Annotated in this window: 49 protein-coding genes; 34 read left to right on the plus strand and 15 right to left on the minus strand. The window is 59.7% G+C overall.

Translation table 11 applies throughout. The features are described 5' to 3' along the window. The 25 genes from PZ897_RS05200 to PZ897_RS05320 all read left to right on the plus strand — a co-directional run. Positions 1-6,381: type I secretion C-terminal target domain-containing protein (locus PZ897_RS05200; protein WP_275750534.1), on the plus strand; the 6,381-nt coding region annotated here is incomplete at its 5' end. Positions 6,382-6,594: 213 nt separating this feature from the next. Further along, positions 6,595-7,728 carry a hypothetical protein gene (locus tag PZ897_RS05205; protein ID WP_275750535.1) on the plus strand — a complete coding sequence of 378 codons (1,134 nt, stop codon included), beginning with the start codon at positions 6,595-6,597 and terminating at the stop codon, positions 7,726-7,728. Positions 7,729-7,958: 230 nt separating this feature from the next. Next, complete coding sequence (locus PZ897_RS05210) at positions 7,959-9,665, plus strand: hypothetical protein (protein WP_275750537.1); 1,707 nt, start codon at positions 7,959-7,961, stop codon at positions 9,663-9,665. Positions 9,666-9,792: 127 nt separating this feature from the next. Beyond that, complete coding sequence (gene dgcN, locus PZ897_RS05215) at positions 9,793-10,803, plus strand: N-acetyltransferase DgcN (RefSeq protein WP_275750538.1); 1,011 nt, start codon at positions 9,793-9,795, stop codon at positions 10,801-10,803. Positions 10,804-11,043: 240 nt separating this feature from the next. Then, positions 11,044-13,029 (plus strand): AMP-binding protein, encoded by a 1,986-nt coding sequence (locus PZ897_RS05220; RefSeq protein WP_275750540.1) that lies wholly within the window; start codon positions 11,044-11,046, stop codon positions 13,027-13,029. Further along, entirely contained in the window at positions 13,026-13,850 is an 825-nt protein-coding gene (locus PZ897_RS05225; RefSeq protein ID WP_275750542.1) for an ABC transporter ATP-binding protein, read from the plus strand. Before PZ897_RS05220 ends, PZ897_RS05225 begins: the two co-directional genes overlap by 4 nt. After that, entirely contained in the window at positions 13,850-14,809 is a 960-nt protein-coding gene (locus PZ897_RS05230) for a branched-chain amino acid ABC transporter permease (protein ID WP_275750543.1), read from the plus strand. The genes PZ897_RS05225 and PZ897_RS05230 overlap by 1 nt, the downstream gene beginning before the upstream one ends. 3 nt (positions 14,810-14,812) lie before the next feature. Continuing rightward, positions 14,813-15,190 (plus strand): VOC family protein, encoded by a 378-nt coding sequence (locus PZ897_RS05235; protein ID WP_275750545.1) that lies wholly within the window; start codon positions 14,813-14,815, stop codon positions 15,188-15,190. Next, positions 15,190-16,269, plus strand: coding sequence for a branched-chain amino acid ABC transporter permease (locus PZ897_RS05240; protein ID WP_275750546.1), 1,080 nt, complete (start codon positions 15,190-15,192; stop codon positions 16,267-16,269). Before PZ897_RS05235 ends, PZ897_RS05240 begins: the two co-directional genes overlap by 1 nt. Before the next feature lie 152 nt (positions 16,270-16,421). Further along, entirely contained in the window at positions 16,422-17,741 is a 1,320-nt protein-coding gene (locus tag PZ897_RS05245; protein ID WP_275750548.1) for an ABC transporter substrate-binding protein, read from the plus strand. Between the two features lie 90 nt (positions 17,742-17,831). Then, a complete protein-coding gene (locus PZ897_RS05250; RefSeq protein WP_275750550.1) occupies positions 17,832-18,668 on the plus strand; it encodes an ABC transporter ATP-binding protein in 837 nt (278 codons plus the stop codon). Positions 18,669-18,784: 116 nt separating this feature from the next. Continuing rightward, complete coding sequence (locus PZ897_RS05255) at positions 18,785-19,387, plus strand: TetR/AcrR family transcriptional regulator (RefSeq protein WP_275750551.1); 603 nt, start codon at positions 18,785-18,787, stop codon at positions 19,385-19,387. A gap of 1 nt (position 19,388) precedes the next feature. Further along, positions 19,389-20,552, plus strand: a complete 1,164-nt coding sequence (locus PZ897_RS05260; protein ID WP_275750552.1) for an isovaleryl-CoA dehydrogenase — start codon at positions 19,389-19,391, stop codon at positions 20,550-20,552. 5 nt (positions 20,553-20,557) lie between these two features. Beyond that, entirely contained in the window at positions 20,558-20,998 is a 441-nt protein-coding gene (locus PZ897_RS05265) for an AbrB/MazE/SpoVT family DNA-binding domain-containing protein (RefSeq protein WP_275750554.1), read from the plus strand. Next, positions 20,995-21,375 (plus strand): type II toxin-antitoxin system VapC family toxin, encoded by a 381-nt coding sequence (locus tag PZ897_RS05270; protein ID WP_275750556.1) that lies wholly within the window; start codon positions 20,995-20,997, stop codon positions 21,373-21,375. Before PZ897_RS05265 ends, PZ897_RS05270 begins: the two co-directional genes overlap by 4 nt. After that, the gene (locus PZ897_RS05275; protein ID WP_275750557.1) at positions 21,375-22,991 is read left to right on the plus strand and encodes a carboxyl transferase domain-containing protein; all 1,617 of its coding nucleotides are present in this window, start codon (positions 21,375-21,377) and stop codon (positions 22,989-22,991) included. The genes PZ897_RS05270 and PZ897_RS05275 overlap by 1 nt, the downstream gene beginning before the upstream one ends. A gap of 2 nt (positions 22,992-22,993) precedes the next feature. Then, a complete protein-coding gene (locus PZ897_RS05280; RefSeq protein WP_275750559.1) occupies positions 22,994-24,193 on the plus strand; it encodes an HNH endonuclease in 1,200 nt (399 codons plus the stop codon). Further along, positions 24,190-26,193: an acetyl/propionyl/methylcrotonyl-CoA carboxylase subunit alpha gene (locus PZ897_RS05285; RefSeq protein ID WP_275750561.1), complete on the plus strand. Its 2,004-nt coding sequence runs from the start codon at positions 24,190-24,192 to the stop codon at positions 26,191-26,193. The genes PZ897_RS05280 and PZ897_RS05285 overlap by 4 nt, the downstream gene beginning before the upstream one ends. Positions 26,194-26,315: 122 nt before the next feature. Then, on the plus strand, positions 26,316-26,861 hold the full coding sequence (locus PZ897_RS05290; RefSeq protein ID WP_275750562.1) for a DUF924 family protein: 546 nt from the start codon (positions 26,316-26,318) through the stop codon (positions 26,859-26,861). 126 nt (positions 26,862-26,987) lie between these two features. After that, positions 26,988-29,633: a mechanosensitive ion channel family protein gene (locus PZ897_RS05295; protein WP_275750563.1), complete on the plus strand. Its 2,646-nt coding sequence runs from the start codon at positions 26,988-26,990 to the stop codon at positions 29,631-29,633. 115 nt (positions 29,634-29,748) lie between these two features. Next, positions 29,749-30,012 carry a hypothetical protein gene (locus tag PZ897_RS05300; RefSeq protein WP_275750565.1) on the plus strand — a complete coding sequence of 88 codons (264 nt, stop codon included), beginning with the start codon at positions 29,749-29,751 and terminating at the stop codon, positions 30,010-30,012. Positions 30,013-30,391: 379 nt separating this feature from the next. Then, positions 30,392-32,953 (plus strand): FAD-dependent oxidoreductase, encoded by a 2,562-nt coding sequence (locus PZ897_RS05305; RefSeq protein WP_275750566.1) that lies wholly within the window; start codon positions 30,392-30,394, stop codon positions 32,951-32,953. A gap of 164 nt (positions 32,954-33,117) precedes the next feature. Continuing rightward, positions 33,118-33,951, plus strand: a complete 834-nt coding sequence (locus PZ897_RS05310; protein ID WP_275750568.1) for a DUF1194 domain-containing protein — start codon at positions 33,118-33,120, stop codon at positions 33,949-33,951. A gap of 198 nt (positions 33,952-34,149) precedes the next feature. Further along, on the plus strand, positions 34,150-34,995 hold the full coding sequence (locus tag PZ897_RS05315) for a response regulator (protein ID WP_275750570.1): 846 nt from the start codon (positions 34,150-34,152) through the stop codon (positions 34,993-34,995). A gap of 60 nt (positions 34,996-35,055) precedes the next feature. Beyond that, complete coding sequence (locus PZ897_RS05320) at positions 35,056-35,910, plus strand: response regulator (protein WP_275750572.1); 855 nt, start codon at positions 35,056-35,058, stop codon at positions 35,908-35,910. Between the two features lie 78 nt (positions 35,911-35,988). Here PZ897_RS05320 and PZ897_RS05325 read toward each other — a convergent pair whose 3' ends face one another. Together PZ897_RS05325 and PZ897_RS05330 are read right to left on the minus strand one after the other, a co-directional pair. Next, on the minus strand, positions 35,989-36,990 hold the full coding sequence (locus PZ897_RS05325; protein ID WP_275750574.1) for a GlxA family transcriptional regulator: 1,002 nt from the start codon (positions 36,988-36,990) through the stop codon (positions 35,989-35,991). 118 nt (positions 36,991-37,108) lie between these two features. Then, complete coding sequence (locus tag PZ897_RS05330; protein WP_275750576.1) at positions 37,109-37,297, minus strand: hypothetical protein; 189 nt, start codon at positions 37,295-37,297, stop codon at positions 37,109-37,111. A 119-nt stretch (positions 37,298-37,416) separates the two neighbouring features. On the opposite strand from PZ897_RS05330, the gene PZ897_RS05335 reads away from it, so the two are divergent. After that, entirely contained in the window at positions 37,417-38,322 is a 906-nt protein-coding gene (locus tag PZ897_RS05335) for a LysR family transcriptional regulator (RefSeq protein ID WP_275750577.1), read from the plus strand. Positions 38,323-38,451: 129 nt separating this feature from the next. After that, entirely contained in the window at positions 38,452-38,817 is a 366-nt protein-coding gene (locus tag PZ897_RS05340; protein WP_275750578.1) for a hypothetical protein, read from the plus strand. 11 nt (positions 38,818-38,828) lie between these two features. Here PZ897_RS05340 and PZ897_RS05345 read toward each other — a convergent pair whose 3' ends face one another. The 9 genes from PZ897_RS05345 to PZ897_RS05385 all read right to left on the minus strand — a co-directional run bounded on the left by PZ897_RS05345 (position 38,829) and on the right by PZ897_RS05385 (position 46,595). After that, the gene (locus tag PZ897_RS05345; RefSeq protein ID WP_275750579.1) at positions 38,829-40,010 is read right to left on the minus strand and encodes an MFS transporter; all 1,182 of its coding nucleotides are present in this window, start codon (positions 40,008-40,010) and stop codon (positions 38,829-38,831) included. Positions 40,011-40,097: 87 nt separating this feature from the next. Then, a complete protein-coding gene (locus PZ897_RS05350; RefSeq protein WP_275750581.1) occupies positions 40,098-40,316 on the minus strand; it encodes a GDCCVxC domain-containing (seleno)protein in 219 nt (72 codons plus the stop codon). Continuing rightward, positions 40,313-40,516: a mercury resistance system transport protein MerF gene (gene merF, locus PZ897_RS05355; protein ID WP_275750583.1), complete on the minus strand. Its 204-nt coding sequence runs from the start codon at positions 40,514-40,516 to the stop codon at positions 40,313-40,315. Before merF ends, PZ897_RS05350 begins: the two co-directional genes overlap by 4 nt. 96 nt (positions 40,517-40,612) lie before the next feature. Beyond that, positions 40,613-42,652: an ASKHA domain-containing protein gene (locus PZ897_RS05360; protein ID WP_275750585.1), complete on the minus strand. Its 2,040-nt coding sequence runs from the start codon at positions 42,650-42,652 to the stop codon at positions 40,613-40,615. A gap of 7 nt (positions 42,653-42,659) precedes the next feature. Beyond that, a complete protein-coding gene (locus PZ897_RS05365) occupies positions 42,660-43,619 on the minus strand; it encodes a methyltetrahydrofolate cobalamin methyltransferase (RefSeq protein WP_275750587.1) in 960 nt (319 codons plus the stop codon). Between the two features lie 78 nt (positions 43,620-43,697). Beyond that, on the minus strand, positions 43,698-44,798 hold the full coding sequence (locus PZ897_RS05370) for a methylenetetrahydrofolate reductase (protein ID WP_275750589.1): 1,101 nt from the start codon (positions 44,796-44,798) through the stop codon (positions 43,698-43,700). Beyond that, on the minus strand, positions 44,795-45,385 hold the full coding sequence (locus PZ897_RS05375) for a methylenetetrahydrofolate reductase C-terminal domain-containing protein (RefSeq protein WP_275750591.1): 591 nt from the start codon (positions 45,383-45,385) through the stop codon (positions 44,795-44,797). The genes PZ897_RS05370 and PZ897_RS05375 overlap by 4 nt, the downstream gene beginning before the upstream one ends. Beyond that, a complete protein-coding gene (locus PZ897_RS05380; protein WP_275750593.1) occupies positions 45,378-45,683 on the minus strand; it encodes a virulence factor in 306 nt (101 codons plus the stop codon). Before PZ897_RS05380 ends, PZ897_RS05375 begins: the two co-directional genes overlap by 8 nt. Positions 45,684-45,824: 141 nt before the next feature. After that, positions 45,825-46,595: a formyl transferase gene (locus tag PZ897_RS05385; protein WP_275750595.1), complete on the minus strand. Its 771-nt coding sequence runs from the start codon at positions 46,593-46,595 to the stop codon at positions 45,825-45,827. A 242-nt stretch (positions 46,596-46,837) separates the two neighbouring features. Between PZ897_RS05385 and PZ897_RS05390 the strand changes: the two genes are divergently transcribed. Continuing rightward, positions 46,838-47,437, plus strand: a complete 600-nt coding sequence (locus tag PZ897_RS05390) for a hypothetical protein (RefSeq protein ID WP_275750597.1) — start codon at positions 46,838-46,840, stop codon at positions 47,435-47,437. A 98-nt stretch (positions 47,438-47,535) separates the two neighbouring features. Here PZ897_RS05390 and PZ897_RS05395 read toward each other — a convergent pair whose 3' ends face one another. Both PZ897_RS05395 and PZ897_RS05400 read right to left on the minus strand, forming a co-directional pair. Further along, the gene (locus tag PZ897_RS05395) at positions 47,536-48,180 is read right to left on the minus strand and encodes an exopolysaccharide biosynthesis protein (RefSeq protein WP_275750599.1); all 645 of its coding nucleotides are present in this window, start codon (positions 48,178-48,180) and stop codon (positions 47,536-47,538) included. Positions 48,181-48,325: 145 nt separating this feature from the next. Next, positions 48,326-48,943 carry a DUF1638 domain-containing protein gene (locus PZ897_RS05400; protein WP_275750601.1) on the minus strand — a complete coding sequence of 206 codons (618 nt, stop codon included), beginning with the start codon at positions 48,941-48,943 and terminating at the stop codon, positions 48,326-48,328. A gap of 78 nt (positions 48,944-49,021) precedes the next feature. On the opposite strand from PZ897_RS05400, the gene PZ897_RS05405 reads away from it, so the two are divergent. Further along, complete coding sequence (locus PZ897_RS05405) at positions 49,022-49,153, plus strand: EncA/B family entericidin (protein WP_275750603.1); 132 nt, start codon at positions 49,022-49,024, stop codon at positions 49,151-49,153. A gap of 124 nt (positions 49,154-49,277) precedes the next feature. On the opposite strand, the gene PZ897_RS05410 is transcribed toward PZ897_RS05405, so the two are convergent. After that, on the minus strand, positions 49,278-49,976 hold the full coding sequence (locus tag PZ897_RS05410; RefSeq protein WP_275750605.1) for a B12-binding domain-containing protein: 699 nt from the start codon (positions 49,974-49,976) through the stop codon (positions 49,278-49,280). Between the two features lie 252 nt (positions 49,977-50,228). On the opposite strand from PZ897_RS05410, the gene PZ897_RS05415 reads away from it, so the two are divergent. The 5 genes from PZ897_RS05415 to PZ897_RS05435 all read left to right on the plus strand — a co-directional run bounded on the left by PZ897_RS05415 (position 50,229) and on the right by PZ897_RS05435 (position 56,497). Continuing rightward, on the plus strand, positions 50,229-51,818 hold the full coding sequence (locus PZ897_RS05415; RefSeq protein WP_275750607.1) for a trimethylamine methyltransferase family protein: 1,590 nt from the start codon (positions 50,229-50,231) through the stop codon (positions 51,816-51,818). Positions 51,819-51,918: 100 nt separating this feature from the next. After that, the gene (locus PZ897_RS05420; protein ID WP_275750609.1) at positions 51,919-52,647 is read left to right on the plus strand and encodes a ferredoxin; all 729 of its coding nucleotides are present in this window, start codon (positions 51,919-51,921) and stop codon (positions 52,645-52,647) included. 70 nt (positions 52,648-52,717) lie between these two features. Next, positions 52,718-53,284, plus strand: coding sequence for an RNA polymerase sigma factor (locus PZ897_RS05425; RefSeq protein WP_275750611.1), 567 nt, complete (start codon positions 52,718-52,720; stop codon positions 53,282-53,284). Next, positions 53,281-55,329: a VWA domain-containing protein gene (locus tag PZ897_RS05430; protein ID WP_275750613.1), complete on the plus strand. Its 2,049-nt coding sequence runs from the start codon at positions 53,281-53,283 to the stop codon at positions 55,327-55,329. Before PZ897_RS05425 ends, PZ897_RS05430 begins: the two co-directional genes overlap by 4 nt. Before the next feature lie 193 nt (positions 55,330-55,522). Then, entirely contained in the window at positions 55,523-56,497 is a 975-nt protein-coding gene (locus PZ897_RS05435; protein WP_275750615.1) for a hypothetical protein, read from the plus strand. Between the two features lie 44 nt (positions 56,498-56,541). Here the strand turns inward: PZ897_RS05435 and bmt are convergent, their stop codons facing one another. Further along, positions 56,542-57,552 (minus strand): betaine--homocysteine S-methyltransferase, encoded by a 1,011-nt coding sequence (gene bmt / locus PZ897_RS05440; RefSeq protein WP_275750617.1) that lies wholly within the window; start codon positions 57,550-57,552, stop codon positions 56,542-56,544. Between the last annotated feature and the right edge of the window lie 119 nt (positions 57,553-57,671).

Below are 57,671 nucleotides of genomic sequence, written 5' to 3' on the forward strand. Positions count from 1 at the left end.
CACGGCGACGATACGCTCAATGCAGGCAATGCTGACGCCACCTGGCTCTACACGGGCAGCAACAATGGCGCGGACACGTTCACCAACAACGCCACGGGTGTGTCCATCGCCAGGGCGGATGCAGCAGGCACGGTCATCGGCGTCAATGGCTACGCCAATGACGGCGTCGACGAGTTCATCGGAACCGGCGACACCATCATCCGCGACTCCAATGCGGGTCACACGCTCGACTTCACCAACACCAGGCTGACACATATCGGCCGGGTCGAAGGGGCCAATGGCAATGACTTCGTGACGACGGCGTTTACCGCCAACGTTACCGGCACAGTGACCTATGACGGCGGCGCCAACACCGACACGCTGCGCATCAACATGACGCTGGCACAGGCGTCGAACGCCACAGTGGCGGCCCAGTTCGATGCTTATGTGGCGAGCCCGTCGAACACCCTGTTCGACTTCACGAGCCTCGGGTTCAAGGCGGTCAATTTCGAGAACGTGGAACTGTTCGTTACTGTTGGCTCGTTCAGCATTCTTGCCAACAACATGGTCATCGGAACAAACGGCACCGGCGGCGACACGATTGTTCCGGGCTCGTCCTCGACCGGTGTTGTCGGTGTGGCGGGTAACGCGACCAACGACCTGATCTTCGGGCGCAACTACAACGATACTATCGATGCCGGCGACGGCAACGACACCATTATTGGCGCGCATGGAAACGACACGCTGACCGGTGGGCTGGGCAACGACGTCTTTGTCTATGGCTACGATTCCAACGGAAACGGCTATGACACCGTCAACGGCGGCGACGGCGAGGACCGGATTGTCGCGATTGCCGACAACATCAACATCGGGCTCAACGGCTTTGACAATGATGTCGAGATCATCGATATCCACAACCATACAGGCGTGCGGATTACCGGTACTGAAAGCAATTCCGGCGATACGCTGAACTTCTCCAATGTGGCATTCCACAATGCGGGTGTTCAGATCGGCCTGACCGATACAGCCAATTTTGTGATCGACGGGCGGAACTACAACGATACCATCACCACGTCGAAACTGAGCGCCGGCACCTATCGCGGTGGGCATGGTAACGACAGCTTTATCATCGGCGCTGCCAACGCGACATTCATTTACGACTATGACAGCAACGGCCACGGCTTCGATACGTTTTCGGGCAATGTCATCGGCGATACCCGATTCACCAAGATCCTGGCTGCGGTCGACAATGTCACCATCGGCCTGGCCGATGGCTTCGTTGATGGCGTCGACGTGATCGACAATGGCGGCAAAAGTGGTGTCACGCTAATCGGCACCAGTGCGAATAACGACGACAGCTACGACTTTACCAACGTCGTCTTTGCCAACAATGGCACGGCAGTTGGCCTGCACGATGCACCAGCCTTCCTGTTCAATGCCGGCGACTGGAATGACACTGTCGCGACATCGGACAAAAGCGCAGGCACCTATCGCGGTGGCCATGGCAACGACACGTTCAATATCGGTGTGGCCGACGCAACATTCATTTACAACTATGACAGCAATGGCCACGGCTTCGACAGCTTCAGCGGCAATACCATCGACGATACAAGGATCACCAAGATCCTGGCTGCCGCCGACAATGTCACCATCGGCCTGGCGTCGGGTTTCGCCAACGGCGTTGACAGCATTGACATCGGGACTCACACCGGCGTCACGCTGCGCGGCACCGACTCCGGCGTTGGCGACAGTTACGACTTCTCCGAGGTGATCTTCGCGGCCAATGGTGTTGGGGTGGGCTTGACCGGCATGGCGGCATTCCTGTTCAACGCCGGCAACTGGAACGACGACATCACCACGTCGAATAGAAGTGCGGGACTTTATCGCGGCGGCCACGGCAATGACACATTCCACATCGGTGCTGCGGACGCGACCTTCGTCTATGATCTTGACCCGAGCGGCAACGGTTTTGACACCTTCACCGGCAATGTCATCGGCGACGGTCAAGACAGCCGGATCATTGTCAACGCCAATAACGTCACTATCGGCCTGGCCTCCGGCTTCGTTGACGGCGTCGACACAATCGATGTCGGCATTCACACCGGTACCATGCTGCGTGGCACCGACTCCGGCGCTGGCGACAGCTACGACTTCACCAATGTCGCCTTCAATGGCGCCATCACGGTCGACGGCGGTAACTGGAACGACACGATCACCGCGTCGAACCTCAGCTCGGCCACCTATCTTGGAGGTCACGGCGACGACACCATCACTGGCAACGCGCAGACCGACACCATCATCGGTGGCCTTGGCAACGACACGCTCAGCGGCGGCGCGGGAGACGATACGTTCCTGTGGTCGACGGGTGACGGCAATGACCGGGTTGACGGGGGGTCCGAGACCGGCGCCGATACGGTGGTGCTCACCAACACCACGGCGACACCGGCCACGTTCACGGTCGGCACGATTACCAGCGGCATGCCGATCACGCCGCAGGCGCCCGGCACCGACGGCACCGACATCCAGGTGTCGGTGAGCAGCGGCGGCTCCGTCCGTATGGACGAGATCGAGGATATCGTTCTCAACCTCGGTTCGGGCGGCGACATGGTGAACATGACCACGCCGCTTGGCGGCACGGCGCTGCACACAAACACGATCACCATCAATGGCGGTGTCGGCAATGACACGGTCGATGCCTCGGGCATCACCAGCGGCCATCGCGTCGTCTTCAACGGTGGCGACGGCAACGACACGTTCACCTCGGGTGGCGGCGACGACATCTTCAATGGTGGCGAGGGTGATGACGTCCTCACCACCGGTCTCGGCAACGACACCTTCATCGGCGGTGCGGGCAACGACCGGATTGAGCTTTCCGGGAACGAGGCCGATTACACCCGCGTGGTCAATACCGATGGCACAGTGACGATTACCCATAATACCACCCTTGCCGAAACGACGATCTCGACGAGCGTCGAGACCGTCAGCTTCGCCGATGGGGACGTCACGATCGATCCGATCCAGCTGATCAGCGGTGGTTCGGCGACAGGCTTCACCAGCCTCCAGGCCGCGATTGCAGCCTCGTCCGCCGGCGACACAATCACGATTGCCGTCGGCGAGTACACGCTGACAAGCAATCTGACGATCCCGCATTCCCTGACGATCACCGGATCGGGCGAGGATGAAGTGATCATCCGTACTGGCGGCAACGCCAACAGCTACGGCATTCATGTCACGGCGGTCAATGTCAGCATTTCCAACCTGACGGTCGATGCGTCGGCGACGACCAACAGCTACGGTATCAAGGTAGACCCGGGCACGGGCGTTGATACTGACAACCTCACCGGGTTCCACCTGGAAAATGTGACTGTCGAAGGTGCAGGACGGTCCGAGATCGATCTGAACGGTGTCGACAATTCGAGCCTGACCAACGTGACGGCCAATGGCAATGATACCCGCGGCGTCGGCATCGCCTTGACGGACTCCACCGGCATCGTGCTCACCGATATCACCACCACCGGCAACAATTGGGGTTCGGTCGGTCTCTATTCGGCGGGTCGCAGCTACGAGCCTGACACCAATGACATCATCTTCAACGGCAGCTACAGCCATGGTGAGACGATCGGCATATATGCCGACGAGGAGGGTGTCACCTCGGTCGAGAATATCGACTTTGGCGGGATCTTCCCCGGTGGTGTCTACGCGGTGCAGAACGAAGCACATCGCGACGGCGGTGGTGGCGATGGGCGTGGCGAGGACTTCACCTTCTTCTTCGGCTCCGAAGCCGATGCCGTAGCCTTTGCCCTTGCCCTGCAGGGTGGTGGTGCCAACACTGCCTCGGTGATCACCGGTCCGCATGGTCCGGACAATATCGATGCAGAGCTCGGCTCCACCTTCATCGTGGTGGAAGGGATGTCGATCCAGGAAGCGATCGACAATGCATCCAACGGTGACACCATCATGGTCGGCGCAGGCACCTACAATGAAAGCCTGACCATCGACGAGGCGGTCACGCTGGTATCCGCGGACGGCCCGGGGGCTGCCGTCATCGGGGGAACCCTTCTGACGGATCTTGGTGTGCCCGGTGACATGGGGCTGGACGAATATTTCGAGGTTAACCACCCTGCCTATTCGGCCAGCAACGGTATCTCGATCAATTCAGACAACGTGACGCTGAACGGCTTCACAGTCACTGGCTATTCGGTCGGGCTGACGCTGGGAGCCTCCAATGGCGTGTCGATCATCAACAACGTGTTTACCGACAATGTGACCGGTATTCGCAAGGGTATGGAAGCGGAGGTGACCGATGTCACCATCAACGGCAATATCATTACCAATGGCATACATGGCATAAACATATATGCAGCTTCCAACGATGCCGGCGCCTTTGACGGTGTGACGATGAACAACAACGCCTTCTCCGATCTTTCGGAAAAAGGGATGTATTTTGAGCAACTGTCCCATGCTTCGCTGACCGGGAACTCATTCGATGGTGTCGGCAACTACGGCCGTGTTGCGCCTCCGTTCGGTCCGGCAAGCCAGAATGGCGAGTTCGGTCAAGCGATCGATATCAACCTGAAGTACGAGACCTACGAGGATGTCAGCTTCGTTGACACGATCATCACGAATTCAGGCCATTCCAACCTGGAGGGAGCGGGTTCGCCCGGCATCTTCGGTGCGGCAATCGGCGTGAAAATCCGCGATGACGGCTCTTACAGCGCCGATCCGGCCTCGTTCAACGGCAAGATCGAGTTTTACGGCGGCAGCATCGATGGCACCAGTACGGGCTTCCGGATCGGAGAACCGGGCAAGAACAATGGTGGCCCGAACGTGCTGATCGACGATGTGCTCATCCAGAATGCATCCGTCACCGATGTCGAAAACGCGACCGATCCTGCAATCGGCGGCATAACCACCATCAACATGGACGCGGCCCAGGGTACTTTCGACGGTTCCACGTCCCAGGCGCCACTGGTCATCAACGGTTCGGACAATGATGACATCATCATTGGCGGTTCCACCGACGACGCGATGACGGGCCGGCAGGGTAACGACATCTATCTCGTCGATGGCAATGACTTGGTTGTGGAAGCCGCCGGCGAGGGTACGGACGAAGTCCGGACCACGGACAGCTACGTCCTGCCGGATCATGTCGAGACTCTGACGCTGCTTGACAAGTCCATCAATACCGAGGACTTCGAAGACTTCGATCTCGGCTCGATCGCGGACGGCGAAAACGGCTGGAAGAACGTTGGCGCGAATCACGACGAGAGCGTCGTGAGCGACGGCGGTGGCCAGGCCTACCGGATTTCCTCGGACCCGGATTCCGGCGACTATGGCGGCCCCTATGCACCGGAGCTCAGTGTTGCGGCGGGTGAATCAACGACAACGGCGGGTGCGGATTCGATCCAGGCGCGCTTCACCTTCAAGGCGGTTGACCCCGATCCTTCGGACAATTCCACCCTTGAAGTCGATTTCGCCGTGGCAGGCCGGAGCGACCGCAACAACTTCATGCGGATCGAGAACACCGGTGCAGGGATCCGTATTGCGGTTGCGCTGCCGCTGCTCAACGGCGATTGGGATACCGGAGCGAGTGTCAATAATTTTGACGCCTTCACCGGCAACAAACCCCTGATCGAGGGGGTCGACCCCGCGGTTGCGCACACGCTGACGATGGTTCTCAATCATATTGATGGACCAAATAATGACGTGATCAACTACTACCTTGATGATCAGTTCATTGGTCGGTCTTCGACATTCGAGAACTACCGGGATTCACGCGGTGGAACGCATGATGACAATGCCGAGGCAAACCAGACGACTGGGCTTCTGTTCCGTACCTCGGCGCATGATGCGGCGACCGATGGGCCAGGGGGCGTCAACGAAGGTTTCATCTTCGATGATATTACCTACTCGACCTTTGACAAGGATGGGCCGGACGCTACTGGCAACGATCTCGACAACGTCCTAGTCGGCAACAGCGGCGACAATACCTTGCTCGGCCTCGACGGCAACGACAGCCTGTTCGGCGGTCTGGGCGACGACATCCTTAATGGCGGTCGTGGTCAGGATACGCTGACGGGCGGCGGCGGGGCCGACACCTTCGTCTTCGATGCCGACGCTCTGGCAGACGGTGGTTTGGGTATCCAGGATCTGATCGCCGACTATGATTTCGCCGGGGGCGACGTCGTGGATCTTTCGGATCTACTCGGCGCGGTGACGGTGGATGACACCACCAAGGCGGACTACGTCAAGATGAACGGGGCTTTCCTGTCGGTTGACGTTGATGGCGCGGGCACCGATGCAGGGTTCGTTCAGATTGCTGAATTCACCACTGTTCCTTCGGTCAATGGGCTGCGGATTCTGGTGGATGATGATCCGACGCCGGACAGCGTGATCATCTGATCATTTCTGTCGATGCCCTTGATCCGGTTCCGGTTGGAGGGCACAACGGTTCGGCGGAAACAGCAGCGTGACAACCCATTTCACAAACGCCATGGCGATGCGGGGGCTGGAAGTTTCAGGGGAATTGTTCGGGGGATGGCTGTGAGAGATTATCTGCGTGACGTTGCGTCAAGAGCCACACCTTTGGCCGGACGCGCCTCTCGGACCGGTGCAATGCGTGCTTTGCTGCTGACGGCGTTGGTTGCTCTGGCCGGATGCCAGGCCTCCAGTCTGGGCGACGGGCTGGCGGACGACGCAAATTCGGGTGCCACCCCCGTCACCAGTTCGAGCTATGGTAACGGGGCTGTCACGATTGCGATGCTGCTGCCGTCGGACGCGTCAATGCGCGCCAAGGCGGCCGACATTGCCGATGGCGCGCGGCTGGCACTGGATGATCTGGGCGGCGGCCGGCTCAGCATCGACTTTCAGGTTTCCAATTCCCGCTCTGGCGATGTTGCCGGTAAGGTCCAGGCTGCCGCGGCTTCCGGCACGAAGCTGATTATCGGGCCGGCGACCGATGCGGAAGTGGCCAAGATCATTTCTGCAACCAGCCTGCCGCGGCCGCCGATTCTGGCGCTTGTCGCCAACAATTCGGCTGGAGGAACCCATATCTGGCCGCTCTATGGCGACGCCATCGACAGTGCGCTCGAGGGTGTCGGTGTGGCAGTTGCCGCCAAGCAGAAAAACATCGTCGTGGTGCATGAGGCCGGTTTTTCGGCCGAGAATCTACTCAGGCTCAGGGAAGGCATCCGTCTGAAGGGCGGCATCACGGTTGGCTTCGTGCCGTACCCCTCGAGTGGCGGGAACTTACGCGCCGCATTTGCCAGGGGGTCGGCGGTTTTTGCCAAGGCCAACACCATCGTGCTGCTCGGAAGCGGCGAGGCGATCGGACAAGTGATCGACATTCTGGCGGCAGGCGAATTCGGTCAGTCGATTGCAACAGCGATCGCCACGTCGTTGATTCCGGCAGACATCTACAAGCGGCCTTCGGCGCAAGGACTGATGGTGGCGATTCCGTCGACCTCAAGTGTGGGCGTCATTTCGGATCGTTTCAAAGCCAGGTTTGGCCGAAGCCCCAGCTATGACGCGGCCATCGGCTATGACTCAATTGCGATTGCGGCAGGTCTGGTACGTTCGGGTGGTGCAGACGCGATCACAGTGGTAAATCTGACCTCGGAGCAGGGCTTTCGCGCGGCAACCGGGCTGTTCCGGTTCCGGCCTGATGGTCGGATCGAGCGGCGCATGGTGGTCCACCGCATCGAAAACGGCAACCTGAAAATCATCCAGGAAGAGGGCGACGGCTTCTGACCGGCGTCACATCTTTGCCTCCCACGAATAGGCTTCCGTTGATCATCGGTCTATATCTGGGGTGGACCCGAGGGGTTGAACCTGTGTGTTGCCTGTCCGGAGAACCCGGAGCGGCGGCGGGACTGGGGGGCGCCGCCATCGGGCGGTTTTGGGGCATGGTTTGAATGGATTGACCCTGACCGGTTCGTTCGCGGAGTATCGCAGGGCAGCGAATCAGGTCGGGTGACAGCATGAACATGCACTCCATGGATATGAACGGGACGCCGGGGCGACGCGCGCTGCTCTGGCTCTATCCGCTTCTGCTGGCCTTCGTGCTGCTGCTGGCGGTGCTGCAAAGCCTGCCGCTGGTTCTGCCGATCGGCCCGATGTACTGGGATGTCCTGGTCTATTACGATGCGATCGGCCGGATCGGGCAGGGGCAATGGCCATCGCTCGATTTCTTCGCGCCTGTCGGCCCGCTTGAGTATTTTCTCGCAGCCCTGTCGGCGCGGCTGTTTGCCGACGCACACCCCGTGCTGCTGACCCAGTGGATCTGGCTGCCGGTCACGGTGCCGGTGATGGCGCTGATCCTGTGGGATGTGGCGCGCGGCTCCGGCAAGGCGGCGGTGTGGCTGCTTGCGCCGTGGATGCTGTTTACCGCGCTGCCCTACAATGGGGTTGATTATTATCCCTATCCAGGCACCGACGCCTTTGGAATCTACAACCGGCATGGCGCGCATCTGATCTATCTGACGGCTGCTGCGGTGCTGTTCGTGCGCAGCCCGGTGGTACAGACGCTGGTGTTGAGCCTGCTGGTTCTGGCAATGGCGTTCTGCAAGATCACCGCGCTGCTGGCGGCCAGCCCGCTTTTGCTTTTCGGGCTGGTGCTTGGCCGTATCCGGCCGGTGACGGCGCTGGCAACAGCCCTGATCTGTGTTGGCGCCACCGGGGTTGCGGAACTGCTGACCGGGATGGTGATCCCCTATGTGCAGGATATTGTCGTGCTGGCGTCGCAGAACACCGGCGCGCTGTTGCCGCGGTTTCTGACTGCGGCGTCGCTGCATTTCAATGTGTTTGGAGCCGGCGGGCTTGTGGCGATTGTTCTGCTGATTGCAGCGCTGAGCGGCAAGGCGGCAGCGGATGGACAATCAGGCAACAGCCGCCATGCCGGAATGTTTGATGCGGACTGGTTCTGGGTGGGCCTGCTGCTGGTGTGCGGATTGTTCTATGAAACCCAGAACACCGGAAGCCAGGCCTTCCTGATGGTCTGGCCGGCGCTGCTGGCAATCCTGCTGCGGCCAAAGGCGGATTATGCGGGCTACCGCAGTCTGATCCTTGTGTTGATCGGATTTACCGTGATCCCGACGGTGAGCACGGTCCTGCACAAGGCTGCGCGGGCGCTGGCGGTGGCGCCGGGCTATATCGCACTTGATGCGCCGGACCTGGGGCCCCTCGGCCGGGTCTCTGCCAAGGATGTCATGGTGGAACAGGCAGATCGGATGCGCGGCGTCTATATCGCGCAACGGAGCGCCTACGAGGCGATTGCCGAAACCGAAGCCTTGCCGTCATTCCTGCTGTTTTCGGATCCGGATTACCAATATCTGCTGATCCAGGAAATGCAGGCGGCAACGGTGGCAATCCGGGCGCTAGAGAAAAACTCCGGACGCCGGTTCGAGCGTGTTCTCAATCTCGATTTCGCCAATCCGTTTCCGTTTATCCTGGGCATCAAGGGCGCCGATCATGTCGCCATCGGCGCCGACCCGAACCGTGCGGTTCCTGCGCTGGATGCCAGGACCCGTGATGCGGTGGCCAGGACTGATCTGGTGCTGGCGCCCGGCTGTCCGGTGCATTATGCGCGCAAAGCACTGTTTGATCACTACGCCTCGGCTTTGTCCGGGCATACCAGGATCGCACTGACGCCCTGCTATGACGCCTATATTCTGACCACGGCGCCGTGACCGGTTCTTGCAGGTGGACATTTTGTTGAGCGCGAGACTGGCGAGTTGGTGCTTGCCGTCTTGACGGCTGCTTCCGGGCGCAGGAAAGTACGGCGTTAACGCCAATCCAACACGTCCGGAGTATGCGATGGTCATTGATCCACCCTATCTGATTTTTCTTGGCGATGTGCCGGATGCGCTTGCAGCCAAAACCGGCCTTGGCATTGTTGACTGGCGGCCTGAGTGGTGCATTGGGCAACTTCGTCTGGAAGGGTGCCGGGCGGACGCGAAAATCCCCGACCTGTCAATCGAGGCCGCCGTCGCGCAGGGTGTGAAGACCATGGTGGTCGGGTCAGTCAATGCGGGTGGAGTGCTGCCCCCACACTGGATAAACTCCATTGTCGCGGCGCTTGATGCGGGGCTGAATGTGGCGACGGGACTGCATACACGGCTCGCTTCCATCCCCGAGATCGCTGCAGCCGCAGCCCGCAGCGGTGCACAGCTGCATGACGTGCGGTTCTCGGACCAGCGGTTTGATACCGGCAAGGGAACGAAGCGCCCGGGTTTGCGGTGCCTGACCGTCGGCACGGATTGTTCTGTCGGCAAGAAATACACCGCTTTGGCGCTGGAGCGGGAGATGCGGTCCCGCGGTATGGACGCGGATTTCCGCGCCACGGGGCAAACCGGCGTGTTCATCTCCGGCCGTGGTGCTGCGATCGACGCGGTGGCGGCGGACTTCATTTCCGGTGCGGTCGAGTGGATTGCTCCGGCTGCTGACCCCAATCACTGGGATCTGGTCGAAGGGCAGGGCTCGCTGTTTCATCCCAGTTTTGCCGGCGTGTCGCTGGGCCTGCTTCACGGCGCTCAAGCGGATGCTTTCGTGGTCTGTCACGAGCCGACACGCACCACAATGCGCGGGGTCGAGCATGGCTTGCCAAGCATCCGCGACGTCATCGACCTGACACGCGCCTGCGGAAGCCTGACCAACCCGGCCATTGCCTGCACCGGAATCGCCGTGAACACGCAAGAACTGGGCGAGGCCGAAGCCAGGACATTGCTGCAAGAGCTTGCGCGCGAGTACGCAGTGCCGGCGACAGATCCGATCCGTTTCGGTGTGAACGAACTGGTAGACCGGCTGCAATCGGTGTACGGAAAATGATCAGGTTTCACCAAAGTAGTACTTACAAGGATGAGAAAGGCGAATAGGGTAAACAAGCGTTCATTTAATTGATGAACCAGTTTGGAGCACGGATGCTGAGAGGACAGCAGCCGGAATCCATCAAAAGACACCGGATCTGACCGGTGCGACTTCGGCCAATGGGAACGGCCGATAGTGCGGCGCAAGCCGTGCGCCCGAATACAGCGAAAAGCGATCCGGGCAGGGAGGAAAGTGGAGGATATGGAAGCCACAGGTGTAACCACCGGCGGTCGGCCGGTTACGTTTCCACAATATTTGCTGCTGAACGCAAAGCGTTTTGCAACGCGGCCTGCGATGCGGATCAAGGATTATGGCATCTGGCAAACCTGGACCTGGTCCGAGCAACGTGAGGAGATTCGCGATTTTGCACTTGGGCTGAAGGCCATGGGCCTGGCCGAGGGCGACCGCATCGCCATTGTCGGATCCAACCGGCCCCGGCTCTATTGGGCGTTTTGTGCGGCGCAGTCGCTGAAGGCGATACCGGTTCCGGTCTATGCCGATTCCGTTGCGGACGAGATGGCCTTTGTGCTGGAGAATGCGGGCGTGCGCTTTGCCGTTGCCCAGGATCAGGAGCAGGTCGACAAAATCCAGTCGGTGGCCGCAGAGGTTCCGGGCCTGAGCGACATCATATTTGATGAGCCGCGCGGCCTGCGCGATTATGATCGCGGCCACCTGCATGATTTTGAAAGCATTCAGGAACGAGGCCGGCAAGCCGCGGCTGCCGATGCGACGGCGATTGCCGACTGGGAATCCGGCATCTGGGCCTCGGACGGTAGTGAAATGTCCACCATTCTTTACACCTCGGGTACGACCGGACGGTCAAAGGGCGTGATGCTGACGGCAGCCGCTTCCGTGAAGGCTGCGGAAGACACTGCCGAATTCGACACCATGACCGAGCAGGATGAAGTGCTTGCCTATCTGCCGCTGGCCTGGGTCGGCGATCACTACCTCAATTACGCGCAAGGCTACGTCGTCGGGCTGTGCATGAGCTGTCCGGAAAGCCCCGAGACCGTGTCGCAGAATCTGCGTGAAATCGGTCCGACCTTCTACTTTGCCCCGCCACGGGTGTTCGAGGGCCTGCTGACCAGCGTGATGATCCGGATGGAAGATGCGAGCAAGCTGAAGAAATGGCTGTTCAATCACTATCTCGGGGTGGCCAAGCTCTATGGGGAAAAGATCCTCGAAGGCCGGCCGGTGCCGCTTGCGGGCCGGATTTCCTACTGGATGGGCGACAAGCTGATCTATGGCCCGCTCCGCAATGTGTTGGGCTTCACCCGGATCCGCACGGCTTACACCGCCGGCGAGGCAATCGGTCCGGACCTGTTTTCGTTTTTCCGCTCGCTCGGCATCAATCTCAAACAGCTCTATGGCCAGACCGAAGCCTTTCTCTATGTCACAGCACAGAAGGATGGCGATGTCCGGCCTGACACCGTGGGGCCGGCTGCGCCCGATGTCGATATCCGGATCGCGGACAATGGCGAGGTCCAGTTCCGCTCTCCCGGCATGTTCGCCGGCTATTACGGTGATGCGGAGAAGACCAGGGAAACCATGACGCCTGACGGCTATGTGATGACCGGGGATGCGGGCATTTTTGACACGCATGGACATCTCAAGATCATTGATCGGGCCAAGGATGTCGGCAAGCTGACCACCGGGGCGCTCTATGCGCCCAAATACATCGAGAACAAGCTCAAGTTCTTTCCCAACATCAAGGAGGCGGTGGCCTTTGGCGACGGGCGGGATTTCGTGGCCGTGTTTCTCAACATCGACCTGACCGCGGTGGGCAACTGGGCTGAGCGCAACAATATTTCCTATGGTTCCTATCAGGAACTGGCGGGCCTGCCGCAAGTCTATGAGATGATGACTGATCACATCAATCAGGTGAACAGGGATCTTGCCGCCGAACCGATGATGTCGGGGGCACAGATCAGCCGGTTTCTGGTGCTGCACAAGGAATTGGACGCCGACGATGGCGAACTGACGCGGACCCAGAAAGTGCGCCGCGGTTTCCTGGCAGAACGGTACGGAGCGTTGATCGAGGCGCTGTATGACGGGTCGGCGGAAAGATACATCGAAACGGAAATGACCTTCGAGGATGGGCGCAAAGGGACCATCCGTGCCACAGTCAAAGTGGCGGATGCAACCATCCATCCCAGCAAAGAGCCAATGCCGGAGGCTGCGGAATGAATGCACGTGTCAAGCATGTCGAGCTGCGTGCCCAGAACGATGGCCTCAACCCCGGCGAGGTGATGCTGAAGGTGGAGAATGTGTCGCTGTCTTTCGGTGGCGTGAAGGCCATATCGGACATTTCCTTCGATATCCGCAAGGGCGAAATTCGCGCCATCATCGGCCCGAACGGCGCCGGCAAAACCTCGATGCTCAACGTGATCAACGGCTTTTATCACCCGCAGGAAGGGGTGATTACATTTCGTGGTGAAGCGCGGTCGCAAATGCAGCCCTATGAAGCAGCGGCCTCAGGCATCGCGCGCACGTTCCAGAATGTGGCCTTGTTCAAGGGCATGTCGACACTCGACAACATCATGTCGGGGCGAACTTTGAAGATGCGCAGGAACTTCTTCTGGCAGGTGCTCAACATCGGGCCTGCGCGCAATGAGGAAATCGAGCACCGGCTCAAGGTCGAGGAGATCATCGATTTTCTGGAGATCGAGCATATCCGCAAGACTCCCGTCGGCAAACTGCCCTACGGACTGCAAAAGCGGGTCGAGCTTGGCCGGGCGCTGGCGATGGAGCCGGATCTGTTGCTGCTCGACGAGCCGATGGCAGGCATGAATCTCGAGGAAAAAGAGGACATGAGCCGGTTCATCCTCGACGTCAACAGCCAGATGGGCACCACCATTGCCCTGATCGAGCACGATATGGGCGTGGTGATGGATATATCCGACCGTGTGGTGGTGCTCGACTATGGCCGCAAGATCGGCGACGGACCACCTGACGAAGTGAAGAACAACCAGAACGTCATCGACGCCTATCTGGGAGTGTCGCACTGATGGACTTTCTCTATCTGATTGTTGTCGACCCGTTTGTGCAGATGGCGGACATGCCGGATTTCTTGCTCCAGGTGCTGTGGGAGGGGTTTGTCGCGGGCGTGCTTTACGCGCTGATCGCGCTTGGCTTCGTCTTGATTTTCAAGGCGTCCGGTGTCTTCAACTTCGCGCAGGGCATCATGGTGGTGTTTGCCGGGCTGACGCTGGTGGGCCTGCATGAGAAGGGTGTTCCGGCCTATCTGGCGCTCATTCTGACCATCGGCGTGATGGGGATACTGGCGCTGGCCGTCGAGCGCTTCGTCATGCGGCCTCTGGTCAATCAGCCCGACATTATTCTTCTGATGTCCACCATTGGACTGACTTACTTTCTGGTGGGCTTTGGCGAGTTCGTTTTCGGTGGCGAACCCAAGCAGATGATCACCGAGGAGTTGGGACTGCCTACCGGTTCGACCGCGTTCGAAATCGGTGATGGCGGCCTGCTGATCCTGCAGCATATCGACATTGCCGCAGCGGTGATCGCGCTGATCATGGTGGGCGCGCTGGCAGTGTTCTTCAACAAGACCAGGATTGGCCGGGCATTGCGCGCGGTTGCTGATGACCATCAGGCCGCGCTTTCGGTGGGAATTTCGCTCAACCAGATCTGGGCCATTGTCTGGTTTGCCGCCGGGATCGTGGCACTCACCACCGGCATCATGTGGGGTGCGCGTTCCGATGTGTCCTTCGCGCTCGAGATCATTGCGTTCAAGGCCTTGCCGGTGTTGATCCTTGGCGGCTTCACCTCGATCCCGGGTGCCATTGTCGGCGGATTGATCATCGGTGTTGGCGAAAAAATTGGCGAAATTTATTGGGGCCCGCTGGTGGGCGGCGGCATAGAAAGCTGGCTTGCCTACATGATCGCGCTTATCTTCTTGCTGTTCAGGCCACAAGGTCTGTTCGGTGAACGTATAATCGAGAGGGTATAAGCGATGCATAAGAGCCGACTTTCCTCCATCGTTGTTGATTGTCACACCGATCATATTGAACAGGCGGCCGGCTTCTGGTCGCAGTTGCTGGGTCAGCCTTCGCATGTCGATGATGATGGTCACCGCGCCACAATATTGGCTGATGACAAGGGCGTTTCGCTGGTGATAGAGGCGGTTCAGGACGAGGCGCGTATTCACTTCGACATCGAAACCGATAATCTCGCGGCGGAAATTCATCGGGTGGAACTGCTCGGGGGCCGCAAGATCAGCGTGATCGATCACACGGTGATCATGGAAGCGCCGACAGGGCACCGCTTCCGGCTGACCGGACCGATTTCCCATGCGCTGCCGTCAAGCGGAAACGTCTGGGGTGACGATTGATGCTGTACCGCGAGTCCGGCCAATACAAGACAAGCTACATTGCCGACCAGGCCATCTTCCCGATCCGGGAAGACCGGGTCGGGATGGTCCTGATCGGGCTGGTCGCGCTGGTGATCCCATTCGTTGCGAGCGATTTCTTTCTCAACGCCATCATGACGCCGTTCCTGATTCTGGCGCTGGCTGCAATCGGCCTGAACATCCTGACCGGCTATGCCGGGCAATTGTCACTCGGAACCGGCGCCTTCATGGGCGTGGGCGCCTATAGCTGCTACAAGCTGACGACAATCTTTCCCGAGACAAACATTGTCATTCTCGTGCTGCTTTCCGGATTGTTCTCGGCCGGCATCGGTGTGATTTTCGGCCTGCCATCGCTCAGGATCAAGGGCCTGTATCTGGCGGTGACAACGCTTGCAGCGCAGTTTTTCCTTGAATGGTGTTTCATCCGCATTCCGTGGCTCTACAACTACAACGCCTCTGGAGCGATCGAAGTGCCGGAGCGGCGGGGGTTTGGCGACATTGTCCTGACCGGCCCCGCGGCTGGCGCGATGACGCAGTATTTTATCGTTCTGGGGATCGTGGTCGTGGTGACGCTTGCGGTCAAGAACATTGTCCGCGGACGGATTGGCCGGCAATGGATGATGATCCGTGACATGGACATTGCAGCCGAGTTGATGGGCGTGCGACCTTTGACGGCCAAGCTGTCGGCCTTTGCCGTCTCGTCCTATTTGTGCGGCGTCGCCGGGGCGATGTTCATCTTTTTCTATCTCGGCGCCGCCGAACCGTCTGCGTTTTCGATCACGTTGTCTTTCCAGATCCTGTTCATGGTTATTCTGGGCGGGCTGGGCAGTCTTGTTGGCTCGTTCTTCGGTGCTGCCTTCATCTGGGGGCTGCCGATCGTGCTGCGCGCCGGATTGCCGGCCATCGGCATCGGCATCGGGGCCGAGACAGTCTTTCATATTGCGACCATGATTGTGGGCGCGCTGATCATCTTCTTTCTCATCGTCGAGCCGCACGGCCTGGCAAGGCTCTGGTCGCTCGGCAAAGAGAAAATGCGGGTATGGCCGTTTCCATACGCCTGACCGGCTGGTGTTTTGCCGGGCGTCTGAGCAGACGAGCCGGGTAGGTTCTGTAAACGACATTGTCTGGGCATGGGACCCGTCCGGAGCAAAAATGTCGGGAGGAATAGGGTCCCCGGACTGGTGCGGAAACCGTGCCTAATGGGAGGAATACAATGCGACTGACATGTCTGATTGCCGGGACCGTTATGGCCGGCACCCTGGTGGGAGGAGCACTGCCGGCGTTTGCCGAAGAGCTGCACGTCCCGCTGTTCAGCTACCGCACCGGCCCTTATGCCGGCTCCGGTATCCCCATTGCCAATGGCATGCACGACTACCTGACCATGCTCAACGAGCGCGACGGTGGTATCAATGGGGTCAAATTGCGGATTACCGAGTGTGAAACCGGTTATGACACCCAGAAGGGGGTGGAGTGTTACGAGCAGGTCAAGGGCGATGGCGCTCTGGTCATCTCCCCTTACTCGACCGGCATCACGCTCCAGGTGATTCCGAAGGCGTCGGTTGACAAGATTCCGGTGCTGTCGATGGCTTACGGCCTTTCCGCCGCTGCCGAAGGCAACACATTCCCGTGGGTGTTCAATCCGCCGGACACATACTGGGACGGTGCTTCGGCCATCGTCACCGATATCGCCCGTCGTGAGGGGGGTGCCGAAAACCTCAAGGGCAAGAAGATCGGCTACATCTTCCTTGACGCAGGCTATGGCCGTGAGGCGATCCCGCTGCTGGAACAGATGTCCAGCGATATGGGTTTCGAGCTGATGCAATATGCAGTTCCAGGCAAGGAAATGCAGAACCAGTCGTCGCAATGGCTCAACATCCGCCGCGACAAGCCCGATTACATGATCATGTGGGGCTGGGGCGCCATGAGCCCGACTGCGGTGAAGGAAGCCACCAAGATCCGCTACCCGATGGACAAGTTCTACGGAGTCTGGTGGTCCGGCGGCAATGATGATGCGGCAGCGGGCGGCGAAGCCGCGAAGGGCTATCGCACCCTCAACTTCCACGGTGTCGGCGCTGATTATCCGTTTGTCGCAGACATCCAGAAATATGTTGTCGATGCCGGTAAGAGCCAGGTTGATCCGGCAAAGTTTGCTGACAATCTTTACAACCGCGGCGTCTACAACTCGATGCTGATCGCCGAAGGCATCCGCCGGGCGCAGGAATTGTCGGGCAAAACGGTCATCGATGCCACCGACATGCGTGCCGGGCTTGAGAACCTCGATATTACCGAGGAACGCCTCAAGGAAATGGGCATGGAGGGCTTTGCGCTGCCGATGAAACTGTCCTGCACCGACCATTCGGGCCATCACAAGGTTTATGTGGTGGAGTGGGATGGCAAGGACTGGCAGAAGTCGGGCGACTGGTTCTCGCCGGATGTCGATATGGTCAAGCCGTTGCTTGAAAAGGCTGCCGCCGACTATGCCGAGAGCAATGCTCCCTGGCCTGAGCGGACTGAACCTTGCGCCACCAACTGATGACGTGACCAACAGCCGCCGCGCGGGCATTTTCCCCGTGCGGCGGACAAATGTCCCTGACGCCAAATCTGACCGGAGAGGGTCCAGCCGATGTCCGCTTCCGTATCAATCGATGCGCAAACACAACCGAATATTCTGGCGATAAACAATATCGAGGTGATCTATGATCACGTCATCCTGGTGCTCAAGGGGGTGTCGCTGGTGGTGCCGGAAGGCGGGATTGTGGCTCTGCTTGGTGCCAATGGTGCGGGCAAATCGACAACACTGAAAGCGATTTCCAACCTGCTGCGCTCGGAGCGCGGCGAGGTGACCAAGGGATCGATCGAGTTCGAAGGCAAGCGGATCGAAGCGCAAACCGCCAATGAGCTGGTGCGGCGCGGCTGCATCCAGGTGATGGAAGGCCGGCATTGCTTCGGGCATCTGACGGTCGAGGAAAACCTGCTCACCGGCGCCTTTACCCGGCGCGACGGCAATGCAGCGATCAAGCGCGATATCGAAATGGTTTACAATTATTTCCCGCGATTGCGCGAACGCCGGACCAGCCAGGCAGGGTACACATCCGGCGGCGAGCAACAGATGACAGCGATCGGGCGGGCGCTGATGAGCCGGCCGAAAATGATCCTGCTCGATGAGCCGTCGATGGGGCTGGCGCCGCAATTGCAGGAAGAAATCTTCGAAATCATCAAGAAGCTCAACGAGCAGGAGGGCGTGTCGTTTCTGCTGGCCGAACAGAACACCAATATCGCGCTGAGATACGCGACCTATGGCTATATTCTCGAATCCGGGCGGATCGTCATGGACGGCGCGGCCAAGGATCTACGCGAGAACGAGGACGTCAAGGAATTCTATCTCGGTGTGGGCGGCGAAGGTCGGCGCTCGTTCAAGAATGTCAAGCATTACAAGCGCCGCAAGCGCTGGCTGGCCTGAGGGGCTGATTGAGGCTGTCTGACAGGGATCAATTGCTGATCACAGACAGGCTCGGGACTTGCGCGTCGCGGCGGAAGACGATAAAATAAACAAACGTTCATTTAATTGTGTGAAACATGGCGCGACGGGCGGGATCAAACGGAGCTGAAACAGCGGAGAAACTGCGCAATGCAGCGCTGGAGCTGTTTGCGCGCTCGGGCTATGCTGCGGTGTCGATGCGCGCCATCGCCGCGAAAACCGGGGTGCAGGCCGGCGCGATCTACAATCATTTTCCAACCAAGCAGGATCTGCTCAACGAGCTGCTTCAGGTTCACATGGAAACGCTGCTCGAAGCCTGGGAAGAGGCCGAGGACCTCGACCTCGCGCCGCCACAGGCGCTTGAGCATTTTGTCCGGTTTCACATCCGCTATCATCTCGATCGTTCGCGCGAAGTGTTCATTTCCTACATGGAATTGCGCAGCCTCGAGGAGAAGAATTTCAGGATCATCGAACAGTTGCGGCGCAGTTATGAGACCGTGCCGCGCGCCATTCTCGAACGCGGTGCGGCGGACGGGTCGTTTGCGATCATCGATCCCCAACTGACCACGATGGCGATCATCGCCATGCTTACCGGCATGACCACCTGGTATCGCGAGAACGGACGGCTGTCGCTCGACGAGATTGAGGCGCTCTATGTCCGCCTGGTGGCGCGGCTGGTGGGGCAGAAAAAGGAAGACTGACATGTTCACAGCAGGCATGAATTTCGGCCTCGGCGAAGACATTGACGCGCTCAGAGACATGGTGTCCCGTTTTGCCAGCGACCGGATCGCGCCTGTCGCCGAACAGACCGACCGGGAGAACAGTTTTCCGGCGCATCTGTGGCAGGAGATGGGCGCGCTGGGGTTGCTCGGCATGACCGCCGATCCCGATTTCGGCGGCACCGGAATGACCTATCTGGCGCATGTGGTGGCGATGGAAGAAATCAGCCGCGCTTCGGCGTCGATCGGCCTGTCCTACGGCGCCCATTCCAATCTCTGCGTCAACCAGATCAACCGCTGGGGAACGCCAGAGCAGAAACAACAATATTTGCCCAAACTGTGCTCGGGCGAACATGTTGGTGCTCTGGCAATGAGCGAGCCGGGCTCGGGATCGGACGTGGTGTCGATGAAGCTCAGGGCAGAGAAGCGCAATGACCGCTACGTGCTCAACGGCAACAAGATGTGGATCACCAACGGGCCGGACGCCAGCACGCTGGTGGTCTATGCCAAGACAGATCCGGAGGCGAAGTCGCGCGGCATCACCGCATTCCTGATCGAAAAGGGCATGACCGGATTTTCCACGGCACAGAAGCTCGACAAGCTGGGCATGCGCGGCTCCAACACCTGCGAACTGGTGTTTGAAGACTGTGAAGTGCCCTTCGACAACGTGCTCGGCGAAGAAGGCCAGGGCGTCAAGATCCTGATGTCGGGGCTCGATTATGAGCGGCTGGTGCTCGCCGGCGGGCCGCTCGGCATCATGGCCGCGGCGATGGATGTGGTGGTGCCCTATTGTCACGAGCGCAAGCAGTTCGGCGAGCCGATCGGCAATTTCCAGCTGATGCAGGGCAAGCTGGCCGACATGTACACGACGATGAACGCCTGCCGGGCCTATGTCTATGCCGTGGCGCAGGCCGCCGACCGGGGCGAGACCACCCGCAAGGATGCGGCCGGTTGCATTCTCTACGCGGCGGAAAAAGCCACGCAACTGGCGCTGGAAGCGATCCAGACACTGGGCGGCAACGGCTACATCAATGATTACCCGACCGGCCGGCTGTTGCGTGACGCCAAGCTCTACGAGATCGGCGCCGGTACATCGGAAGTCCGCCGCATGCTGATCGGCCGTGAGATGATGGCGGAGACGGGGTGAGGTAATTGTGCTACATTGCCATGATTAAAAAACATGGCAGATCGGCGAAAGGTGGCATGATGACGAAGCACGCGAAAAAGACAGGCTTCGCCGAAACGGGTCAGTCGGGTTACGACGCGGTGTCTGGCGAAGGCAAAAAGCCGATGCTGGATCGGGTGAAGCTCGGAGAGGGCGGACGGCTGGTCATTCCGGCAGCAATGCGTGAGGCGCTCGGGGTCAAGCCGGGCGACGAGTTGGCGCTGGAAGTGAAGGATGGAGAACTGAAAATCAAATCCTACATGGCTGTGATCAGGGAAATCCAGGCTCGTGTCCAAGAGCTCGTTCCGCCGGGTGTGGATATTGTTGAGGACTTTCTGGCCGAGCGCAGGGAAGAGCAGCGAAGATCTGATGAGCGTTTTGAACGCTTGCATCGCGAAGGAATGGCGATGCGGGAAAAAGATAAGTGACCGTTATTCTGGATGCGTCAGCGGTGCTTGCCGGATTGAAAAATGAAGCCGGCGCTGAGTTGTTTTGGAAACACTCAGTCGGGTCGCGGATTTGTTCGATAAATCTTGCGGAAGTGGTTTCTAAACTTATCGATATCGGTAGCGAGCCAGAAGTCGCGGTAGAGGATGTAGCGGCCCTTCGTCTCGATGTGGTGTCATTTGATGCCGATACCGCTCTATTGGCAGGTCGCTTGCGTGCGGATACTTACCATCGCGGATTGTCGCTCGGCGACCGCGCTTGCCTGGCATTGGCCATCCGCGAGAAGGCGACGGCCTTGACCGCAGACCGAAACTGGGCCGATCTCGACCTGCCTTGCAAAGTGGAGCTAATTCGCTGATGACCATCATCCAATCCAAGATCTCCACCGGTTCGCAGGCGTTCAGGGACAATGCCGCAAGGATGCAGACGCAGATCGATGAGGCCGCGGAAGCCGCGGCGCTGCATGGCCAGGGCGGGCCGGAAGCCTCGCGCGAACGCCATGTCGGGCGCGGCAAGTTGCTGCCACGCGAGCGGGTGGCGAGCTTGCTGGATGCGGATTCGCCGTTTCTGGAAGTCGGCCGTTTTGCGGCGCACGGGCTCTATGGCGGCGATATTGCCTCGGCCGGGTTGATCACCGGTGTCGGCCGGGTCAACGGCCGCGACGTGATGGTGGTGTGCAACGACGCCACGGTGAAAGGTGGGACGTATTATCCGCTGTCGGTGAAGAAGCATCTCAGAGCCCAGGAAATTGCGCTCGAAAACAATCTGCCTTGTGTCTATCTGGTCGATTCCGGCGGCGCCAATCTGCCCAATCAGGACGAGGTGTTTCCCGACCGGGACCATTTCGGGCGGATCTTCTTCAACCAGGCCAATATGAGCGCCAGGGGGATTGCGCAGATTGCGGTGGTGATGGGCTCCTGCACGGCCGGCGGCGCCTATGTTCCGGCGATGAGCGACGAGACCATCATCGTGCGCGACCAGGGCACGATCTTTCTTGCAGGGCCGCCGCTGGTCAAGGCTGCGACCGGCGAGATCGTCAGCGCCGAGGATCTTGGCGGCGGCGACGTGCACACGCGGCTGTCGGGCGTGGCCGATCATCTGGCCGACAATGACGCCCATGCGCTGCAACTGGCGCGGCAGGCGGTGGCCAATCTCAATGGCCGGGGCAGGGCAGGGCTCTGTCAAATGGACTGTCTGCCGCCGGAAGATCCGCTCTATGATCCGGCCGAGATCGCCGGCATCATTCCCGCCGACACGCGCCAGCCCTATGATATTCGTGAGGTGATCGCCCGCATCGTCGATGGCTCGCGGTTTGACGCGTTCAAGGCACGCTACGGCACCACCATCGTTTGCGGTTTCGCCCATGTGATGGGCATGCCGGTCGGCATCATTGCCAACAATGGCGTGCTGTTTTCCGAAAGTGCGGTGAAGGCCGCGCATTTCATCGAGCTGTGCTCGCAGCGCAAGATCCCGCTGGTGTTTTTGCAAAACATCACCGGCTTCATGGTCGGGGAGAAATACGAAGCCGGCGGCATCGCCAAGGATGGCGCCAAGATGGTGACTGCGGTGGCGACAACGCAGGTGCCGAAGATCACCATGATCGTCGGCGGCTCGTTCGGCGCCGGCAATTACGGCATGTGCGGGCGGGCCTATTCACCCCGGTTTCTATGGACCTGGCCCAACAGCCGTATCTCGGTGATGGGCGGCGAACAGGCGGCCGGCGTGCTCGCGACCGTCAAGCGCGATGCCATCGAGCGCACCGGCGGCGAATGGTCGGCCGAGGACGAGGCCGAATTCAAGCGCCCGACCATCGAGATGTTCGAGACCCAAAGCCACCCGCTCTACGCCTCGGCGCGGCTGTGGGACGACGGCATCATCAATCCGCTCAAATCACGCGAGATCCTGGCGCTGAGCCTGTCGGTGGCATTGAATGCGCCGGTGGCTGAGACGAAATTCGGCGTGTTCAGGATGTGATGATGAAGACTTGCATCTACTGCGGTAGAGAGAAAAAAGAGTTTGAATTTGATCGGCCTGAACACATTTGGCCTCAGGCGATTGGAGTCTCTAACTCGCCTAAAATTTTCGTAACGAATGATGTATGTGGATACTGCAATAATAAATGTGGACTCCATGTGGATGGAGCCTTTCTGAAGGGCTATTTCTCACACCAAGAAAGGTCCAGGCATCATCATGCCTTTCTAAATCCCGATAAACCGGCGGCTTTCCCGTTGTTTTACCTTGGAGTTGAGACGGACTTCCCTTGCCAAGATGATGAGCAGTGCGATCGGTATGCTGGGGCCGCTGGTGAGCATATTCGCCACGTTCGCAGGAAGACCGATGAGGATTGGTGGGCTTATGTTGGCGGAGACCCAAAAAGGCAAAGTCGCCGTGGGCGTATCTATGTGAACCTGACAGCTGATCATCCCTATTGGGTGATTACCGCGGCTCTCTCTGTTCGGAAAATATTCCCAAAATGTCACAGGGTCTGCCTTACAGACATCGTGGGTGACATGGATTTCACTCCTTTCTGGGAAAGCCGGGATGGAGTCGTCGCTCAAAGTCACCCGAATGAGGTTCGCCATATTCTGGATGAAGTGGGGACGGTAAGCCTACGCGCTGCAATACAGGTGGACTTTACTAGTCGGTTCTTATGTAAGGTAGCTTTAGGCTTAGGGTGCCAAATTCTCGGAATAAATTTCTTGGAATCGGAAGCTGCAAAACGATTTAGAGAAGTACTCTGGAAAAAAGATTACACAGAGCGCTCGAAATCGTCGATCCGAGGTACTGGTTTTTCTCTTGGTGTTAACGGGAATTTTGCCAAAGTTGCGGCAGTCGATGATTGTTGGACATTGTTGATCAACGTAGTCAACGGCTGCCTGTCGCTTACCATATTCCACCCATCGGGAAATTTCTCAAGCCTGCCCATTAGTGATGATCCGGAATTGATCTCCAAAGCTGATCAGAGTTTCATAAATGGCGCTGTATTCGTTGTGTGTCCTGCGTTAAATTTCTTCAGCGATGCGATACCGTCAACGAAATTCTTATTATGGAAACAGGGTTTTCTCCAGTTGCCTGAATTGGATCGAGTGGTCTCTTTAAGGATCTCCTTAGATGACCTCCCACCCAAAATGGCGAAAGACGATCCTGCTCTGACTTTAGAATTGGGCAATACATGACCATCAGCAAAATCCTCATCGCCAACCGGGGCGAAATCGCCTGCCGGATTATCCGCACGGCGCGGACACTGGGCATTGCCACGGTGGCGGTCTATTCCGAGGCTGATACACAGGCGCTGCATGTCGAGATGGCAGACGAGGCGGTGCTGATCGGACCGGCGCCGGCGAGCGAAAGCTATCTCAGGATCGATGCCATTCTTGAGGCGGCCAGGCGCACCGGGGCGGATGCGGTCCATCCCGGCTACGGATTTTTGTCGGAGAATCCCGACTTCGTCGATCAGGTCGTCAAAGCCGGGCTGATCTTCATCGGGCCATCGGCTTCGGCCATCCGGGCCATGGGCCTGAAAGATGCGGCCAAGACGTTGATGGAGAAGGCAAACGTGCCGGTTGTGCCGGGCTATCATGGCGAGGCGCAGGAGCTGGTGGTGCTGGCCGGCAAGGCCAACGAGATCGGGTTTCCGGTGCTGATCAAGGCGCGCGCCGGCGGCGGCGGCAAGGGCATGCGCAAGGTCGACAATCAGCTCGACTTTCCCGCGGCCTTGTCCTCGGCGCGGCGCGAGGCCAAGGCCGCGTTCGGTGATGACCGGGTGCTGGTGGAGAAATATGTCGCCACGCCACGGCATATCGAGATTCAGGTGTTTGGCGACAGCCACGGCAATGTGGTGCATCTTTTCGAACGCGATTGTTCGGCGCAGCGGCGGCACCAGAAGGTGATCGAGGAAGCGCCTGCGCCGGACATGCCCGAGGACATGCGCGCAGCGATGGGAGCTGCGGCGGTGCAGGCCGCCAAAGCGATCAGTTATTCGGGCGCCGGCACGGTGGAGTTCATTGTTGACGCCAGCGACGGGCTGAAGGCAGACCGGTTCTGGTTCATGGAAATGAACACGCGGCTTCAGGTCGAGCATCCGGTCACCGAACTGATCACCGGGCTTGATCTGGTCGAATGGCAGATCCGCGTGGCCGGCGGCGAGCCCTTGCCGCTCAGCCAGGATGAGCTGTCGATCAGCGGTCATGCGGTGGAAGCCCGGATTTATGCCGAGGATGCGGAAAAGGGCTTTCTGCCCGCGGCCGGGCGTCTGGCGCATCTGCGGTTTCCCGACGGCGACATCAGAGTTGATGCCGGGGTGCGTGCGGGCGACGAGATAAGCCCGTTCTATGATCCGATCATCGCCAAGGTGATTGCCCACGGCAAGACCAGGTCGGAGGCGCTTTCCAGGCTTGCCGGAGCGCTGGGCCGCACCGAGGTTGCCGGAACAGTGACCAACACGGCTTTTCTGGCCAGGCTCTGTCGTGATGCGGATTTTGCCGCCGGACGTCTCGACACTGGACTGATTGACCGCAACATCGTCAGCCTGACAGCAGGTGAGGCCGCTCCGGAGCATGTCACGGGCCTGGCGGCCCTTGCCGCCTCCGGCATGATCCCGGATCACAGAACTGACGCGGATGTGGCAAGCGCGATCGGCCCCTTTGAAATCTGGGGCCTGCCCAAGCGGCGGGTACAACTCGAGATAGACGGCAAAGCGACGGCGTTTCTGGTTGAACGTAGCGGCCCTGATGGCTGGCGGGTTTTCGGGCCGGGATTTGAGGCTGCTGGATTGGATATGGAGGCGGTTTCTGCCCGTGGGGCAGACTGGTCGTTGCGCAGTGGCGGGATCTCACGCAAATGCCGGCTGATCCAGAGTGAGGATGAAGTCGCGGTGTTTCACGAAGGTTTGACCCACCGGTTCGGCAAGCCGCAGGGCAAGCGCACGGCCGATCTGGCTGCCGGCGGCGATCAGGTCGTCTCGATGATGCCCGGCATCGTCAAACAGGTGCTGGTGACCCAGGGACAGGATGTCAAATCGGGCGAAGCGATGGTTGTCATGGAAGCCATGAAAATGGAGATGACACTCTCAGCGCCGCGCGATGGTGTGGTTGCCGAGGTATTGGTGACGGCTGGCATGCAGGTGGGCGATGGCGTGAGCCTTGTGCGGCTTGAAGCCGAAGTGAAGGCCGCCTGATAGGGCAGGTCTTGCTCTTGGCTTGAATAGGCGCGATGGAAATTGGGCGGCGAACAGTTGAAGCTGCCGCAGAAACCTCCACATTCAGACTTATACAATTGGCTAGCAGGACAGGAATTTCAATGACCGAGACCCCCGAAGCCGTTCTGGAATTCTGGTTCACTGAGCTGACGCCCAAGGACTGGTTTGTCAAAAGCGAGTCTGTCGATCACCGTATCACGGAGCGCTTCGCCAACCTGCATCTGGCTCTGTCACGCAATATCAGTGAAGAGTGGCGGGCGACGCCGGAGGCGCGGCTGGCGCTGGTGATCGTCTTTGATCAGTTCCCGCGCAACATCTACCGGGGGTCGCCGATGGCTTTCGCCACCGATGGTCTTGCACTGAAAGAGGCCAAGGCGGCGCTGGCGGTTGGTGCGGACAAGTCTGTCGCCGAAGACCGGCGGATCTTTTTCTACATGCCGTTCGAGCATGCCGAAGATCTCGGCGCGCAAGAGCGTAGCGTGGCACTGTTTGAAGCGCTGGGCCATGAAACCTATCTGGATTATGCGCGCCGGCACCATGATGTCATTGCCCAATATGGCAGGTTCCCGCATCGCAACCCGATTCTCGGGCGGACCTCAACGGCTGAGGAAAAGGCCTATCTTTCCGAGCCGGGCGCCGGATTCTAGACACCGGAAGCAGGTCCGTCCAACAGCGAATGCAGCACGGGTGAATATGACGGGTGTGGGCAACGTTTGTGTTGCTCCACCAGCCTGCTAAGGATGAATGACGATTTCGAACCGGACAGGATATTCATGCGTTTTGATTGGCTGATGGCAGCAATGCTGGCTGGGGCAGTGGTTACGGGATCGGTCGGCGGCGCTCGCTCCCAGACAACGGCTCCTGTCGTGGCGCCATCTGTTGAGACGCGGGTTCAGCCAGCACCGGCCAACACGGCGGCACCGGCCGATCAGGTTGCGGCGCCTCTTTCTGCATCCGAGATGGGTGTCTCGCCGGTCATCACCGAGGCTGAAAAGAAACTGGAAGCTGCGGAAGCCGCCTTTGCGAGACTGACCAAGCGGGTCGACCAAACCACCGACAATGACAACGCTCTGGTCGACCTCAAGCTGGAGGTTGGCGCACTGGCCAGAAGCATGCTCGACATCGGGGTTTCCCTTCGGCCCCGGCTGACCGAGATCAAGGCGCGGATCGATCAGCTCGGGGCAGCACCTGCCGAAGGGGAGCCGGCGGAACCCGATGCGGTCGCTGCAGACCGCGCCCGTCTGGCCGAAGAGCGCGCCCTGATCAACACTTTGACCGGCCGGGCTGAAACAGTGTCGGTGCGGGCGAGCGAACTCGGTGACAGAATAACGGAGGCGCGCCGGGCGCTGTTTGCAAACACCCTGCTCAAACGCACCGAAATCGGCCCGTCGCTGCTGTTGGAGGCGGTCGCGGCAGCCGGAAACGAATGGAGCGATCTCAAGCGCACATACAGCTCCTGGCTGAAATTTGTCTGGACCTTCAAGCGCGACGCCCTTCTGGGGACCGCATTTTTCGCGATTGTGGCGGCGCTGGTTTTCATCGCCGGTGCCTACCGGTTGTTCGGCGGGCTGTTCGAGCGCGATCCGGAGGATGAGGATCCGCCCTATACCAGCCGGCTGTCCACCGCGTTCTGGTCGATTGTGATTCCAACCCTGGCGATGACCGCTCTCGGCATGACGGTTTTCGGATTGATGCAGAGTTTTTCAATCCTGCGCACCGATGTCACTCCGGTGGTTCAGAGCGTGATTGCGTTGCTGGTGGCCATCTATTTCATCAGCAAACTGGCGCGCGCGATCCTTGCACCGGCCACGCCGGCCTGGCGCCTGGTCAATCTGTGCAATAGCGGCGCGCAGATGTTGTTGCCGCTGGTCGTGGCGTTGATCATCGTCAATGGCCTGGATTATGTGCTGGGAGTTGTCAGTCAGACGCTGGGCTCGCCGGTTGTGCTGACCGTCAGCAAAGGATTCTTTGCCGTCGTGATCATGGCGTTGATCCTGATCGTGATGTCGCGGGTCAAGCCGATGATGTCCAGATCCGGCGACCCGGCCGATCCCGGTGAACCATGGCCGCGGGTGATATCGGTAACGTTGCTGTTGGCAGGCCTGGGCCTGCTGGCTACCGCGATGCTTGGGTATGTTGGCTTGGCGCGGTTTGCAGCGACGCAGATCATTGTCACAGGCGCGATCCTGACGACGATGTATATCGGTTATCTGTCCAGCAAGGCGATATCCGAACCGGGCGTTTTTGCGCAGACCGCGATCGGGCGGCGGATCGAGGACCGGTTCGAACTGGGCCATGTCTCCCTCGACCAGTCCGGTTTGGGCGCTGGCCTGCTGATCAATCTGCTGGTGTTGCTGCTCGGCGTTCCGCTGATTCTGCTGCAATGGGGTTTTCAGGTTCAGGACATCCAGCTGTGGTTTTACCGCTTGATGACGGAAATCCGTATTGGCGGCATCACCATCTCGCTTGTCGGCATCCTTTTCGGAGTGGTGCTGTTTTTGCTGGGGCTGCTGGTCACCCGCTGGTTTCAGGGCTGGCTTGACGGCAGCGTGATGGCGCGTGGCCGGATGGATACCGGGGTCCGCAACTCGATCAAGACCGGTGTCGGCTATATCGGCGTTGCAGTGGCCGGCTTGATCGGCATATCGGCCGCAGGCATAGATCTTTCAAGCCTGGCGCTGGTCGCCGGTGCGTTGTCGCTCGGCATCGGCTTTGGTCTGCAGAATATTGTCAGCAATTTCGTGTCCGGCCTGATCCTGCTGGCCGAACGGCCATTCAAGGTCGGCGACTGGGTGGTGACCGGCTCGACTGAAGGCTTTGTGAAGAAGATATCAGTGCGCGCCACAGAGATCGAAACCTTTACCCGCCAGTCGATCATCGTGCCGAATTCCGAGCTGATCAATGCGCCGGTTGGCAACTGGACCCATCGCAACTCGCTGGGGCGCATCGAAGTGGCGGTCGGCGTGAGTTACGAGGCGGATCCGCGCAAGGTGATCGAGATCCTGAGCGAAATTGTGCGCGACCATGAAATGGTTCTGAGCTTTCCCGAACCGGCGGTGCACTTTGTCGGCTTCGGCGATTCCTCTCTCGATTTCGAAGTGAGGGCGCATCTGGCGGATGTGTTGAGCGGTCTCTCGGTGCGGACCGAGTTGCGGTTGCGCATTTTCGAGCGGTTCAAGGCAGAAGGCATTGAAATTCCATTCCCGCAGCGCGATTTGAACATCAAGCTGGGCTCCGAGGAGGAGCCGCTGGCAGCGCTGCGTGAGAAAACCGTCGGCACCAAGACCACGCTGGCGCAAGCCTCAGGCAAAGATGCTGCCGATCAGGCCGGGACGACATCCAGCGGACACGCTGTGCCGTCAAAATCGGCGCAGGATTCGATGGATGAGGGCAACGGGTCCGAGGGTGACGACAGATGATGCGCCGCCGTTCAGACTGCATTCAGTTTGCAGATGCTACTCAACCACGCATACCGGGCCCGAGTTGGCCCGACATTGTTGCAACATGGAGCGGCGAGCCAAGCGCCGAAAATCGATGAAAATCACTGTTTTTGCATTCGCGATGAGTTCGATCATGGTTGCTGGCGCACATGCAGCCAGTGTGACCAACACGGATCCGGGCGCCCAGATCCTGATTGTCACCGAAGGCAGCGGCAAGATCGAATTGGTTGTGGAAGCCGGCGCCACAGTCAGTTTCTGCCCCGCGGGGTGTTTTATCACCATGCCGTCGGGCGACCGGGAAACGCTGAATGGAAGTGAAAGCATCGACATCATCAATGGCGCTGCGGTGATCAAGTAACGCCTTCTCAATGCTGTTTTTGAGGCCGCGGCTGTCCATGACGCCGCGGCCTTTTCACGTCTGGTCTGCAGTTGTTTGCTCGGTTGAGGGCCTGTGGATTCAAGCGCGCAGCACAGTGGATGAATTTGACGCAGGCTCCGTGTTGGCGCCCTGTATTGGCTCGGGCAGACAGTCGAAAGCATGGTTGGCCGGTTGGTGCAGTGTCGGCAGAGAAACAAAGTGAGGAACTGCTCCTTGCGGCGGCAACCGATGTGCCTGGATATGAAATCACCTGCGGCGCTGTCGTGGTCGTGCAGCATGGTGATAATGTCGTAGACAGGCACTGGTTTTGAGATCACAGATCCTAAATTCTGCGCCAGGCACAATCAGGGTGGACACAATGGCAGGATTTCCGGAACGGGCAAAAGTCGTCATCATTGGAGTGGGTGGTATTGTTGGCGCCTCCATCGCGCATCATCTGATTGAGCGCGGATGGGACGACCTTGTTGGAATCGACAAGTCCGGCGTGCCGACCGACATCGGGTCGACAGCGCATGCGTCGGACTTTTGCTACACCACATCGCATGACTATCTGTCCGTCTGGGCGACGCAATACTCGATCGATTTCTTCGAGAAAATGGGCCATTACGCCCGCGTCGGCGGCCTGGAGATTGCGCGCACCGGCGACGATGCATGGATGGAGGAAATCAAGCGCAAGACGTCCTCCGGCAAGGCCTTTGGCACGCGGGCGAGCCTGATCGGCCCGGCGGAGGTGAAGGCAAAATTTCCGCTGGTCGATGAAGAGATGGTTGCCGGGGCCTTGTGGGATCCCGATGCCGGCCTCGTCATTCCGCGCTCCCAGACGGTTGCCGGCAAGCTCGTCGATACGGCCGAGAAGGCCGGTAAACTGAAAGTCTTTGCCAACACATCCGCCCAGTCGCTGATCGTCGAGGGCGGCCGGATCAAGGGTGTCGTTACCCATCGCGGCACCATCATGGCCGATCATGTGGTCGTCTGTGCCGGTATCTGGGGCCGGTTGATCGCCGAAATGGCCGGCGAAGACCTGCCGGTCATGCCGGTCGACCATCCGTTGACGTTTTTCGGGCCATACACCGAGTTCGAAGGCACCGGCAAGGATATCGGCTGGCCGCTGATGCGCGACCAGGGCAATTCGGCCTATATGCGCGACACCGGAGATCCGAAGACCGCCGAGGGCGGTCAGATCGAGTGGGGCTATTACGAAACTGACGCGCCGCGGCTGTGTCATCCGCGCGATATTCTCGAGAAGAACGAAGCGCGGCTGTCTCCCTCGCAGCGCGACCTGGAGATGGAACAGATCATCGAGCCGCTCGAGCGTGCCATGGAGCTGACGCCCGTTCTCGGAGAGCTGGGCTACAATGAAGGTCACTCCTTCAACGGCCTGTTGCAGGTGTCGGCCGCCGGGGGGCCCTCCTGCGGCGAAAGCCAGAAGGTGCGTGGTCTCTGGTATTGCGTCGCAATCTGGGTCAAGGACGCGCCCGGTTACGGCAAGCTGATCGCCGACTGGATGACCGATGGCCGCACCGAGATCGACCACAACGCGATCGACTATGCGCGCTTCTATCCGCATCAGATGACCGGGGAGTTCATCGAGAACCGCTGCCATGAAGCGGCGCAGAAGGTCTATTATCCGGCCATCCATCCGCGCGAGCCCTATGCCAAGAGCCGCGGCATCAAGCGCTCGCCGTTCTACGAGCGCGAGGTCGAGCTTGGCGGTCACTTCATGGAACTGGGTGGCTGGGAGCGGGCGCACGGCTATGCCGCCAACGACCACCTGCTTGCAAAGTTCGGCGACCGCATTCCGGTGCGTCACAACGAGTGGGATACCCGCCATTTCTGGCGTGTTTCGAATGCCGAACATCTGCAACTTTCCGAAGATTGCGGCATCATCAACCTGTCGCATTTCCACATGGTCGACATCGAAGGGCCCGATCATGTTGCTCTGATGGAGTGGCTGTGCGCAGCCAGGATCGGGGGCGATGGCAATATCGGCAAGGGCATCTACACCCATTTCCTCGATGACGAGGGCATGGTCCGGGCCGACTTCACCCTCATTCGCATGGCCGATCGCTGCCGCCTGATCAACGGAGCCGACGCCGGGCCGCGCGATTTCCACTACATGCGCCGCATGGCCGAGGACAAAGGCTTTGCCGTCACCATCACCGATGTCACCGAATCCTACACCACCATCGGCATCTGGGGGCCGAATGCCCGCGATACCCTGAAGAAGGTCGTTGCCGATCCGGCTGGTCTTGATGTCGAAAACTTTGCCTTTGCCGCCATCAAGCCGATCGAGATCGCCGGCAAGACGGTGTCTGCTTTCCGGCTCTCCTATGTCGGTGAGCAGGGGTGGGAATTGCACATGAAATTCGAGGACGGGCTGGCTGTCTGGGATGCGCTGCGATCAACCGGGGTCACGCCGGTGGGGGTCGAAACCTACGCAAACTCCCGCCGCATGGAAAAGAGCCTGCGGCTGCAGAACGCCGATCTTCTGACCCAGTACAATCTGATCGAAGCCGATCTGGCCCGCCCGAAGGTCAAGGAAGCCGATTTCCGCGGCAAGGCCAAACACCTGGAATACAAGGCGCGCGCGCATCAACCGGCCATGCTGTGCACCCTGGTGATGACAGAGAATGTCGATGCCAGGGGTGTCGCCCGCTATCCCGTCGGCATTATGCCGGTGATAGATCCGAAGACGGGCAAGACGCTTGTCGACGAACTGGACCGCATTTCCTACACCACATCAGTCGCCTACGGTCCGACCATCGGCAAGAACATCGCGCTCGCCTATCTGCCCTGGGAGTATTGCCAGGTGGGGCGCAAGCTCAATGTCGAGTATTTCAGCGAGGTGTTTCCGGTCGAAGTGGCAGCAGTCGGCTACACGCCGCTCTACGACCCGGAGAATTTGAAGCCGCGCAGCTGATCTAAGGCAACCACCGACAGGCCACGCAGCGCCAGCGGAGCTTGCCCATCTGCCGATAACCGAGGTGGCAGCCCCGAACACCGCCGGCCGGTCCGGTGCCGGACTGAACCTGCCGATACCAAGATTCAGTTTCGAGCTTCCATTTCGTCATGTTAAAATGAGACATGACGGGATGGATCAAGGCACTTTTGACAACTGCTGTCATGCTTGCGTTCATTCCCGGGGCGCAGGCACAGGAGCCCGTCGACGTTGCCCTGGTTCTCGCAATTGACGTCTCGCGCTCAATGTCGCCGCGGGAACTGGCAATTCAGCGTGAGGGCTATGCGGCAGCACTCAACCATCCAGATGTGGTGCGGGCCATCGCCCAGGGCGCCTATGGCCGCATTGCGGTGACCATGTTCGAGTGGGCGGGTGAAACCTCGATCCGAGAGGTGTTTGACTGGACGCTGGTGGAGACCTCTGCTGATGCTGACGGCGTGTCTGCGATCGTCGGGAATTCCCAGCCTCTGGGCCAACGTCGCACATCGATCTCCGGGGCCATCCTGCACGCGCTAAAACGTTTGGAGGCCGCGCCGGTCGAGGGATTCAGGAAGGTTATCGACATCTCCGGCGATGGCCCCAACAACCAGGGCCAGCCGGTGCTTGAGGCGCGGCAGAGCGCCTTGGCAAAGCGGATCGTGATCAACGGCTTGCCGATGATGACCAGTGACGGGTTGGGCAGCAGCTTCAATATTGCCGACCTTGATGACTATTATTTCAACTGTGTGATCGGGGGACCAGGCAGCTTTCTGGTTCCGGTGCGCAGTTGGGACCAGTTTCCCGAAGCGATCCGTCGCAAGCTTGTACTGGAGATCGGCGGTCTTCCGATTGCGCCGCAGATGATTGTCCCGGCCCAGGCGCCGGCATCCAGCCCGCTGCGGCTGTCCAGTGAGCCTTACGATTGCCTGATCGGGGAAAAGATCTGGAATCAGCGGCAATGGATGTTTGATGACGGGTAATGGCTGAAAATGGAGGGGGTCGATACCCGGCGCTGAGAATTGCCGGTCGGATTTACCGCGGACTGGCTAAACTGTGACATCAGACATTCAGATGGGCGGCGTGTCAGGTTGCTGCCCCGACTGCATCGCTGGGTTGCGATATTAACCAAAACTCAATGCGCAGATGATTAGCCTCGGCCGAAGGGAAGGGGTGCGTTAATGTTCATTGGACTTTCTGGAATGCAATATTCCGGTGGATCACTTGCTGAGCACCGCATTGTTGTGGCCGAGGATTCGAATGTCTTCACCTCGATGATCGGCCAAAAGCTCAAACAGTGTTTTGACATCGACATTGAAATCTGCAGCACCTTTGAAGAGCTGCAACTGGCTTTCGATTACGGTGATCGCCCGATCACGCTGGCGATCTCGAACATCAATCTGCCGGGCGCCGAAAATGGCGAAGCGCTGGGCTATCTCGCCGGACTCTCGATCCCGATCATAGTCTTCACCGGAACCTTCCATGAGAAGACACGCGAAGGCATTCTGGCGCGCGACATCGTCGATTATGTCATCAAGGACAGCATCCTTGCCATTGATATGCTTGCTGAATCGGTCTGCCGGTTCCTGACCAATCATCGCCACCATGTGCTCATCGTTGATGACAGCCCGACCGCGCGCGCACTTTTGCGCAGTCGGCTCGAACGGTTCAATTTTCAGGTCAGCGCCACGGAAAGCGGCGCAGAGGCGCTCGATATCCTGAAAGGCGCGCCCGAAATTGGCCTGGTGATCACGGACTATAACATGCCTGACATGGATGGCTTTGAGCTGACACGGCGCCTGCGCTCGGTGCGCGGCAGTCATGAGCTGCGGATCATCGGTGTGTCGTCTTCCGACAATCGCCTCCTGTCCGCGCGCTTTCTCAAGGCCGGGGGCAACGATTTCATGCTGCGCCCCTATGTGGACGAGGAATTCTACTGCAGGGTCAATCAGAACCTGGATACGCTTGACCAGATCAAATCCGCCCGCCGGATGATCGCCCGCCGTGGTGAGGCGAAGGTCGCGTAGTGTGCCTGAAGCTGTTTTGTGCCCGGTTGACCGGCCTGTTGCTTGAATGGAGTTGCTGTCGTGTCTGAAGTTTCTGTGGAATCTGAAATGCAGTCCGGTGCGCCAACGGCAGATGAGCGGCTTCGCGTCCTGCTGGTGGAAGATTCGCGGATGTTCACCTCGGCGCTCAAATTCCGCTTCGAGACCGACCTCGGGGTTGACGTCGTCACCTGCGGTTCGCTTGCGGAGATGAAACAGGCGGCAGCTGATGCCGATCACGGTTTCTTTGTTGCGGTTACCGATCTCAACCTTCCCGATTCACCGCATTGCGAGGCGCTGGACTATGCGCTCGAGATCGATCTTCCCACGATCGTCTTTACCGGAAAATTCGACTTCAACACGCGCGCCAGCATCTTGAAGAAGAACGTGCTCGACTATGTCATCAAGGACACCGACAGGGCATTTGACGAAATCGTCACGGCGGTGGAGCGGATCATCTCCAATCGCGACTACCGTATCCTGGTGGTTGACGACAGCAAGACCCAGCGCAGCATTCTTTCGGCCATGTTGCTGGCGCAGAAATTCGACATCGTTGAGGCGTCTTCGGGGCAACAGGCGCTTGAAGCCGTTGCGGCTTATCCGGATATCAAGCTGGTTCTGACCGACTATCACATGGGCGACATGGACGGGTATCAATTGACCCGCAAACTGCGCCGTCACTATTCCGATGATGTGCTGCGCATCATCGGCATTTCAAACTCAAACGACCCCGATCTTTCTGCGAGTTTCCTCAAGGCAGGCGCCAGCGATTTTCTTTACCGCCCTTTCGTGCAGGAGGAGTTTCAGTGCCGCATCGCCCAGAACATTGGGGTTCTGGTCAAGATGGAGGCGTTGAGAAAAGCCGCCATCCAACTGCCGATCGCCGCCCTGGCCTGACAAACGCCCGTCAGCGTGGTGTCCGCACACACGGGCACCACCGCTTGAGCGTCGGCGCAGCATGGCAAGCGCTTGCTCTCAGGCCGCAGTGAGATACTGTTTGCGCTCTGCGCGCTCCTGTTGGGGGGAGCGGTTGTACAGTTCGCGATAACATTTGGAAAAGTGCGACGCAGACACGAAACCGCAGGCAACCGCGACTTCGACAACCGGCATCGGCGACTGGATCAGCAGATGCCGGGCCCGGTCGAGGCGGATTTCCAGATAGTAGCGCGCAGGCGAGCGCCCCATTTCCTGGCGGAACAGACGCTCGATCTGCCGTCGCGACAGGCCGGCATCGTCGGCTATCTCGATCAGCGACAACGGTTCAGACAGGTTTGCCTCCATCAACTCGATAATCGACAACACCTTGCCGTTCTGAACGCCGAGGCGGGCGCGCAGCGGCAAACGCTGGCGGTCATGCGCATTGCGGACACGGTCGGTCAATGCCATTTCACAGATCCGGTTGACCAGTGTCTCGTCATGATCGTCGCCGATCAGGCTCAACATCATGTCGAGCGCTGCGGTACCGCCGGCGCAGGTGTGAATGGTGCCATCGATCTCATAGAGATCGGCAAAGACATTGGCCTTGGGAAAGGCTTCGGCAAATCCTGGCAGGTTCTCCCAGTGGATGGCGCAGCGTTTGCCCGAAAGAAGCCCCGCCATCGCCAGGATATGCGCGCCCGTGCACAAACCGCCAATGGCAATGCCGCGATTGTGTTGTTCGCGCAACCAGGCCAGGACGGATTTGTTGTTGAACCGTTCAACATTGCTGCCGGAACAGACGAACACCATGGTCGGGCGGTTTTCACCCGACAGACTGCGGCGCTCGTCGGCCAGCGATGTGTTGGCTGCAACTTGTACGCCATTTGACGCTGTAACCGGCTGTCCATCATGCGACGTCAAGCGCCATTTGTAGTGGTCGATGCCAAGCATCCGATTGGCCAGCCGCAAGGGCTCGATCGCCATGGAGAAAGCGATCATGGAAAAATCCGGAACCATGAAAAATACGAATGAACGCTTGTTTTTGCCAAGAGTCGGCATGCCCGATTCCTTTTGCACGCCCCCGAAAGGCCCATGTCGCGATCAGGCCATAAAATTACTGATTTGTCACTGGTATGACAGTGATATTTTTATGCTTGCGACATGGGCCTGCTGGTCCTTACAGCATCGGGCAGGCATCCCCCCGGTTGCCGCTGATCGCGGGTGGGGAATGGTCCTTGATCGCCGGCCAGCCGATGTCTTTCTGCAATTCGGCGGGCAAGCGAAATAGCGCGCTCTCCATTGCGATCCGGCGGCGCGTGGTGCGCCATTGGCGGGCGTAGCGGACAACTTGAGAAAATCCAAACATGGGTGTGTCTCCTGTTCTGACTGTTGTCCAGACTGGCTGGATTGACATCACCATCGCTCTGATGCATCGTTCAAGCAATCGAATTGAATTGACCTCAACGATCAATGGAATTGAACGAGATGAACGTACCCGTCAATCACCCGCTGCTGATGCTGGATCCAGATGTTCTGCGCAGTTTTGTTGCCATTGCCGAGACCGGCAGCTTTACGGCAGCGGCAGCGCGGATCTACAGGACGCCATCGGCTGTCTCGATGCAGATCAAGCGGCTTGAAGAGCAATTGGGGGTTTCGGTGTTCTTGCGCGATGCGCGCAAGGTGTCGCTGACCCACGACGGCGAAGTGCTGCTGGGCTACGCGCGGCGGCTGATCGCGCTGAACCGCGAAGCCATGTCCCGCTTTGTTTCGGCCGATGTGTCCGGCGTCGTCAGGATTGGATCTCCCTCGGATTATGGCGAGACGGTGTTGCCAAGCGTGCTCAAGCTGTTTGCCCAATCGCATCCTTCGGTGGCTGTCGATGTGGTGATCGACGTGTCCTCCAATCTGACCAAACGCTTCGCCTTGGGCCACATTGACATCGCCCTGGTCAGTTGCGCCAGGGACGATCAGCCCGGGGACGGCGAGGTGGTGATGCGTGACGACATCGTCTGGGCCGGCGCCAAGGGTGGCCAGGCGCATTTGCTTGATCCCTTGCCGGTTTCGATGTGGGAGGAGGGCTGCATCTGGCGCGAACATGCGCTTTCGGCACTGGAGAAAGTCGGCAGGTCCTATCGCGTGGCGTTCATGACATCCCACTCCGCCGGGCAGCGTGCGGCGATTTTGTCGGATCTGGCGGTTGCCCCGATGGGCCGGAGTTTTCTGCGCAATGATGTACAGATCCTTGACGAGGATTGTGGTCTCCCATCGCCCGGCGCCTACCAATTGCTGCTGAAGGTGGCGGCTGACCCGTCGCCGCAGGTGGCTGCGTTCAGCGATCATTTCCGCGCCGGCTTCGAGCGGTTCAACCAGACCGGCTCGTTTGATCTTTGACCCCTGATGCCTGCGGCAGAAGCATGGTGAATAGGATCTGAACCGGTCGTTCAGCAGCGGCACAGGTGGCGCAATGTAGATTTCAGACTTCGGCGCGTTCCACACCGCGCCACGAGAGGGAGAGAGATCATGAAACCGTCAAGTTGCATCATTGTGGCCTTTGCTGCCGCCACCGTCGCATCCGGCCCTGTTCCTGCCCAATCATCGGCGTTCACCACCGGCACGATCATCGCGATCGCGCCCGATGATGCGCTCAACATCCGCAAATGGCCCGCGGCCTATTCGAAAATCATTGATGCCTATGGGCTCAATGAAGCGATCAGCCTGACCGGGCGCTGCAAGAACATCGTCACCAATGTCTCGTTCCGGATTGATGATTACGGCAGCGTCAACTGGAAATACAGCCAAATGAAAAAGGCGTCTGTCTGGTGTCAGGTGATGACCGATGATGCCCAACTTGGCTGGGCGCGCGGCAAATATATCTGGCCGCAGTAACAGCGCCTGCCTCAGACGCCGCGCGTTGACGCCAAGCGGGATTTGTGCCGGCTTCGCGCCATTGCCAGATGCACAAGGATTGCCGCGCCGTAGCAGATGATCAGAAGAAGCGGCAGTCCGACGGCCACGCTCGTGGAAGTGACGGCGAGCAGCGCCGGGGTGCCCAGGGCATTGCCGAGATTGCCGGTCTGGGCAATGCCGCCATTGGCCAGCGCCCGGTCTGCCACCGATGCGTTGAGCTGCGGCACTGCAGCGAAACTGGCGCCCTGAACCAGGCCGAGGCAGGCGAAGAGCGCAATCAGCAGCCAGGGGCTGGGGCCTGAGAGCAACACCGCCAGCACCAGCCCAATGGCAAGTGTGAAGCCGGTGGTGATGACGCCGACCGCCGATAGGCGCTTGAGCAGAAAGGTGCCCAGCGTCATGGACGAGGCGATGCTGGCAAGCGGCATGGCAGCGGCGACGAAGGCGCGCTGCGCTGGGTCGACCATCGAGGGCAGAATGGCGAGCATTGCGACAAAAGTGAGCGTATAGAACAGCCAGCCCAGTGCGGGTGCGGCGATGAAGGGTGAGGTGTACACCGTCAGATGGCGGCGAAGGATATCGCCAAGGCTGGGCCAGGGCGGCGCATCACGCCGGTCCGCATCGGGTAACAGCATGGCCAGGAGGGCCGCAAAGGCTGCCATGTAGCCTGCGTGAAGTGCTGCCATCCCGGCCAGCCCGAACCTGGCCAGGATCGCCGGTGCTGCAAGAGCAATGCAGGCAAAAGCGACGCTGAAATAGGTGCCCCACAGGCTCAACGCCAAGCCCTGCTGCCGTGGGCTGGTCAGTTGCGCGATCAGGGTCGGGGCCGAGACAACGATGGCCAGATGCGACAGACCTTCAAGCAGACGGCTTGCCAGCATCCATTCGAAACCGGGCAGGGTTGCCTGCCAGGCCGAAATTGCTGCGCCGAGACACAGCCCGGACAGCAGCAGACGGCGCATGCCAACCTGGATGGCGATGACGCCGGCAACCAGTCCGAGCACCAATCCGATCACCGAAATCAGCGAAACGAGATAGCCCGATGCCGGTCCGAACTGGCCGTAATGGGCCTGGAGTTCAGGAAAAATCACCACGATCTTGGCAAATTGCGCCGCAGCCCCAAGCCCGGCCGCCCACAAGGCCAGGACCAAGAACAGCGGTGATCGGATCATGGAACGCATCACCAACGCCGTAGACGCAACTTCGATTCGGGTAAAGGCTGAAGCGCCTGGAGATCGAATTGCCGAAACTTGCGATCGTCAGGGGCCGGCTTCTCCACAGCAGGTGTCAGCTTGCTGGATCGGCGGGCAGGGGACAGTTCCATAGGAGCAATAGACGCAGCAATCACCCGGTTTCGGTTTGAGCTGCGCGCCGCAGCCGTTGCACTCATAAAACCATTGGCATGCGTCGGTCGGCATTGTCTCCAGTTCGCGGTGGCCACACAACGGACAGGTGATTTGCGATTGGAGACGTGTCATGCCGCCCGGCGCCTCCAGAGCGCGTAGATGGTCAGCAGAAGGAATGCCGCGAGGGCCGGCAGCAGGACCAGATCAAGATAGCCGACGGCGGCTGAGAGGCCAATGACGCCGAACAGGATCACAAGTACAGGGGTGAAACAACACAGGGCTGATATCACTGTGCCGAATATGCCGATGCGAAGCAGGGTCTGATGGGTCATGCAGTCTCTCCCTGCTGCATAATAGGAACGCAGCAGGGCGAAATCATCTCACGTCTTCGAGATCGCCATGTTAGCGGAGGGCCGGGACAGGAGGGATCAACTGCGGTTACGCCGTCCACCGCGCCGTCGGGCTGCGCCGGGCTCAATGCCGTCGGCCTTGTCGGTGTCCATCGAGCGCGGGGGCAGTGTGACCACTTCCGCAAGCCTGGGGAACGGGTCCGCCTTGTTCGGGAAAGCCATGGCGTTGACAAAATGCTCCTGGAATTTCGATTCCAGTGCAGTTTCGATCTTCTCGATGCGTTTGACTGTCAATTCAATCTCGCGGCGGTGATCGCGGTTGAGCAGCGCCATGCGGGCCCCGGTTCCTGCCGCGTTGCCGACCGCCTTGACGTGAGCGAGGTCGCAATCGGGAACAAGCCCGAGCACAAGCGCATATTTGGGGTCGATGAACGAGCCAAAGGCGCCGGCGAGACCGATGCGGTCGACATGATCGATGCCCTGCTTGTCCATCAGCAGCTTCACGCCGGCATATAGCGCCGCCTTGGCCAGTTGAATGGCGCGGACATCGGTTTGCGACACCATCAGCCTTGGCTCTCCATCCTTGAGCAAATAGGAGAAGGTGCGACCGGTGTTGATGATGCGCGGACTTTGTGCGGCCAGATCGCCGTTGATCACTCCATCCTCGGTGATGATGCCGGCAAGATACATTTCGGCGATGATTTCAATGATCCCGGAGCCGCAGACGCCGTTGACGCCGACTTTCTGGGCCTGCTCTTCGAAGCCGGGCTCGTCGGACCAGGGCTCGATGCCGATGACCCGGTAGCGCGGTTCGAAGGTGACGGGATCAATGCGGATGCGCTCAATGGCGCCGGGTGCGGCGCGCTGGCCGCAGGAAATCTCGGCGCCCTCGAAAGCCGGGCCTGTGGGAGAGGAGGCAGCCACCGTCCGGGTGGCATTGCCGAGCACGATTTCGGCGTTGGTGCCGACATCGACCAGGAGCATCATCTCGTCCTGGCGATGCGGGCCCTCGGTCAGGGTCGCGGCGGCTGCGTCGGCGCCAACATGACCGGCGATGCAGGGGATCATGTAGATCCGGGCGCCGGGGTTGAGCGGAAGGTCGATCTCGGAGGACTTGATGTTGACCGCACCAGAGACAGCCAGCGCAAAGGGCGCGCCACCGAGCTCGGTCGGATCGATGCCAAGGAACAAATGATGCATGATCGGATTGCCGACAAAGACCGCGTCGAGAATGTCGGTGCGCTCGATCTCGCCTTGCTGGCAGACTTTGTCGATCAAGCCGTTGAGCGCCTCACGCACGGCTTTGGTCATGGCCTCGCGGCCATCGGGGTTCATCATCACATAGGAGACGCGGCTCATCAGATCCTCGCCGAAGCGGATCTGCGGGTTGGATGTTCCCGATGACGCCAGTGTGCGGCCTGACAGCAGCGAGGACAGATGCATGGCAATGGTCGTGGAGCCGATATCACAGGCGATGCCGTAGGCCTCGTTCTTGAGGCCGGGATAGAGGGCTACGAGCGTGGCCGGCTCACCCTGGAACGGTTCATGGATGACAGCGGTGACTTTCCAGTCGCCGGTTCGCAGGATCTTCTGCACTTGGCCGAGCAGGTAGGTGTCGACCTGGAGGGATTTGTATCCCCAATCAGCCTCGATCTCGAGCAGCAGCCGGTCGAGATCGCCGAGCGGCTTGTGCATGTCGGGTTCTTCGAGTTCGACATAGCACAGCTGGATTGCCGGGTTGCGTTCGATGACGCGACCGTCGGAATCCTTGCGCACCACCTGAGCATTGACCACAGCGTCCTGCGGAATATCGATCACCAGGTCGCCAAGGATCTTGGCCGAGCAGGACAGCCTGCGGCCTTCCTTGAGGTCACGTTTTTCGGCGTAGCGCACTTCGTTGCCGCCGAATGGCGAGATATGCGCGTTGGACGAGGTGATTCCGTGTTTGGCGAAGACGCCTTCCTGCACATCGACCTGGCAGCGCCCGCAAATGCCGCGTCCGCCGCAGACGCTTTCGACATGCACGCCCAATTGGCGAGCGGCATCAAGCACAGGGGTGTCCGTGGGAAAGCGGCCACGCTTTCCCGATGGCATGAACAGAACGAGGTGGTCGGTCATGGCTGGTTTATGCTCCCCCGGACCGCGCAGCGCGTCCGCCACGGCGGCGTCCGCCATCGGCTGCGGCGGACGACGATTGCGCCGTAGGCGCTGATCCGGCGACATGCGGCTGGTAGTCCTTGTAGGTCTTGATCCAGTTGGTGCAATTGGGGTCGGTTCCGTTGAGCACATTGGCGGCGCGCACGGCTTCCATTTCCTGCGGACGACATGGATTCATGATGGCGCTGGTCATGCCGGCACCAATCACCATCGGGATGAAACCGGTGTTGATGCCGTGGCGATGCGGCAGACCAAACGAAACGTTGGACAGGCCGCAGGTCGTGTTGACCTTGAGTTCATTGCGAAGCCGATGAAGCAGCGCAAACACCTGGCGGCCGGCGTCGCCAAGCGCGCCGATCGGCATCACCAGCGGGTCGACGACGATGTCACAGGCCTTGATGCCATGATCCATGGCGCGTTCGACAATCTTCTTGGCAACGGCGAAGCGGACATCGGGATCCATCGAGATGCCGGTCTCGTCGTTGGAAATCGCCACCACAGGTACGTCATACTTCTTGCACAGCGGCAGAATGGCTTCGAGTTTTTCTTCCTCGCCGGTGACCGAATTGACCAGCGGGCGGCCCTTGGCGATCTTCAGGGCGGCCTCGATGGCCGCGGTCACCGAGCTGTCGATGGACAACGGCACGTCAACCAGTCCCTGGACAATCTCCATGGTCTGGACCAGCAGCCCCGGCTCGGTCTCGTTCGGATTGACCGAGGTTACGCCCGCATTGACGTCGAGCATGGTGGCGCCGGCGGCGACCTGCTCCAGCGCATCCTTGATAACCGTGTCGAAATTGCCTGCAATCATTTCTGCCGCGAGCTTCTTGCGCCCCGTCGGGTTGATGCGTTCGCCGATCACACAGAATGGCTGATCAAAGCCGATGATGATTTCTCTGGTGGCGGAGGCGACGATGGTGCGTGTCATGAGCGATCCCTGTGGTGAAGACATAAAGATTTGTTTATGTCGTTATAGAGTTTAGGCGAACGATGCAAGCCTTCCGGCTTAGTCAGAGACTTCTGGTTCCCCTGCGGCACCGGCCATTTCATGCGGCAATTGCTTCGGTTCCTCAAGGATTTCCTCCATGCGGGCAGCAACCATTTCGTCAACCGGATTGGACTCCCTGCGCCATGGCCGCCGCCCCTTGAGCACGCCGGAATCGTGCACGATCTCGGCAACGAACTCTTCCTGACGATAGGCCATGACGTGAATGCCGGATATGCCTTCGATTTCCTTGACCTCATTGATGATGTCGATGCAAAGCTTCTTGCCTTCGGCTTTTTGGTCTTCCGCGCCTTCCAGGCGCTTGATGATATCGTCGGGAATGTGAACACCGGGAACATTCGTCCGCATCCATTTGGCGGTTCGAGCCGAGGCCAGAGGCCCGACTCCGCACATGATGAAGCATTCCTTGTCGAGCCCCATGTCGCGCACCTGCTGCATGTAGTTGCGAAGCATCGGAATGTCGTAGCAATACTGGCTCTGAACAAATTGTGCCCCGGCCGCGATTTTCTTGGCCAGCCGGTGCGGCCGGAAATCATGCGGTGGCGCGAACGGGTTGATCGCAGCGCCCAGGAAGACGGTGGGCGGGCTGGTCAGTTTACGGCCAGACAGGAATTTGGAGTTGTCGCGCATGATCCGGATGGTTTCAAGCAACGACATGCTGTCGAGATCAAACACCGGCTTTGCGCCGGGCTGGTCACCAGCCTGAACCCCGTCGCCGGTCAGGCACAGGATGTTTTGCACACCCATGGCGGATGCGCCGAGCACATCGCCCTGAATGGCGATCCGGTTCTTGTCGCGGCAGGAGATTTGAAGGATTGGGGCATAGCCCATCCGGGTCAAAAGCGCGCAAATGCCGACCGACGACATATGGGCGTTGGCGCCCGAGGCGTCGACCGCATTGATGCCGTCAACCCAGCCGTCAAAGATTGCCGCGCGTTCATACACGTCGTGCGGATTGGCGCTGTCGGGCGGGTTGAGCTCAGCGGTGACGGCGAACTCGCCACGGCGCAGAATCCGCTCCAGCCGTCCGAGCGAGGAATGTCCGGGCAAAGGCTCGAGAAGGGCGCTGGGATCGAGCGGATTGGAGTCCTGCTGGCTCATTGGGGGGCTCCCGGAGCGGCCGCGGCGGTGCGGTCTGCTGCCGCCGTTGCCGTCACCCGTAGCCAGGCCGAGGTTTCACGCAAGGACTGATCCACCGGTTTCTGCACGGTCAGAATGGCCTGATTTTCGACCATCTGTTGCGACCCGTTCCAGGCTTGCACCCAGACACAGGGCATGTCGGGCTCGACTTCGCAATTGCCATTGGCGCGAACGCCGCCGCAGGGGCCGTTGCGCAATTGCTTGGGGCAGTTCATGGGACAGGACATGCCGGTCGAGGACAGCACGCACTGGCCGCACATGCGGCAGTCAAACAGAAAGCCCTTGACGTGCTTCTCGATGAACTTGACCGGCCGTTCGGCACGGTCGTAACCAATAGCCTTCCAAACCGGGTGCAGGCGCAGAAAAAGATCTGCGAAACGGGCGTAGAACCACTCCAGTCCGCGCGAATGGCGGACCGCCCAGAGCCGGACAGCGAACCGCCGGGCATTGCGGCCGGTGGCCGAAACGCCCGAGGGTTTGTAGGCGGTGTTCTGGACCGCCTTCTTGTTGAGGCTTGCCTGCGTCGGTTTGGTCGGTTGGTCAGCCATGGCTCTCCCTGCCTCCGCCCTTGACCAACGCCACCAGGCGCTCCCGGTCGTAGGCTGTTTCCAGTTCCGCCGCTGCCTTGTCGGCCTCGGCTTCCAGATCGTCGGAGACTTCGACCGGGTCGGCGCGGCGCCAGTCGGCGAGATAATCATCGGTCTGGGCGGCACCGGTGCGCATCGCGCACATATCGATCGCCTCGGTGAATCTGAGGCTCAGTTCTCGCTTGGCCGAGGCCCGTCCCTTTTTGATGATCACCTGAGCTGGAATGTCACGCCAGTAGACGATAATGCAGTTGGCCATAGAGGTCTCCTTGAGAGTTACAATGCGCATGGGGATTTTCAGCCGCTTCGCTCACGACGACGCGCGGCGCGTCAAAAGCGACCTGAATGATGAAGCACGTATTTGGGTCGGCTTGCCGGGTCAAATCCGGGGGTGTGAAACCTACCAGTAGCCCTTGGATACACCGGTCCAAAGATAAGTCCATATTGGCGGGTGAAACCGCTGGACGGAGGCAAGCTGGCTGGTTTGCGGTGCGAGGTTTCCCGCCAACGCATCCTCGACCGCCTTTATCACCATGCCACGGGATGCTGCCGCCATGGCCAGAGAATCAGTCAGCAAGGTGTCGCGTGGGTGCGGTTTGAGAAATGTCTGGTAGAGCGTGTCACCGGTATCGACCCCGGCGTCGACAAGATGCACGGTGGTTCCGTAATTCTCATGATCGCCGGTGGCGCGGGCCCACCAGCCGCCGGCCAGGCCGCGGTATTTGGGATTGATGCCTGAATGATAGTTGAGCACCGGACAGGGAATGGCGGACAGGGTCGCTTTTGAGAGCATCCGGCAGCCGGCGAGGACTACGACATCCGGCCTTCGCGTTGAAATCAGCTGAAGGCAATCGCCGTCATTGGCAGAGGAGACCGGCGTGAGCGTCACTTCAGGCGCCACTTCGGTGCGGATGCCGCTGGTGGCGATGATCTCGTTGGTCCGGGCTTGGGCAAAGCGCTTGCCGAAACGGGAGATGAACATGGTGCCGAATTGGCCAGCGGTCTGCAACCAGCCGATCTTGCGGGCCCTGCGCTTGAGAAAAGTGGCTTTTGATTCCGGTTGCTCCAGCGCCACCTCAAGGCCGTCAAAACGCAATGCGAGCGCATTGATGATGGCCCAGGCATAGGGGCCGCCGGCGGTGATGACGAGTATCTTGTGAGCTTTGACCATGCCGCTTCCGTCTGGATGAGACCGGGACTGTAGCATGGCAGGGTTAAGAACCGGCTACAGCCGGCGCCCCGGTTCCGTCCCCAGCAAATCTTCGGGGAAAGCCAACCGCAGAGGCTCTCACGGTCTGACAAGCAGTCAGGCCAGAACAGACAGCGCGATCATTGGCCGGCAAAGCTGCGCACAGATCGAGGCTGTCGGGATCAGAATCTTCGCCAAGCAGCCCATTTGCCGGGTGTCGGTTGATGACGTCGGCCAAAAACACTAAAATCCGACAGGTTTCTCAACAAGAGGCGTTCACGCATTCGGTTGCGGAATATTTCGATATGTATGAAAAATCGCCTGTTGTCATCGCGTTCGGATTCTTGCTCGTTCTGGCGGGAACGGCATTGGGTCTTGGAAACACAACAGGAAGTTTTGTTAGTTTTCCCTTCGCCGGATTTGCTGTCGGGACGATTGGCGCGGTCATTTTTACTGGAGGTTTCGAGTGGAAAAGAAAATCCGGTTCCGAGGCCGTCGTGACAGACCCAATTACAATTGCGCAACAGCGTCAAAGACAGGCCGAGACCAGGATTGCGCTTGAAAGCGAGCTTCGAGGCTGCGTGGCCCGAATTTGGATTGGGGTCATTCTATTCGCCACGGGCGTCATATTCGTGATCTGGTTCGATTTCTTCGTATCATTGCTGTCTCTGGGGGCCATTCGAGGAAGCTCCGACTTATTCTGGCTTGAACTGTTGTTGCTTGTCTTGTTCCTGCTTTGCCTGAATGACGTGAAACAGACAGTCTCGCGCTGGCTGACCGTTAAGCGTCACCTCGAAGTCCTTCAAACCGAAGACAATGTCTGACGCAGACGCGCAATCGCGGTCGCGGTGGAGTAAGGCGGGGGCGACGCATGTGAGGTGCCACAGGAAGCCACGTGCGCGAGGCAGGCCTTGGCGGTGGATCAGAACAGGCGCGACAGCAAGGCGCCGGTGGCGGTGACCACCAGCGTGGCAATGGCAATCGAGATGATGCCGAACAGGCAACCAAGTGCCAGACAGTTTCCGTCCCGCTCGGTATGCGCGACGCCGAGGATGGCAACCGCAAAAGCCGGCAGCCAGTTGCCGAAGGGAATTGGCAGCACGCAGGTGACGGCAAGGATCAGCGCAAAAATGCCAAACAGCCGTTCGCGGATCGCGCCGTCAAGCGGCCAGTTGCGCGGGCGCACCCAGGTTTCCGCGCTGCGCAGCCAGGGCGAAACCCGTGCGACCATGCGCAGGAATGTGGCCCGTTCCATGGTGTAATCGGCAAGCGCCCGGGGCAGCCAGACCTTCTGGTAGCCAATGACCATCTGCCAGGCGACAAAAACCATCGGCAGGCCCAGAACCATGGTGGCGCCCGGTGGCAGCGGAATGAGATTTGGCAAGGCGAACACCAGCAGAAAGGCACCGAAGGAGCGATCGTCAAGCGCATTGGCAATTTCGCGCATGCTGATGCGTTCGCCTGACTCGCGGGCCAGGCGCTCGAGCAGCTCCGACAGCTTTTCAGGAGCGCGCTTTGTGCCGGCGTTGACGGTAGGAACGGATGCGATGGCGGACTGGTGACTCACTGCGGGTACCCTGAATGACAAGCTCATTCCATCTAAGCACGGATTGCTTAAAAAATATGGCAATGGCTGTCTCATTTCTTGAAGACAGGACAATAATCTTCATGGGTACATTTTTGGCTTGTACAGGCTCACCCGGTTCGCGCGATCAGAGCGGCGCCAGCGCCTGTTTCAGATCACCATAGCCGGTATCGCGCCGCTCGAAGCGCAAGCCGAGTCGTTGCGCGGCAGCGCGGGCCTTTGCGTCAAGCTCGGGGTCGTCGGTCTGGGCCAGATACAGTGCCCGGTCGTAATGGCCGAAATAGGTGTCGCGCAACTCTGGATACCGGTCGAGACCAAGCGGGCGAACAAGAAAAGCCTCGAAATGGCGGGCCAGAAAATCGGTGATGAAAAAAGTCGTCATCATCTCGTCGCCGGCCGCCTCAAAGGCCTGATTGCCGATGTAAAATGAAAAGCAGTGCGGGCCGGCGATCCGTTCGACGCCATGCGCCTGGCAGACCTTGTCGAGATCGCCGCCGGTGCCGCAATCTGCATAGCCGATGAAAATGTGTTCGAAACCTTCTTCGCGGGCCGCGCGGATGGCACGGTCAACGGCGGGTGCAATGCGATCCGGGTAGTGATGAAAATTCGCGTCGATGCACTTCAAATCGACATGGTCGTGACCAAGCTGCCGGGTGACGGCCAAAACTTCACGGCCAATCATGCCGCAGGCGATGACCCGCACGGTTTTTCTGGCGTAGCCGGCCGCATCCGGGTGCTTTGCCATCAGTTTGCCTTTCGTCTCCGCTACATGCCTTATTGCAACAGCCGCTACGGCTGCACCCAATTCGGAGTTCAGTTGACCATGACACATTTCAAGATTGCAACCCTGTTCATTATCGCCCTCACGCTTGCCTCCTGCGCCAACACGATACGCGGCGTTGGAAAGGACGTGAAGGAATCAGTTGTTGCAGTCGGCGATGCTGTGACCGGCTAGCCGGACGGCACGCAGCAACACGGGGCAAATCCAAGACAAATTGCGGACTGCCCGTCTGCGGCGGACGATCATCGAGGGCGCTTCCGCGCATTTGAGCTGAGTGGAAGCGCGCCTGGAAGTCGGGTCAGGCGCCGGCGAGACGGTTGTGGCGGCGCTTGATCAGCTCCTTGGCTGTCTCGACGGCAACGGCGGCATCACGGCAATAGGCGTCGGCGCCCACGGCCTTGCCGAATTCCTCGTTGAGCGGCGCTCCGCCGACCAGAACGATGAAATCATCTCGGATGCCCTTTTCCTTCATCGTGTCGATGACGACCTTCATGTAGGGCATGGTGGTCGTCAGCAGTGCCGACATGCCGAGAATATCGGGTTGCTCGCGTTCGATCGCCTCGATGTATTTTTCGACAGGGTTGTTGATGCCAAGATCAATGACATCGAAGCCGGCACCTTCCATCATCATGCCGACGAGGTTCTTGCCGATATCGTGAATGTCGCCCTTGACGGTACCAATGACCATCTTGCCGAGTTTTGGTGCGCCGGTTTCGATCAGAAGCGGCCGCAAGATGAACATGCCGGCCTTCATGGCATTGGCGCTCATCAGCACTTCCGGCACAAACAGAATTCCGTCACGGAAATCTTCGCCAACAATGCGCATGCCCTCGACAAGAGCCTCGGTCAGCAAATCATAGGGAGTCCAGCCGCGGCTGAGCAGGATATTGGTGCCTTCCTCGATTTCTTCCTTGAGCCCGTCATAGAGGTCGTCATGCATCTGCTGAACAAGTTCATCATCGGAGAGTTCGGACAGGATAATTTCTTCGTCAGACATTGGCTTTTCCCTTGAATGCACCTATCGAGTGGTTCGACGCACCAGACCCCTTGTGCATAGCGATATAGGCGATCGTTTGCAAAAAGTTCCTTGAAAACGACGCGCATGTCGGAAAAAGCGACTGAGAGGCTTTTTGCTCAATATTCCTGCAGCGCCAGGGCTTGGCGCTGAGAGGAAGGTGCGGGGTCTTCTTTTGGCTAGCATGGCATGTCAGGCGTGATGGTGCGCCAATCTAGAATAAGCAGGCTTTTCATGGTGAATCCAGACACGCTTTCCACCCCTGAACTGGCTCAGGATGCAGCGCCGGAAGCGGCGGCAGGGCGACGCGGCAAAGGTGCCGCAGGGCGCCGGGCGCTTCGCTCCGGCGGTGGCCCCGGTCAATCCATGCCCTTCATCCAGCGCAAGCTGGGCGAATACGAGGTGCTGGACGAGGAGGGCCTCAGCCTGATCGAACGCAATGCCGATAGGATTCTCGAGGAAATCGGCATCGAATTTCGCGATGACGCGGAGGCGCTTGCGCTGTGGCGCGAGGCCGGTGCAGATGTCAAGGGTGAGCGGGTCCGGTTTCCGAAAGGACTGTGCCGCCAACTGCTGAAGACCGCGCCTGAAGTGTTCACCCAGCACGCCCGCAATCCCGCCCGCTCGGTACAGATCGGTGGCAAGGCCACGGTTTTTGCGCCGGTCTACGGTCCGCCCTTCGTTCGCGATCTTGATGGCGAGCGCCGCTATGCGACGATCGAGGATTTCCGCAATTTCGTCAAGCTGGCCTATATGGCGCCGTCGCTGCACCATTCCGGCGGAACCGTCTGCGAGCCGGTCGATGTGCCGGTCAACAAGCGCCATTTCGACATGGTCTACAGCCATATGAAATACAGCGACAAGCCATTCATGGGCTCGGTGACCGCGCCGGAACGGGCCGAAGACACGATCGAGATGTGCAAGATTCTGTTTGGCGCCGAATTCGTCGACCAGAATTGCGTCACGCTCAATCTGATCAACGCCAACTCGCCGATGGTGTTTGATGAAACCATGCTTGGCGCGCTCAAGGTCTATGCCCGCAACAATCAGGCGTGCGTGGTCTCGCCCTTCATTCTTGCCGGCGCGATGAGCCCGGTGACGGTAATCGGCACCCTGACCCAGATACTGGCCGAAGTGCTGGCGGGCGCCGCCTTCACCCAGCTTGTCAGGCCCGGTGCGCCGGTGCTGTTCGGCACCTTCGCTGCGTCGATCTCGATGCAGTCAGGCGCGCCGACCTTCGGAACGCCGGAGCCGGCACTGGTCTCCTATGGCGCCGCGCAACTGGCGCGCCGGCTGAAACTGCCGTTCCGCACCGGGGGATCGCTCTGCGGTTCCAAGATCACCGACGCGCAGGCTGCGCATGAGAGCGCGGCGACGCTGAGCATGACCCTGCTGGCGGGAACCAACTTTGCCTTGCACGCGGCCGGATGGCTTGAGGGCGGGCTGGTCAGTTCCTATGAAAAATTCATGATCGATGTCGATCAGCTGGGCATGCAACAGCGTTTCGCCGAAGGCATTGATCTGTCGGAAACCGGGCAGGCACTGGATGCGATTGCAGAGGTCGGACCGGGCAACCATTATCTCGGTTGCGCCCATACTCAGGCCAATTTCCAGCAGGCATTCTTCCGCTCGTCGCTGGCCGACAATAATTCCTACGAGCAATGGCTGGCGGAGGGTGAAAAGCGGATTGAGGAGCGCGCCCGTAGCCTGTGCCGGTCCTGGCTCGACAGCTATGTGGCGCCGGAGCTGAATCCGGCGATTGATCAGGCGTTGCTCGACTACATCGCGATGCGCAAGGATTCGATGCCCGACGCCTTCACATGAACACAGCCCGGTAGCGCCAGGGAGATAGGCGGGCAGGATAAGGTCGCAAGCCTCATTCACAAGGAGGTCTGGCGGTCCGCGTTCAAGGGCCGGGGGCGTGGTGGCTAACGTCATTGCACCGGATCGGCGGATAAATTCGCTGCTTGCAGGTGCTTTGGCGGCATACGGCCTGTGCATCCGTGGCTGGGTGGTGCCGGATGGCGAATCGCCGCTCGCGAAAGCCGGGCTTTGTCTTGCCGCAGGCGAACCTGCCCATGCCGTCTGTCTTGTCGGGCATGGCGGCGGTGGGTTCTGGCCGATATTCGCCGCGTGGCACCGGTTGAATTCCGGGGTGCGCGAGCCGCTCGACAGCTGGTCGAAATCCGTCATCACACCGATCGCTCGGGCTGTTGGCGGGGAGGCGGTGTTTCCTTCCGACAAACCCTGGCGTCCGTTTCAGCAATGGGGGATGGCCGCCGAGGGGCTGAAAGCCTCGCCGTTGGGGATGTTGATTCATCCCGTCTATGGATTGTGGCATGGCTATCGCGGTGCCATCCTGTTCAGCGCCTTGGATGTGTCGGGGTGGCCGGAGGACGTTGCCCGGCTGAGACAAATCACCACACACCCGTGCGACAGCTGTGCCACCAAGCCCTGCCTCACGCGCTGTCCGGTCGATGCGTTTAAGCCGGATGGTCTGGCGGTGACTGCCTGCCGCGACCACTTGAATACAGTCGCGGGTCAGCAAGGCTGCATGACGTCTGGGTGTCTGGCGCGCGAAGCCTGCCCAGTGGGGCAGACCTATCGCTACAGTGCAGCACAAATCCGGTTCTACATGACAGCCTTTGCATAAAAATGCAGCGGCACCCAAGGATTGCCGGATTCGAGTCGTCATAGCTTTGATGATGGAGACGAGTGCGCGCATGGAACCACCGACCCGGATCGACGAACCGGCGGACCAGACGCTAGCCACGCTGGCTTCGAATGGCGACCGTGCGGCCTTTGCCCTGCTGGTTGAACGTCACTACGACTTTATTCATCGTGTGGCTTGGAAATGGTGCCGCGACCGCTCTGCGGCGGAAGACATTGCGCAGAATGTCTGTTTGCGGCTTGGGGCCACGATCCGCACCTGGCGCAACGAAAGCGCCTTGAGGACCTGGCTTTATCGCCTGACCATCAATGCGGCGCATGACCATGCCCGATCGATGGCGCGGGAAGTGCGCCGGACGAAGGCCTGGTCGGTTCATGCCATGGCTCTCGGGGAGGAGCAGGAAGAGGATGCTGCAGGCGATGGCGATCATCTGTGGGCTGCGGTTCGCAGCCTGCCGGAAAAGCAGCGCGATGCCGTGCTTCTGGTTTATGGCGAAGAAATGACCCACGCCGCGGCCGCCGTGGTGATGGGCTGCGCCGAAACCACGATTTCCTATCATCTGCACACGGCGCGGAAGCGGCTGAAGCGGCTGCTTGGCGAGCCTGGAGACGAGACATGATTGAGCAAGATCTCGAGAAACTGGCGCAGGGCGCACCGGCTCCCCGGGACGCCGCAAAACGCCAGGCGCTCGGCGCGGCGATGCAGGCCTATGAGCAATCAGCACAGGAAAAGCACCACACAGCCCAAGGATCGGCTGCAGGCCGGCGTCTTATCCATATCGCAACCTCGATATGGAGTGGACTGATGAAACAGCGCTATTTGGCGGGCTCGATCCTTGCCACATTGATGATCCTGCCTGCGGCGGCCTACATGACCTGGCAGATCGTGCAGGACCAGCAGGGCTGGCGGCCCGAGGATTCTGCTGCTCTGGATGCGGGCACGCGCACGGGTCCCGAAAAAGCGGCGAAGAGTCCCTTGCAGTCTGATCTCGAACAACGGGACAGGGCGCTGACGGACACGGCACCTGATGCCATGATACATGTGGCGCCTGCTGAGATGGCGCCGGTGCCTCAGCCGTCTGATACGCCGGTGGCCAAGCGCGCCATGAAGCCGGCTGGTGCGTTGTCGCAGCAGTCAACGGGCCCGGCGGTGAGCGGCCTGGCACGGCAAGACTTTGCTGTGCAGGCCGATCAGCATTCCTTGCAGCCCTCCGCGATGCCGGAGGCGGAAGCTGAACAGGGCCGGGTGCAGAGTTTCGAGAGCAACGGCGTAACGCCGGTGGCAGAAGAACCGGTGTCAACCTTTTCCGCCGATGTGGATACGGCGTCCTATGCCCTGATGCGCCAGGCGTTGCGACAGGGCTATCTGCCCGACCCGCAGACAGTCAGGGTCGAGGAGCTGGTCAACTATTTTCCCTATGGCTACCCCGGCCCGGATACAGCCGAAACGCCGTTCCGGGCAACGGTGACGGTGACGCCGACGCCGTGGAATGAGAACACCAAGCTTCTGCATGTGGGGGTGAAGGGATACGATATCGCGCCAGTTGAACGGCCGCGGGCCAATCTGGTGTTCCTGATTGATGTGTCGGGCTCGATGAATGCGGCGGACAAGCTGCCATTGCTGAAATCGGCCTTCCGGCTTCTGCTCAACACGCTCGAGCCCGACGACACGGTTTCGATCGTCACCTATGCCGGGGAGGCGGGCACGGTTCTCGAGCCGATCCGTGTTGCCGAAAAGCAGGAAATTCTGGATGCGATGGAGCGGCTTCGCCCGGGCGGCTCGACAGCCGGTGCCAGGGGGCTGCAGGAAGCCTACAGACTGGCCGAGAAAGGCTTTGTCAAAAACGGCGTGAACCGGGTGATGCTGGCCACTGACGGAGACTTCAACGTTGGTCCCAGCGACGATGAGGCTCTCAAATCGATGATCGCGGCGAAGCGCGCAGGCGGCGTTTTCCTGTCGGTGTTCGGTTTCGGTCAGGGCAACTACAACGACCAGCTGATGCAGACGATCGCCCAGAACGGCAATGGCGTGGCCGCCTATATCGACACGTTGTCGGAAGCCGAAAAGACGCTGGTGCAGGAAGCCTCGGCGTCGCTGTTTCCGATCGCCTCGGACGTGAAGTTTCAGCTCGAGTTCAATCCCGCAGTGGTGGCGGAGTACCGCCAGATCGGGTTTGAGACGCGCGCGCTCAAACGCGAGGATTTCAACAATGACCGGGTGGATGCGGGCGAGATCGGCTCTGGGCATACGGTCACCGCGATCTATGAAATTACCCCGGTGGGAAGCCCGGCGGTGCTGACCAGTGATTTGCGTTACGGCGAGGCAAAACCTGCGCCTGCGCCGGGGGCTGAATCCGGGCACGGCGATGAGTACGCGTTCCTCAGGATCCGGGCAAAAGCACCGGGTGAGGCGCAAAGCAAGCTTACGGAAATCCCGGCGACGATGAAAAATGAAGTCAGCGATTTCAATTCTGCGTCAGAGGATGTCCGGTTTTCGATTGCGGTGGCAGCGTTCGGACAGAAGTTGCGTAAGGTCGATGCAGTTGCATCCTACAGCTACGACGCCATTGAACAGATCGCGTCTGAGGCGCGCGGTACCGATCCCTTTGGCTACCGGTCGGAATTCCTGCAATTGGTGAGGCTGGCAGAACGCCTCGGTCAGTAAGCAATGATGAGGGCTGGCGGTAATGCCGGCCTTCGTGCGCGCGGATGTTCGTTCCCTGATTGATTTTCTGCAGGCTGTCCATGTCAGGATCCGGGAAAGCGCATTCTCCCGGGGATTTGCCCGGAGGGGCTGGAGAATTTGGGTACCATCAAAAACGGGAGCATAATGACTTTTTGAGGATCGGGAGGTCTCTATGAACAAGAGCACGAACCAAGTCCCCGCGCAAAAGGTCCGGCAGGAAGCTGCCGAAGCCGATGGCGCAGAAACGCCGTTTCACACCGGTCAAGAATTTCCGACCACCGTGTTCGGCTATCCGGGCCTTGATCCGACCGGCTGGCTGCATCTGTTTCCGCCGGTCGAAGACACGCCCGAGGGCGACTGCCCACCTGACCCGGAAGATCCTCTGATCAATCCGCTTCCGGATTATGAAACTTTCAACGAAGACGATCTTCGGTTTGACGACGGGCACTGGATCGAGATTGACGACGGCGAGCCGGGTCCGATGGGGCCGCCGCCGCCGCCGCTCAAACCGAAACCGCTGCCGCCAATCAGCAAGGGGCCAGGAACACGGCGTGACCGCGCGATCAACAAGAAGATCATCGATCGGTTGAAAGCCAATTCCTCTCACCCTGTTCACCGAAAGCTCGAACGGCGCCGGATCGGCAGGATGTATGACCCCGGCACCAAGGAATTCGGGGGCATGAAATTTCGAGTCTGGCGGCTCAAGGAGAAGTACCGCAATTGCTCAAAGGTCATCCGCTGGACCTTTTATGCCGCCGGGCGGCCCTACTGGGGCGAGCCAGCCTTCTTTAGCAACAAGAAACTGATCGGGGCCGGAGGCGCTCTGGACGGTATGAAAGCCGGCCGGTTCGTCGTGGTCGGTGAGTTGACGTTGCGCAGATACCAGGATGTCGGCGCGGTGCTGCATATCACCTGTGGCGAAAAAATCATCTCGATTGATGTCGGCACCGTGCACACGGAGCTGATCAGGGAAGTTGCCTATGCCAACTATGCCGCCTCGGGGTGGTATTTCGGAGTGGATTCAACAAAGAGCGGAGGCAATTTCAATCAGACCATGCTGCGCTGGAACAAGTTTTCCAAGACCCCGAGGACCGTGCCGAAAAAATACGGGGCCGGGGTCAGCACAAGCTATTCATTCGGCGGTTAGTCCGGTGTGCTGCGCAAATCTCATCTGACACACAGTAGGCGGGATCAGCTGCGGCGGCCGCGGCGCTCGCGCGTCGGGGCAGAGGTCTTTGCCGCAACCGTGTTGCGCATCGGACCGATCCGCTCGACGATGGTTTCGACCGTTGGACGCTGCGCCTTGATATGGGTGTCGACCGCGTCGCGCATGGCGGCGAGATGTTCGCACGAGGTGCCGCAGCAGCCGCCGATGATGCGGGCGCCGGCGTCGATGGCCAGACGGACATAATCGGCCATCAGCGGCGGGGTGCCGGAATAGTGGATTTCGGCGCCGCGGAACTGGGGGATGCCGCAATTGCCCTTGACCACAACGATTGCATCAGGATCGGCTGCGGTCATGTCGAGCAGCGAGGAGAGAATGTCGGAAGCCCCGACGCCGCAGTTTGCGCCAACCGCAAACGGGCCTTCGCCGATATCCCTGGCAAGCGTGTGGATGTCGCGCGGATGTACGCCCATCATGGTCTTGCCAGCGGTGTCGAACGAGCCGGTGTAAATGTAAGGCAGGTCGTGGCGCACCGCAGCTTCCGCGGCAGCGCGGATTTCATCCGTGGCCGACATGGTTTCAATCCAGACGACATCAATGCCGCCGGCTTTGAGACCTTCGATCTGTTCGGCGAAGGATTCGACGGCGGATTCGTAGGTCATGGCGCCAAGCGGCACCAGAAGGTCGCCGGTGGGGCCGACCGAGCCGCCGACGATGACCTTGCGCGGCGCCTTGTCTGCCACGGCGCGGGCAATCTCGGCAGCCTTCTTGTTGAGGGAAAAGACGCGGCCTTCGGCCTGGTGCAGCTTGAGCCGGTTGCGGGTGCCGCCAAAGGAGTTGGTCAGGATGATGTCGGATCCTGCGTCAACAAAACCCTGGTGCAGTTTGGTGATTTTTTCCGGAGCCGTTTCCAGCCACAATTCCGGAGCTTCGCCTGATTCCAGCCCCATGGCGAACAGGTTGGTGCCTGTGGCGCCATCGGCGAGAAGGACGCCTTTCTCGGCAAGCAGATCGGCAAGTGGATTGGAAACGGGCATACAGTTCTCCTGATCAATTGCATATCGTATAAAGATGTCCTTATATGATTGCAATAGAAGCTGTCGCCGGACATGAAAAAACCCGCGCGCGACACTGCCGCCCGCGGGTTTTCAAGTGG

The sequence above is a fragment of the Hoeflea sp. YIM 152468 genome, assembly GCF_029210485.1.
Taxonomy (GTDB): Bacteria; Pseudomonadota; Alphaproteobacteria; order Rhizobiales; family Rhizobiaceae; genus Hoeflea.

Excerpts from the sequence above, each read along its gene's own strand:
- PZ897_RS05205 (WP_275750535.1), top strand. The coding sequence starts at position 6,595 with ATGCGTGCTTTGCTGCTGACGGCGTTGGTTGCTCTGGCCGGATGCCAG.
- PZ897_RS05210 (WP_275750537.1), top strand. The coding sequence starts at position 7,959 with ATGAACATGCACTCCATGGATATGAACGGGACGCCGGGGCGACGCGCG.
- dgcN (WP_275750538.1), top strand. The coding sequence starts at position 9,793 with ATGGTCATTGATCCACCCTATCTGATTTTTCTTGGCGATGTGCCGGAT.
- PZ897_RS05220 (WP_275750540.1), top strand. The coding sequence starts at position 11,044 with ATGGAAGCCACAGGTGTAACCACCGGCGGTCGGCCGGTTACGTTTCCA.
- PZ897_RS05225 (WP_275750542.1), top strand. The coding sequence starts at position 13,026 with ATGAATGCACGTGTCAAGCATGTCGAGCTGCGTGCCCAGAACGATGGC.
- PZ897_RS05230 (WP_275750543.1), top strand. The coding sequence starts at position 13,850 with ATGGACTTTCTCTATCTGATTGTTGTCGACCCGTTTGTGCAGATGGCG.
- PZ897_RS05235 (WP_275750545.1), top strand. The coding sequence starts at position 14,813 with ATGCATAAGAGCCGACTTTCCTCCATCGTTGTTGATTGTCACACCGAT.
- PZ897_RS05240 (WP_275750546.1), top strand. The coding sequence starts at position 15,190 with ATGCTGTACCGCGAGTCCGGCCAATACAAGACAAGCTACATTGCCGAC.
- PZ897_RS05245 (WP_275750548.1), top strand. The coding sequence starts at position 16,422 with ATGCGACTGACATGTCTGATTGCCGGGACCGTTATGGCCGGCACCCTG.
- PZ897_RS05250 (WP_275750550.1), top strand. The coding sequence starts at position 17,832 with ATGTCCGCTTCCGTATCAATCGATGCGCAAACACAACCGAATATTCTG.
- PZ897_RS05255 (WP_275750551.1), top strand. The coding sequence starts at position 18,785 with ATGGCGCGACGGGCGGGATCAAACGGAGCTGAAACAGCGGAGAAACTG.
- PZ897_RS05260 (WP_275750552.1), top strand. The coding sequence starts at position 19,389 with ATGTTCACAGCAGGCATGAATTTCGGCCTCGGCGAAGACATTGACGCG.
- PZ897_RS05275 (WP_275750557.1), top strand. The coding sequence starts at position 21,375 with ATGACCATCATCCAATCCAAGATCTCCACCGGTTCGCAGGCGTTCAGG.
- PZ897_RS05280 (WP_275750559.1), top strand. The coding sequence starts at position 22,994 with ATGAAGACTTGCATCTACTGCGGTAGAGAGAAAAAAGAGTTTGAATTT.
- PZ897_RS05285 (WP_275750561.1), top strand. The coding sequence starts at position 24,190 with ATGACCATCAGCAAAATCCTCATCGCCAACCGGGGCGAAATCGCCTGC.
- PZ897_RS05290 (WP_275750562.1), top strand. The coding sequence starts at position 26,316 with ATGACCGAGACCCCCGAAGCCGTTCTGGAATTCTGGTTCACTGAGCTG.
- PZ897_RS05295 (WP_275750563.1), top strand. The coding sequence starts at position 26,988 with ATGCGTTTTGATTGGCTGATGGCAGCAATGCTGGCTGGGGCAGTGGTT.
- PZ897_RS05300 (WP_275750565.1), top strand. The coding sequence starts at position 29,749 with ATGAAAATCACTGTTTTTGCATTCGCGATGAGTTCGATCATGGTTGCT.
- PZ897_RS05305 (WP_275750566.1), top strand. The coding sequence starts at position 30,392 with ATGGCAGGATTTCCGGAACGGGCAAAAGTCGTCATCATTGGAGTGGGT.
- PZ897_RS05310 (WP_275750568.1), top strand. The coding sequence starts at position 33,118 with ATGACGGGATGGATCAAGGCACTTTTGACAACTGCTGTCATGCTTGCG.
- PZ897_RS05315 (WP_275750570.1), top strand. The coding sequence starts at position 34,150 with ATGTTCATTGGACTTTCTGGAATGCAATATTCCGGTGGATCACTTGCT.
- PZ897_RS05325 (WP_275750574.1), bottom strand. The coding sequence starts at position 36,990 with ATGCCGACTCTTGGCAAAAACAAGCGTTCATTCGTATTTTTCATGGTT.
- PZ897_RS05330 (WP_275750576.1), bottom strand. The coding sequence starts at position 37,297 with ATGTTTGGATTTTCTCAAGTTGTCCGCTACGCCCGCCAATGGCGCACC.
- PZ897_RS05335 (WP_275750577.1), top strand. The coding sequence starts at position 37,417 with ATGAACGTACCCGTCAATCACCCGCTGCTGATGCTGGATCCAGATGTT.
- PZ897_RS05340 (WP_275750578.1), top strand. The coding sequence starts at position 38,452 with ATGAAACCGTCAAGTTGCATCATTGTGGCCTTTGCTGCCGCCACCGTC.
- PZ897_RS05345 (WP_275750579.1), bottom strand. The coding sequence starts at position 40,010 with ATGATCCGATCACCGCTGTTCTTGGTCCTGGCCTTGTGGGCGGCCGGG.
- PZ897_RS05350 (WP_275750581.1), bottom strand. The coding sequence starts at position 40,316 with ATGACACGTCTCCAATCGCAAATCACCTGTCCGTTGTGTGGCCACCGC.
- merF (WP_275750583.1), bottom strand. The coding sequence starts at position 40,516 with ATGACCCATCAGACCCTGCTTCGCATCGGCATATTCGGCACAGTGATA.
- PZ897_RS05360 (WP_275750585.1), bottom strand. The coding sequence starts at position 42,652 with ATGACCGACCACCTCGTTCTGTTCATGCCATCGGGAAAGCGTGGCCGC.
- PZ897_RS05365 (WP_275750587.1), bottom strand. The coding sequence starts at position 43,619 with ATGACACGCACCATCGTCGCCTCCGCCACCAGAGAAATCATCATCGGC.
- PZ897_RS05370 (WP_275750589.1), bottom strand. The coding sequence starts at position 44,798 with ATGAGCCAGCAGGACTCCAATCCGCTCGATCCCAGCGCCCTTCTCGAG.
- PZ897_RS05375 (WP_275750591.1), bottom strand. The coding sequence starts at position 45,385 with ATGGCTGACCAACCGACCAAACCGACGCAGGCAAGCCTCAACAAGAAG.
- PZ897_RS05380 (WP_275750593.1), bottom strand. The coding sequence starts at position 45,683 with ATGGCCAACTGCATTATCGTCTACTGGCGTGACATTCCAGCTCAGGTG.
- PZ897_RS05385 (WP_275750595.1), bottom strand. The coding sequence starts at position 46,595 with ATGGTCAAAGCTCACAAGATACTCGTCATCACCGCCGGCGGCCCCTAT.
- PZ897_RS05390 (WP_275750597.1), top strand. The coding sequence starts at position 46,838 with ATGACGTCGGCCAAAAACACTAAAATCCGACAGGTTTCTCAACAAGAG.
- PZ897_RS05400 (WP_275750601.1), bottom strand. The coding sequence starts at position 48,943 with ATGGCAAAGCACCCGGATGCGGCCGGCTACGCCAGAAAAACCGTGCGG.
- PZ897_RS05405 (WP_275750603.1), top strand. The coding sequence starts at position 49,022 with ATGACACATTTCAAGATTGCAACCCTGTTCATTATCGCCCTCACGCTT.
- PZ897_RS05410 (WP_275750605.1), bottom strand. The coding sequence starts at position 49,976 with ATGTCTGACGAAGAAATTATCCTGTCCGAACTCTCCGATGATGAACTT.
- PZ897_RS05415 (WP_275750607.1), top strand. The coding sequence starts at position 50,229 with ATGGTGAATCCAGACACGCTTTCCACCCCTGAACTGGCTCAGGATGCA.
- PZ897_RS05425 (WP_275750611.1), top strand. The coding sequence starts at position 52,718 with ATGGAACCACCGACCCGGATCGACGAACCGGCGGACCAGACGCTAGCC.
- PZ897_RS05430 (WP_275750613.1), top strand. The coding sequence starts at position 53,281 with ATGATTGAGCAAGATCTCGAGAAACTGGCGCAGGGCGCACCGGCTCCC.
- PZ897_RS05435 (WP_275750615.1), top strand. The coding sequence starts at position 55,523 with ATGAACAAGAGCACGAACCAAGTCCCCGCGCAAAAGGTCCGGCAGGAA.
- bmt (WP_275750617.1), bottom strand. The coding sequence starts at position 57,552 with ATGCCCGTTTCCAATCCACTTGCCGATCTGCTTGCCGAGAAAGGCGTC.